The following is a 40,743-nucleotide window of genomic DNA, read 5'->3' as shown; positions in this document are numbered from 1 at the left end:
GCCTCGGCCTGCTTGATGAAACCGATGATCTGCTCCTCGGTAAATCTGCTCTTTCTCATGTCCGTCATTCTCCAAGTTGACGGACTTCGCTGCCATTACGCTGGTACGGCTGGGAGGGGGCAGGTCAAGTTGATCAACTCAATGCGAGAGTACGGTCGTCGATCCGGTTGAATTGAGATTCTGATAATCTCTGAGTACAAGAACACCTAGATTCCTCCTTTTCAGAGCACCATCATCGTTCGTGAATCTTGAAGTCGCTCACCATGATCTGCGTGCTATACGCGTCATGGCCTGTACGGTCTTGGTACTTGTTCGTCTTCAATCGCCCCTGCACCTCAACGACAGCACCTCGACGTAGCGAACTGGCTACTTTGGCCTGCTCATAGAACAGCACGGCACGATGCCATTGGACTTCTTCAAAAACCTCACCCCTGGTCGTGGTGTATTCGTAGGTGGTGATGATGGTCAGTGTAGTAACGGGCTGATTGTCTCGTGCATAACGCACTTCTGCGTCACGATTCAATTCACCGATGACATGAATGTGGTTGAGTGAGTCTTGCATGGATATGCTCCTTTAGTGAAATCCATGACATAGACTCATTCAATATTTTTTTATCTTCTCTCTCTGTTGATATGAAGAGTGTTGTTCAGATCGTATAGAGGGAATCATTAGCTGCCATTCATCCACACACATAGAGGGGAATGAATGGTCTTCATTCATCTTCATAAACATAGGAATGAATAAGCGCACTTAACGTTTCTCTGAAAAACGCTCTTATCTCATTAGGATAAGGACGTTTTTACAGTCTTCACCAAGCGAAGCCAGCCATCGAGCTGGCTTTTTTATTTTGTCTTCGAGAAAGGTTAGTTGCATCATGGCGAGTTTTCACTACACAGTTAAAAGCGGCAAAAAGGGAGCTGCTGGACAGCACTCCAACTACATCGGCCGAAAAGGTAGCTTTGAAGATCGAGATGACTTAATCGCTACCGGACACGGCAATCTGCCCGCATGGGCCGATGGCAACCCCACCGCGTTCTGGCGCGCTGGCGACCGATACGAGCGCGCTAATGGCGCCGTGTACCGTGAACATGAAATCGCCCTACCAGCCGAATTGACCCGCGAGCAGCAAGTAGCGCTAGCGGGCGAAATCGTGAACGAGTTGGCCGCGGACAAGCCCCATGAGTACGCTATCCACGCTCCCAGAGCGGCCATCCAGGGCGAGGTGGAAAATGCTCATGTGCATCTGATGGTCTCTGACCGCGTGGACGACGGCGTCGAACGATCTCCACAGCAAACCTTCATGCGCTACAACGCGGCCCACCCAGAGCGTGGCGGCCGTCGCAAGGATAGCGGCGGCAAGAACAAGCTCGAAATGCGGGATGCCCTGATTGAAAAACGCCGAAAGGTAGCTGAGCTGCAAAACACGGCCCTAGAGCGCCATGGACATGACGCCAGGGTCGATCACCGGACGCTGAAGGAACAAGGGGAAAAACGCCGCCCCGAGAAGCATCTGGGGGCGGCACGGGTTCGACGCATGACCGACGAGCTGAAGCTGCGGCACCAGGAAACGCGTCAGGCGGACAACGGCGGCTGAACCGCTGGTTCCAGTTCCCGCCGAATACGGCGGGCTTTTTCCTGACTGCATCGCAGGTACTGGCGTATCGAGTCGACCGTCAACCTGACTTGGCCGGACTCAAGACCTGACTGCACCTTTAGTATGTCCGGGTCATCGTGAACAGTCGCTACAGGCATTGCGGCAGACTCGGTGACTTCGGGCAATGTCTCTATTATCGGCGCAGCGGTCGCAGGCGTGTCTGATGACATGGCCGCCAAAGACCTGAACCCGCCTGAATACGGAAATACTGACACCCTCTCCGCAATACGCTAGCTTTCTTCCGTTGCCAGGAGATCGCTCCCCTGGCTCCGGCTAGTATCTATTCTTCTTGGGGTTGGCCATGTAGCTGTCGAAGCTCTCTATCACCCTACTAAAAGGCTCCCAGCTACCCACCTCAATGCCTTCGATTGGCACAGCTTGATCGGCCGATTGAGATAAACCTTCACCTTGCCCACCTTGCCCACCTTGCCCACCTTGCTCAACTTGCTCAACTTGTTCATCTGGTTGCCCTGCCCTATCCGCCTGACCGAGCCGCTCCCAATCAGCTCGCCTCCCTGAGGAATGCCATCGAGGTTCATGCGCCGCTCGGTCTTTACTCCATCCACGAACGCCCTGATCTCTAGCAGGCCTACTCGTAGAGCGAAGATATCTCTCTAAATCAGGACTTTCATCGGAAGACCCGCCCGGCAACCACCACCAAGTCGCCATCCGTCCATCGAAATTCCAGCGGTCGTTTACTGCACCGATTTCGGTTCGCGCACGTCGATACGTCTGATACCTGATGTCTTCGTCATCTGCCAAATCTTCAAGTACCGAACTAGGCAAGGCTCCATCCGCTAGGACTCGATACAAGAACTCCTTGGCCTGCTCAATCTTTGTTTCTGGCGCTGACTTCATCGTGTCTTTTGCCCATCGCAGAATTGCCCCTGCAGGGGCCACCAGTGGCTTGGGACTCCATTCCAGATACGACGTGAAAATTTTTCGATCATCACGCGAATAGAAATCATCCGAATGCAGTTCGTACAAAAAAGCGCCAGCCATTTTATTCAGATTGTGCTTGACCGGAAGGAGAACACCTAAGGATGGGGCATCATTCTCTACGGTAGGCAGTTCAACCTTCATCGTCAGCAAGACATTCCGAGCAAGCGTGGCAAAGGCTTGACTGCCCACCAAACCACGGACCGGATCATCAAGCGAGAAATTCTTGGTGACATGGGCAATTCCCAAAATGGCGATTCGAGACTCTGCGGCAATGTTGACAAGTCGTTGTAGGTCGCGCCGAACTGCCTTGCTGGAATTCCCGCTCCCCGAAACCGTATCAAGGATGGTGTCGATGATGATGAGCCGAACATCACCGATGTTTTTGATGGCGCCAACTAACGAAGGCAGATCAGCATGAAAATCGAAACTGCGCTTATCGTGAAACTCATCCATCCCGTCTAAAAAATTAATTCTGGACATGTCCGCGTCGGCTGCACTCAGTCGAGGCGCCAACGTATCTTTAATGTCATCCTCGCAAGACCAGACGATGACACTGCCGCCCAAGACAGGAACCCCATTGAATGACCCGCCCCTACTCACGCGTGCGGCGAGATCAAGCGCAACTGTCGTCTTGCCGCAGGCACCCTTGCCCATGAGAATGTTCAGCTTGGAGCGGAAGATAAGACCTTCGATAACGTATTCCAGCGGCTGCATTTCAACATCGCTGCCGCGTATCAACCGAATCTTGCTCATCGTGCCACCTCGTGTTGATCAAGGGGCGATCTAGCCAATGCGACGGCACATGCAGCGGAGGAATTAGGGCGTCTTTCGATCCACGCCAATACATCGCCTAGCTTCCACCGGACAGTGCGTGGAGACAAATAAATCCTTGGCGGGAAATCGGGATCAAAAGAAGAACTGCTCACGTTGTATCGTGAGTAGATAGACGCACGGCACAATTGTGTAATTTCCGTAAGACGCTTTATCTTTATAAGCGTGTTCGGAGACTGCTCGACAACATTAGACATGATGTGTTCACCATAGCAACACCCACGCAGCCACACGCCTGACTGACGCATAGCCAACGCTTGGATTGAGGGGAGTTGGGTGTTGGTCTACGCAAAGCCAAGACCGTAAATGATCCGGAAGCCCGGAGGTGAACACTAGACACGCATGCAGAGTTAGCTGATGGGCCAGTACGGCGGGATGTTGCGCCACCCGTTGCCGATGGCTGGTTTTTTACCAAAAACATGGGATTTTGACAAGATTGGATGCTCTAAACAGCCTGGTTCCTGAGTTCAACCTTCAGAAAAAGTCTCGGCAAATTCCTCCTCCCACTCCTTCTTCTTGGTTAGGTACTCCGCCATTTTCTCGTCCAGGTAGTCCGCCCAAAGCTGCATGACCTGCCTGCGCTCATCGAGGAACTGCGTACGGTCATACGCCGCTTGCACGTCGTCTTTCTTCGCGTGGGCAAGCTGCGCCTCAAGCACGTCGATGTCGATTTTCAGACGTTCACGCGCTAGCGTCCGCAACGAGGCTCGGAAGCCATGAGGCGTGTGCTTGCCACGGAACCCCATCTCGCGCAGAGCCTTGGACAATGCATCCCGGTGGACATGCTCCTGGTTCCAGCCGCCCAACGGCGGGAAAATGTACTTTTCGTTGCCCGTCAACTTCTGCATTTCCTTGAGCATGGCAATGGCTTGGCGCGGCAACGAGACAATGTGATCGAACCCCATCTTCATCCGGTTCGTGCCATCTTCGTTCACGCCCTTGATGTGCCATTCCGCCTTGTCCAGATCGGTTTCTTCCCACATAGCGCTAGCGACGATGCCGGGACGAAGGATCGTCCAGGCGCAATAAAGCAGCGCATTGCGGACGACGAAGCCGCCATAGCCGTATATAGCCGCCATCAGCTCACCGATATGGCGGTCGTCCGTGACACCAGGGATATGTTTTTTCCGGCGCTTCTTGGGCAAGATGCCCTTGAAGCGCAGGAGCTGGTCTTCCTCGCGGATGTTCTCGGTGATGCAGTAGTCGATCATGCCGTAGATGCAGCGGATTGCCACTTCGGCTTGCGAAGGCGTCTCCCGCGCCAGCTTGCGCAAGACAGAGGTTAGATCGCCGCTGCGCAGGGTGCGCATGTCCTTGTTGCCGACTTCGGGCTGAAAATGAGTTTCCAGCACATACGTGACCTGGTAGTTGGTTTGGCTGGCATGGGTACGCGTGTATTCTTCCAGCCACATCTTGGAAATCGCATTGAACGAGTACTTCTTCCAGTCTTCGTTCTGGTCTTCCCACCCGCCCCCGGCTGCCGCAGCCAGCACTTCGCGCTCGATCTTGCGCTTGGCCCTCACACCCAGCACGGCGCCGCCTCCGCTGGCAGACAATCGCTTGTCGGCAGCATCGGCACGCGCCTGGGCCAGCCCCATCGCCGGATATTCTCCCAAGACAGCGGCGCTCTGCTTTCCCTCCACCCGGTAACGGAACGACCACGACTTGCGCCCTGTGGGCGAGACGATCAGGGATAGGCCATCGCCATCAGCCAGGGAATAGGGCTTGTCCTTCGGCTTGGCATTGCGAATCAGCCGATCGTTCAGGGCGGCAGCGAGCTTGGGCACAGCTCCCTCCTTGCGTCAATATTTTTGAGAAGTTTGGCTCGTATTGTACGAGGCTTTCCACCAAATTTCTTACTCAAAATCTTACTCAAACCTCCTAGCCCAGGCTGGGTCAGAATGATCAAAATTAGACGCTAAAAATAAAAAATCCCATGCAAATCAGTAATTTGTGTGGGATTCTTGGAATTTCTTGGGTCACACTGGATTAGTCATTGGCCCGCCCTACACGATTCGAACGTGTGACCGCTCGCTTAGAAGGCGAGTGCTCTATCCAACTGAGCTAAGGGCGGCAAGGCCGGCGGATGCCTGAAAAGGCTGCCAGGATGGCGGCGCGGCGAATTTTACCTTGTCCGGGCGCGCGTTTGTCCCGGCGCGCCCCTGGCGCGCGAATAGCCGCGGCACTCAGGCCATATGTGTAATCCATTGCCGGACGCCGGTAACCAAGTCGTACGTCGCGCCGGTCGCCTGGCGGCAGCGCGGGCGAGCCACCACACCGCATGCTGAGGCAGCAGGCGCCGCGCCTCCATTACAAGCTGTTTCAACGTCGCGCGGGCGCGATGCTAGAGTGCGACGTCCTGAATCCGGCCTTACACGACCATGCCTCGCACTGCTACCGTACACAAGCGCCTTGGGCGGCCATTGGGAGGGCTTGCCGCCATGCTGTCTGCCGCCGCGGCCTGCACCGCGCATGCCGGCATCAGCTACAAGCTGGATCGCGCCAGCGCCGCCCCGGGAACCACCGTCCATGTCCAGGCCGTCTATTTCAACGACGGCGATGCCGGAGGGCGCTGGAAGCCGCCCGCCAAGCTGGTGCTGCAATGGCGCTCGACCTCTGGCGCCGTCGTCCGAAGCCTGGCTAACGCCGACAGCGCCGATCTGGACATCAACGTGCCGGTCAACAACTTTGCCCGCATGTCATGGACCGCGGTCGTACCGGCCACCGCCACCGGCCTGCAGGCCGTTTCCATCGAGGGCGAACCGGCGATGATGGCTTTGGATGCCAGCGGCATCGGCGCCATCGCCAGCACGCCGGCCGACGTGCCCGTCGTGGATGCGCGTACCGGCAAGGCCCTGCCCCCGGCGGAAGTCCAGGCCACCGGCGTGTCGCCGCAGGCGGGACCGGCGCCTACCGATGCGGCGGTCGCCGCGAGCCCGGCCTCCACCGGAAACCCCGCCTTCGATCGCCTGCGCGCGGGCCTGTCGGAGTATGAACCCACGTATTTCGACCTGCGCACGCGCGACCGCACCACCGCGAAATTCCAGTTCAGCTTCAAGTACAAGCTGTTCTCGCCCGACCGCGGCGAGCAGCCCGGCTTCCTCGACCACCTGTACCTGGCCTACACGCAGACCTCCGTATGGGATTTGCAGGGCGAATCCCGTCCCTTCATCGATACCACCTTCAATCCCAGCCTGTTCTGGCAGTCGGACAAGATGTGGCAGTCGAAGAACAACGACTGGAGCCTGGGCATGACCAGCGGCGTGGAGCACGCTTCCAACGGCAAGGCCGGCGACGATTCGCGTTCGGTGAACGATGCCTTCGTGCAGCCGGCCGTGAACTATCGCTTCGACGGCGGCAGCACCTTGACGTTCGCCCCGCGCATCAAGGGTTATTTCGCGCTGGGCGACCAGAACCGCGACTACACGGACTACACGGGCTGGGTCGATTACCACTTGCGCTGGGCGCAGGACAACGGCCTGGTCGCATCGCTGATGTATCGCCAGGGCGACAGCGCGCGGCGCACGGCGCAGCTGGATCTGGCATGGCCGCTGAAGCGCACCTTCCTGAACATGAACGGCTATCTGCACCTGCAGTACTTCAACGGCTACGGCGACACCTTGCTGGGCTACAACCAGCGGCAAAGCTCGCAGATCGGCATCGGTTTGTCGCTCGTGCCCTGAAGCAGGCCGGCAGGCGCGGCGATCCCCTCGCAGCCGGGAATCGCGCGGCGCCCCGTTTACTCGCCGACGGGCGTATGCGCGGCCAGGCCGCCGCGCAGTTCCAGATCCGGCATGCGCCGCACCACCAGCAGCGACAGCAGCGCGATCGCCGCGCCAAAGGCGAAGATATCGCGGAAGGTCGATGCCACGCCGTCCATCAGCACGCGCCGGGCCGCCTCCGGCAGTTGCGACAGTACGTCGCTGCCATGGCGCAGCGCGCCCAGGTCGATCTGCTGCGTGATGCCCGCCGCCGTCAGCGACGCGGCGAAACCCAGGCCCAGCAAGGTGCCGGCCAATGCGCTGCCGAAGGCGCTGCCCATGGAACGCAGCACCAGCACCGAGCCGGTGCCCGCGCCGATATCGCGCGGATCCAGCGCGTTCTGCACCACCATGATGGTGCCCACCATGCAGGAACCCAGCCCCACGCCGGTCAACAGCGTGGCGGCCAGGACGAAGACCAGCGACACGCCCGCGCCCATAAACGCCAGCAGGCACAGGCCGATGGCGCCGCCAATGAAGCCGGCCGACAAAATGCCACGCATGCGGCCGGTGCGCCGCGCCAGATTGCTGCTGATGATGTTGCCCAGCACGTTGGACAGCAGGAAGGGCGTGACGAACAGGCCGGATTCCGATGCGCTGGTGCCGCGCACCAGCTGGAAGTACAGCGGCAGCGCGAAGATGCACAGGAAAATCCCCAGCGCCCCCAGCGAAGACGCCGCGATGCCGCAGACGAAAGTGCGATTGCGGAACATGCGCGGCGGCAGCAGCGGATCGGCCGCGCGCCGCTCCTGCCACACCAGCGCCGCCAGCGTAAGGGCGCTCAGCGCCAGCAGTCCCATGATCTCCGGCGAGAACCAGCCGTAGCTGCTGCCTCCCCAACTGAGCGCCAGCAGGCAGGACACAATGGTGGCTGCCAGCATCAGCGAACCGACGAGATCCAGGCGGACCTTGCCGCCGCGCGGCGTCAGCATGCGCAGTCCGCGATTGCAGGAATACATGGCAAACAGGCCCAGCGGCACGTTCAGCCAGAACAGCCAGCGCCACGACAGATGCTCGGACACATAGCCGCCCACCAGCGGTCCCGCGATCGAGGCCACGCCCCAGACCGCCGCCAGGTAGCCCTGGTAGCGGCCGCGTTGGCGCGGCGCCACGACGTCGGCGATGGCGGCCTGCGCCAGGGACATCAGGCCGCCGCCGCCCAGGCCCTGCAGCGTGCGGAACAGGATCAACTGGTTCAGCGTCTGCGCCAGCGCGCACATCACCGAGGTGACGACGAAAAGGCCGATGGAAATCGTCAGCAGTTGCCGGCGTCCATAAATGTCGGACAGCTTGCCGTAGATGGGCGTGGTGACCGTGGCCGCGATCAGATAGGCCGCGACGATCCACGACAAGTGCCCGAAGCCGTTCAGGTCCGCGGCGATGGCGGGCACGGCGGGGATCACCACTGTCTGGTCCAGGGCGGCCAACAGGATGCACAGCACGATGCCGCCGATCACGCGCATGATCTCGCGGTGGGTCAGGCTGGCGGGAGGTGAAGCGGAGGAAGGCGGAGCTGAAGCGGTAGCGAGGGTGCCGGTAGGCGTGGACATGATGCGGCGACGGAAGGCGACGGAGGGGGCGACGGAAAAAGACCGGCCTAAAATTGGGGACGGTGTTGAACTCTTATATAAGATATAGATATTAATATATTGCAGTGCGCAATGCCACGCCGCGCCCCCGGCAATGGTCCGGTTGCTGTCAGCCCATGGAACGCGAAACCCCGGTCACCTACCCAGCGAGCGCATCCCGCGATCGTGCGGGACCGCATTTCCGACAGCCACGACACAGGAGACCACCCCATGCAAATCGGCGCAACGTTCAACAGTCCCGGCAACAACCCGGCTCCGCTTCCCGATCAGGGAGTCGCCGCCAGCGCCATCCGCCAGGCGGCGGACCTGGACAGCACCATCGCGGGCTACTACAGCGGGTTGAACGCCCCCGATACGCCGCTGTACGCCGACCCCGCCCTTCCCAGCGTGCTGGGCACCATGACGGGCGTACACATCCGGGAACAGTTGATGGCGTTGAACGACAAGGCCGCATCGCTGCTGGCCGAGCACCGCAGAGACACCGGCAAACCCACCGCAATAAGCCTGAGCGACTTCAGGAGCAAGCTGGCGTTGGGCGGGCTGACCAACGAAGAACGCCATTATTTCTATAGCAAGCCGTTCAAGGCCAAATTCGAACAGATGGTCGCGAAGGCGGACCGCGCCGCCCCGGAAGCACGCAATGCGGCCATGAACGAGCTGGAAGCACTGGACACATTGCTGCGCGACCCGTCGCAGTTCTTCAAGGAAGTCGTAGCCACGAAGATCGCAAAGGACTTCGCCGAAGCGTTCAACGCGGAACTTGGCCGAAACGCGACATTCGGAGCCTATCCGAGGGCCTGACCCAGCCCATGCTGCCGGACGAAACCGTCCGGCGCCCGCCTCATGCCGCTTTCAGCGCCGCCAATGTTTCATGGATGATCGCCAGCGTGGCCTCGCGTTCGGCGCCCGTCAGGGGCAGGCGCGGTTCGCGCACGGTTTCGGCATACCCGGCGGTGATGTTTTCCGCCAGCTTGATGTACTGCACCAGCTTGACGTGCGTATCCAGGTGGAACAGCTTGATCAGCTTGCGATACAGCGAACGCGCATTCTCGTAATCGCCCTTGACCGCCAGATCGAGGAGTTGCACGGACTCCTTGGGCAGCGCGTTGGCCATACCCGATACCCAGCCCTTCACACCCAGCGCGACGCTTTCCAGCACCAGGTCGTCCACGCCGCAGAACACCGTGTAGCGGTCGCCCAGCTGCGCGTAGATGTCGGTCACGCGCGTCGTGTCGTAGGTCTCTTCCTTGACGCAGGCCAGCGTCGGCTCGTCGGCCAGTTGTTCCAGCAATTGCGGCGTCATGTCGACGCCATAGCCGCGCGGATTGTTATAGATCATGATGGGCAGGCCGCTGGCGCGCGCGACGCCGCGGTAGAACGCCATGGTTTCGGCCGCATCCGACTTGTACGTCAGCGCGGGGAAAACCATCAGGCCATCCACGCCGATGCGTTCGGCCTCTTTGGCATAGCGCGCGGCGGCCGCGGTCGTGGTTTCGGCCAGTCCCGACACAATGGGCACGCGCCCCTTGACGGTTTCCTTGGCGATGCGCAGGACCGTCAGTTTTTCCTCGGGCGCCAGCGATGCGTTCTCGCCCACCATCCCCATCATCACCACGCCGCCCACGCCGTTGGCGATCAACCGTTCCAGGCCCGCCGCGATCGCGTCATGGTCCAGGGATTGATCCGCCTTCATCTTCGTGGTCACGGCGGGAAAGACACCAGCCCAATTTACTTTCATGATTTCAGTCCAGGATAAAAAGAATGAAGAAACCCCGGCAGCGCGGGACCCATGCCCACGCGGGACGCCGGGACCCAAGTCTTAGCGCAGGTGCACGGGTTTGCCCGCCTTCATCACCATGGCCAGGTGCTCGCCCTGGCCGCACAGCAGGGAAATATCGGCAACCGGGTCGCCATCGACGATCAGCAGGTCGGCGAACGCGTCCGGCGCAATGACGCCCAGCTTGTTCTTCTGTCCGACGATTTCGGCCCCGACTTCGGTCGCCTGGCAGATCACCTCGAAATTTCCCAATACCTGCGACCGGATACGCAGTTCGTCGCTCTGGAAGGTATGCATTTCGCCCAGCAGGTCCGACCCCAGGCCCATGCGCACGCCATTGCGCCTGAATATCTCCAGGGATTGCAGGCCCTGCAGGCGCACGTCGTCGATCTTGGCCACGGCTTCCGGCGGCACGCCATATTGCGCGCCCACCTTGTGCAAAGCCTCGTAGGTGACCAGGGTGGGCACCGCATACGCGCCGTGTTCGGCCATCGCGGCCGCGGCGGCGTCGTCGACCAGGTTGCCGTGCTCGATGGTCCGCACGCCCAATTGGACGGCGCGCGCGATCGCCTTGCCCGTATACGCGTGCGCCATGACGTAAGTCTGGTGCGAGGCGGCTTCTTCCACGATGGCGGCGACCTCGTCGCGCGAGTACTGCAGGTTGCCGATGGGATCGGTGGGCGAAGCCACGCCGCCGGAGGCCATGATCTTGATATGCGTGGCGCCCGCGCGCATCTCCTCGCGTACCGCCTTGCGCACGGCGTCCACGCCGTCGACCACCCGCGCGATGGCGCCCAGGTTGCGGTGGCAGGGACAGGGGTCCGGATCGCTCAGGTCGATGCGCTCGCGGAAGTCGCCATGGCCGCCCGTCTGCGAGAGCGCCTTGCCGGCGATGAACAATCGCGGGCCGTCGATCAGGCCGTCCTCCACCGCGCGACGCAAGGCGTAATCGGCGCCTCCCGCATCGCGGACGGTGGTGAAGCCACGCCGCAACATGGCCGCCAGGATGGGTACGGCGCGCAACGTGGCGAAAGCGGCCGGCATGCGTGCGTTGGTGCCCAGGTTGGCCATCGACGCCACCACGTGGACGTGGCAATCGATCATGCCCGGCATCAGCGTGCGGCCGGCGACATCGATGACTTGGTCGTCGCTGCCGGCCTGTACCGGCCGGGGCGAGACCTCGCGGATGCGCTCCCCCTCCACCACGACATCGTAGCGACCGTCGTCGTCCTTGTGGTGCGCGTCCAGTACGCGGGCGTTCTTCAGAATCAGCATAGCGGGTTCGCCTTTTGGAAACGGGTAATCGAGTAAGGCCGCAGGTCGACGCCTGTGTCCTCGCCGGCCAGCAGGGCGCCGACGATGGCGCCCGTGGTCGCCGCCTGCGTCAGTCCCAGATGCCCATGGCCGAAGGCATACAGCAGGTGCTTAGAGGCGGGCGAGGGACCGATGACGGGCAGCGAGTCCGGCGTGGCGGGCCGATGCCCCATCCAGCGCCGCGCATCGCGCTCGTCCATTCCCGGCAGATACCGGCGCGCCAGGGCCAGCAGCGCGTCGCTGCGGCGGTAATTGGGCGGCGCCTGCAGGCCGGCGAATTCGGCGGCGCCGCCGATGCGCAGGCCGATCGCCAGCGGAGTCGCCACGAACTTGCGTTCCGCGAAGATGACTTCCCGGTCCAGCATCCCGGTCGCGGCCGGCAGCGTGGTGTTGTACCCGCGCTCGCTCTCAAGCAGGACGCGGTCGCCGGCCGAACGCGCCAGCGCGCCGGACCACGCGCCCGCGGCCACCAGCAGGCGATCGCCCGGGTGGCGCCGGCCGTCGCGGTCCACGGCCGCGGGGCGCAGCGGATCGTCGAGGGATAGCGCCGTGACGTCGGCCGTGACCAGCTTGCCGCCGTCGTCGCGGATGCGCTCGCGCAACGCGCGAACGATATTCAGCGGGTCGTCCACGTGGGCCCAGTCCTCCAGCATGACGGCATGGCGAAACACTGGCGCCAGCGCGGGTTCCAGCTGGCGCAGCGCATCCATGGACACGGCGGACCAGCGCACACCCAGTTCGCGCTTCCAGGCCCACTCCTGCGCGTCGGCGGCGAAGGCGGCTTCGGATTCGTAGACGGTCAGCGCGCCACGCCGATGCAGTTGGCCCGACAGGCCCACGTCGTCGAGCATGGGCAGCAGATCGCCCATCGCGCGTTCGTTCAGCGCGGCCAGCGCGCGCGAGATGCGGCGAAAATGATCGGGGCGGCCGACCTGATTGAAGACCCGCAGCCAGGGCAAGAGGCGCGGCGCATGGCGCAAACGGATGGCCAGCGGTCCCAAGGGATCCAGCAGCCAGCGCGCGGCCTTCAGGCTGAAGCCGGACACGGCGATGGGGGTCGATTCGCTGACCGCGATACCGCCCGCGTTGCCATGCGAGGCGCGGTCGCCCTCGAAGTCCCTGTCCAGCAGGGTGACACGCCAGCCCAGCCGCTGCGCGCGCCGCGCGCAGGCCAGGCCGATCACCCCCGCGCCGACCACCACAAGCTCCGTCATGCTTTGTCCGTTCTACGCATCGTGTTTGCCCAGGAACAGATCCGCGGCCCGGGTGTCGCGCAGGAGTTCCCCGGCCGCGCCTTCCATCGCGACCACGCCCTGGTCGATGATGTATCCGCGCTGGCTGACCGCCAGCGACTGGCGCGCGCGCTGTTCCACCATCAGCACGGTGGTGCCCGCGGCCGGCAGGCCGCGCACGTAGGCGAAGATTTCCTCCACGCGCGCCGGCGATAGCGCGGCCGTGGGCTCGTCCAGCAGCAGGATATCCGGCTCGCGCATCAGCGCGCGGGCGAAAGCCAGCTGCTGGCGCTCGCCGCCGGACAGGGTGCCGGCCGCGCGGCGGCGGTGGCGCACCAGCGCGGGAAACATCTGGTACATCGCGTCGGCGCGTTCGCGCGGGCGTTTCACCCCCTGCACCACCAGCAGGTTTTCCTGCACGGTCAGCGAGGCGAATACGTTGGCGACCTGCGGCACGTAGCCGATGCCGCATTCCAGCCGCGATTCGACGCTCAGGCCCGCGACGTCGCGCTCGCGCAGCACGACCTGGCCGGCGGTGCGCGGCAGCAGCCCCATCACGGCCTTGATGATGGTCGACTTGCCGGCGCCGTTGGTGCCGGCGATGGTCACGATTTCACCCGGCAGCACGTGCAACGTTATGCCTTTCAGGACATCGGCGTCGCCGTACCCACCGCGCAGATCCGACAAGCGCAGGACGGGGTTCATATCGCCGCTCCCATATAGGCTTCGCGCACGCGCGGCTCCGACAGCACTTGGTCCGGTTCGCCGTGCGCCAGCAGGCGTCCGCCGTCCAGGACGTACAGGTCGCCGACCAGGCGGTTCAGCGCCATCAGGTTGTGCTCGATGATAAGAAAGCCGATGCCGCGTTCGGCATTGATTTCGCGTATGCGCTGCGAGATCTCTTCGATCAGGACGGGGTTCACGCCCGCATAGGGTTCGTCGAGCAGGATGAACTTCGGCTCCGACATCAACGCGCGGCCGAGCTCCAGCAACTTCTTCTGGCCGCCGGACAGGCCGCCGGCCGGTTTTTCCGCCACCGCGTTCAACCGGAGGAAGTCCAGGATATGCTGCGCGCGGTCGGCAATATCGGCTTCGGCGCGGCGCACACGCCCGGGGGCGAAGAACAGCGGCAGCAGCGATTCCCCCGGCTGGTCGCGCGGGCCCACCATCAGGTTCTGCCGCACCGTCAGGTGCGTGAATTCGCGCGGGATCTGGAAGGTGCGTCCCAGCCCCATGCGGGCGCGCGCGGCGGGATCGGCCTTGCGCAGCACCGTGCCGTCGAAGCTGACCTCGCCGGCGGATGGCCGCAGAAAGCCGCTGAGCACCGCGAACAAGGTACTTTTGCCGGCGCCGTTGGGGCCGATCATCCCATGCAGCCCGTCCAGGCTCATGGACAGCGTCACGCCGTCCAGCACCTGGAAATCGCCGTAGGACAGCGAAATGCCGTTCGTCGCCAGGCGCGTCATCGCGCGCCCCTCGCGCCGAACAAGCCCTGTGGCCGCCAACGCATGAAGAGAATCAGGACCAGCCCCACCACGCCCAATTGCACGCTGCCCATGTCGGCGTCCGACACGCCGGGAATAATGCCGCGCGTGAAGCGCACGCCTTCCAGGAACAGCACCAGCAGCACGGCGCCCGCCACGCTGCCCGACAGGCGCGCCACGCCGCCCATGATGATGGCCATCCACACGTAGAAGGTAATCAGCGGCACGAACTGGTCGGGCACGATGTAGGTCATGTAGTGCGCGAAGTAGGCGCCCGCCAGGCCCGATAGCGCGGCGCCCAGCATCAGCACCTGGGTCTTGAAGCGCGCGGGCTCCTTGCCCAGCACGCGGACGGCCGTTTCGTCGTCGCGTACCGCCTGTATCGTCCGCCCGTACGGACTGTGCGTGACCCGGCGCAGTACCGCCACGGCGGCGGCGATGGACAGCGCCAGCAGGGCCAGCAGCAGGGCGTCGCTGAAGCGCGCGTCGCCCCAGCCGGCTCCCAGCCGCGGCACGCCCGGAATCCCCTGCACGCCGTTGGTCAGCCATTGTTCCTGCACCAGTACCAGGCGCACGATTTCGGAGAAGCCCAATGTGACGATGGCCAGATAGTCGTCGCGCAGCCGCAAGGCCACGCGCCCCAGGGGCCAGGCCAACAGGGCGGCGGCAAGCATCGCCGCCGGGAAGGACAGCAGCGGACTCCATCCCGCTTTCATCGTCAGCAGCGCCGACGCATAGGCACCGATGCCGAAAAAGCCGGCCAGCCCGAAATTGATCAGGCCGGTAAAACCGTATTGCAGGTCCAGTGCCAGCGCCAGCAGCATGTAGATGCCCATGATCACCAGGATGGACAGCATGTAGCTCATCATCAGCGCACCCCCACCGGCCGGTTGAACAGCCCCTGCGGACGCAGCAGCAGCACGAGCATCATGAAGACGTAGCCCAGCGCGATCTTGTAGACGAAGCCGACGGCGGGCGTGGATAGTTCCTGCAGCACGCCCAGCAGCAGCGCGCCCATGACGGCCCCCAGGGGGTTGCCCAGGCCGCCCACGACCGCCGCGGCGAAAGCGGGCAGCAGCAGGTTCCAGCCCGCGTCGGGATAGACCACCGTGCGCATGCCGGTGACCGTACCGGCGATGCCGCACACCATCCCGGCGATCGCCCACATGGCCAGCATGCAGCGTTCGCGCCGGATGCCGCTGACCCGCGCCAGGTCCGGATCGTCGGCGATGGCGCGCAGCGAACGGCCCAGCGGCGTGGCATAGAGCATGATGAATACCGCGGCCAGTGTCAGCAGCGTCAGCGCGGCCAGGCTGAGGTCGGCGGGCGCGATCGACACATCGCCGAAGCGCCAGGCGCGTTCCAGCGGCATATCGAAGGCGCGCGGATCGTGGCCGAACGCCACGCCCAGCGCGGCGCGGATGACGAAGCCCACGCCGATGGAGGTCAATAGCAAAGTAATGACCGAGCGGCGGATGACGGGCCGGAACGCCAGCACGAAGGCCAGCACCGACGCGACCGCCCCGCCGGCCGCGCCCGCCAGGCCGGCCACCACCAGCGACCCCGTCAGGTGGTGGGCGGCCAGGCCCGCATAACCGCCCACGGCGACGATGTCGCCGGTCGCCGCGTTCGGAAAGCGGGCCAGCCCGTAGACCAGCGTCAGCGCCAGGGCCGGCAAGGCGATGATCAGCCCTTCCACCAGGCCGTTGATGACCAGATTGATGTAATCGGCGTAGGACACGCGGCCGCCTTACAGCTTGACGACGTACTTGCGCACCAGTTTGCCGTTCTCCACGAAGGAGGCGGCGAAGTCCGGAGTGACATCGTTGTACTGGTCGAAGTTCAGCGCACTGGAGGCGCCGACATAGGTGATGCGCTTGCCGGCCTCCAGCAGCTTCTTGCCATCCGCGAAGCTGTACACCGCTTCGCCGCCGGGCGTGCCCATTTCATGCACCTTCTTGGCCAGTTCCGGGCCGGTCGCCTTCGGCCCCAGCGCCTGTACCGCCAGCGCCAGGATGATGGCCTGGTCGTAGGCCATCGGCGCATAGACGTTGGCCGAGACGTCCACGCCTTCCTTGCCCAGCGCGTCGCGCACGTGGGCATAGTTGGGCGCGTTTTCATTGCTGACCGATTCCACCGAAATGATGCCTTCGGTCACCTTCGGGCCCAGCGCCTTGATCAGGTCCGGGTTGGCTGCCCAGCCGGGGATGATCCAGTGCGTATCGATACCGGTCTGGTACCACTCGCGCAGCAGGATGGTGGTGTCGGCCAGATAGGACCCGGTCACGATCACATCCGGCTTGGCGCGCAGCACGGACTGCAATTCCGAGCGATAGGATGGCCGGTTGGGCTCATAGACCACGCTGGCCACGACCTTGCCGCCGGCGGCCTTCCATGCCTGCGTGAAGCCTTCGGTATTGCCGATGCCCGATGCATTGTTGAATGCCATGGTCGCGGGCTGCTTGAAGCCCTGCCGTTCGGCGATCTTGGCGAATGCCTGGCCGAAGCGCCCGTTGGTTGCCTGGAAACGGAAACCCAGCCGCTTGGGATTGGCTTCCGCGCTCAGCGCGGGGGCGCCCGAGCCGTGCATCAGCGGAATGTCGGCCTCGTTCGTCAGCGGAATGACGGCGAGCGACTCGCCGGAACTCCAGCACCCCAGGATCGCGCGGACCTTATCGACCTCGATCATTTTCTTGGCGCCGGTCACGGCGGCCTGCGGCGCGGTCTGGGTATCTTCCACCACGACGCGGAATTGCGCGCCCTGCGCGCCGCCCGCGGCATTGATCTCCTTGGCGGCCAGCTGGATGGCCTTGACCATGCCGGGCCCGTAGGGCGCCCCCGATCCCGTAAGCGGACTGAGCGCGCCGACGACGAAGTCGGACGCCTGCGCCACGACGGGCAGGGTGAAACTGCTGGCCACGGCGGCCACCAGGGTTGCGGCGACGAAATGACGGCGATTCATGGGACGATCTCTCTAAGGGCACGAATGGCGCGAGCCGCACGCCTGGCGGGCCGTCCCACAACGGCTGGCACGTGGGACAAGGCTTGCAATTATTGGATCCAATATCCTGGATACGGGCTCATGCTAAACTGCCCACACCCCATGGTCAACAAGATCGGAGCTAGGGTTTACGAGGACTTCATGAACAATCCAGCCCACACCGAAAGGGACAGCAAGCTCGTGCGGCGCACCACGGTCGACCTGGTGCTGGAAGCCCTGCGGCAGCGCATCCTGTCGGGGCAACTGCGGCCCGGCGCGCCCCTGCGGCAGGAAGCCCTGGCCGAAGAACTCGGCGTCAGCCGCATCCCGGTGCGCGAAGCGATCCGCCGGCTGGAAGCCGAAGGACTGGTTTCCGTGCACGCCCATCGCGGCGCCTATGTCTGCGCCATCTCGGCGGCCGACGTCGTCGAAACCTTCGAATTGCGCCTGCAGATCGAACCCTGGCTGTTCGGCGAAGCCATCCGCGCCGGCGGCGGACCGCTGGACGCGGCGCGGACGGCGCTGGAAGCCTCCCGGCACGCCGACACGGCGGAATGGGGGCGTATCAACTGGCGCCTGCACGAAACCCTGTACCTGCCGGCGCGCCGCGACCTGGCGATGACCGTCCTGCGGCAGCTACATGATCGCGGCGACCGCTATCTGCGCTTCCAGGTGGTCAACGTGCCGCTGCGCGAGCAGGCCTATGCGGAGCACCTGGCCTTGATCGAGCACGCGGAAAAGGGCGACGTCGCCGGCGCCGTCAAGGCCTTGCAAGCGCATATCCGGGTGGCGCTGGAGCAAGTGGTGGAGGTGGTGGCGGGATTGACGCAGGCGCCGATGGAATAAAACGGGCGCCTGCGGTGTTCACTCCCATGCAAACCCACCACACGGAGGTCTTATGGTTCGCAAATTCACGCTTTCCGCCCTGGGCGCCGCCGCCCTTCTGATCGCCGGCACCGCGATCGCCGCCGCTCCCGCCAAGACCAGCAATGGCGTGCTGGTCGGCGACAAGGGCATGACGCTGTACACGTTCGACAAGGACACGCCCAATTCCGGCAAGAGCGTCTGCAATGGCGGTTGCGCGACCAACTGGCCGCCCCTGGCAGCCCAGGCGGACGCCAAGGCCGACGGCGCGTGGACGGTAATCACCCGCGACGACGGCTCCAGGCAATGGGCCTACAAGGGCCAGCCCGTGTACTACTGGGTCAAGGACAAGGCCGCCGGCGACAAGACCGGCGACGGTGTCGGCGGCGTCTGGCACGCGGCCAAGCCCTGATCCGCCATGGCGCAGGCGCCCGGCGTGGAGCAGATCCTCAGCCATATTCCGTCGCTGCGCCGCTATGCCCGCCTGTTGGCGGGCGATGCGGCCAGCGCGGACGACCTGGTCCAGGATACGCTGGAACGCGCCTGTGCCAAGTGGTCGCTATGGAAGCCCGGCACCGCGCTGCGCGCGTGGCTGATGACCCTGATGCACAACCTGTATCTGAACCGGGTCCGCGACTGGCGCCATGACGACAATCACGACAACTGGGACGACCATCCCGATCTGGCGCACGAGCCCATGGCCCACGCGCCGGACATGCTGGACCTGGAGCGCGCGCTGGCGCGCCTGACCCCTACCCTGCGCACGGTGCTGTTGCTGGTGACCGTGGAGGAATACACCTACGCCGAGGCGGCGGAAATCCTGCAGATTCCCACGGGCACCGTCATGTCCCGGCTGCATCGCGCGCGCGAAGCCGTGCGCGTCGCCATGGCCGGCCCGGACGATGCGGCCACGCCCACTCCCCTGCACCTGGTGAAGCGATGATGGAAAGCGACGCCCTTGTTTCCGACGACGAGCTGCATGCCTTCGTCGACGGCCAGCTGGATGCGGCGCGCATGCCGGCCGTTCTGCGGCATCTCCAGCGCCACCCCGACGCAGCGGTGCGGGTGGCGCATTGGCATGCCCAGCGTTTCGCGCTGCGGCGGCTGGGCCGCGAGATCGATCCCGGCCCAACGCCCGCGGCCTTGGCCGAAACGGTGCTGCGCCACCGGCGTCGTCGCTGGAACCCCTGGACCCAGGCGGCCGCCGCCGTCCTGCTGGTCGCGGCGGGCGCCACCGGCATGCAGGCATGGCAGCGCCTGCCCGGCACGCCGGGCACCGCCGTCGCGTCCGCGCCGCCGCAGTTCGTGCGCGATGCCACGGCCGCCTACGCGGTCTATTCCCCGGAGGTGCGCCATCCGGTCGAAGTCGGCGCGCAGGAAGAAGCGCATCTGGTGCAATGGCTGAGCCGCCGGCTGGGCCGGCCGCTGGCGGCGCCGGCGCTGCAGGATCGCGGTTTTCGTTTGCTGGGCGGCCGGCTGTTGCCCGGAGAGCCCGCGGCGCAAGGCGCGACGCGGGCGTCCGCGTCCTCCGTCATGCCGGGCACCCCTCCCGCCGGCGGCACGGCGGCGAATGCGCTGGCGCGCGCGCAGTTCATGTACGAGGACGGCCGCTGCCGCCGGATGACGCTGTATGTCGCCGTCTTTCCCGATGGCGTGGCGCCGCGGGAAACCGCTTTCCGCTCCGTCCAGTCCGCCAGCGGCACGGCCTTCTACTGGGTAGAGAACGGCTATGGCTATGCCCTGAATGGCGATCTGCCCGCGCCGGAATTGCAGGCCCTGGCCGGCGACGTGTACGATCAGCTGTTCCCGCGCTAGGGCGGCCACGCCGGCCGCGCGCGACCCCACCCGTTGCCGGCCATGCCCAAAACACACATCCGACCGATCGAGCCCCGGGACGAAGCGCGCTGGCGCATCCTGTGGGACAGCTACACGCGTTTCTATGAACGCGAACCCGACGCCGCCATCACCCGCCATACCTGGTCGCGCATCCTGGATCCGCACTCGCCGGTGTATGCCATCGTTGCCGAAGACGATACCGGCGCGGTCATCGGGATCGCGAATTACCTGCTGCACGAGAACACGTCGACGCTGGCCCCGGTGTGCTATCTGCAGGACCTGTTCGTCGATCCGGAGGCGCGCGCCAACGGCGTGGGCCGGCAGTTGATCGACTGGCTGGTCGACGAAATGAAGGCGCGCAAATGGTCGCGGCTGTACTGGCAGACCAAGGAAAACAATTACCGCGCGCGCGGCCTCTACGACAAATACACCCCGCATAGCGGCTTCATCCGCTATGTCATTGGCAACGAGGACGCCTAGGGTCTGCACGATGCGCGACACAAGTGGAATCTATGACGGCGCGGGAAGTACACGCGCCGGCATGCGGGTCGCCGTCATTGGCGCCGGCGTGGTGGGCGCCGTCACGGCGTATACGCTGCAGCGGCGCGGCGCCCAGGTAACGTTGATCGACCCCGCCGAACCGGGCAGCGGATGCAGCTATGGCAATTCCGGCGCGATCAGCTCGGGTTCCGTGGCGCCGCTGGCCATGCCCGGTATCCTGAAAACCGTGCCCGGCATGCTGTTGGATCCCAAAAGCCCGCTGCGCCTGTCGTTGGCCTATCTTCCGCGCGCCCTGCCCTGGCTGCTGCGATTCGTCGCCGCCTCGCGGGCCGAGGCCGTCGCCGACGCGGCACGGCGGCTGGCCGCCCTGCACGCGGACGCGGCGCAGCGCCATCTGGCGCTGGCGCGCGAGATCGGCGTGCCGGAGCTCGTGCTGCAGCGCGGCCACCTGCACCTTTATCCCGATGAGGCGGCGCTGGCAAAGGATGCCGGCGGCTGGCGCCTGCGCGAACAGTACGGTTACCGGTTCGAACGGCTGGACCGCCAGGGCATCCTGAGCCTCGAACCCGCGGTCGGCGCGCGCTACCGCATCGGCATGTTCCTGGCCGACCACGTCACGATCCTGAATCCCTTCCGCTACGTGCAAGCGGTCGCGCGCGCCTATGTCGCGCGCGGCGGCGAGCTGCTGCGCGGACAAGCGGCCACGCCGGAACGCTCCGGCGCGGGCTGGGCCGTGACGGTCGATGGCGCGCGCCGCGATTTCCGGCACGTCGTCGTCGCCGCCGGCGCCTGGACGCCCCGGCTGCTGCGGCCCCTGGGCGTGCCGCTACAGCTGGAAAGCCAGCGCGGCTACCACGTGCAATTCCAGGGAGCGTCGGCAACGGTCTCGCGCACGGTGGTCCTGGCGGACCGCAAAGTGTTCGTGACGCCGATGGAGGAAGGGCTGCGTGTGGGCGGGACGGTGGAAATCGCCGGGCTGTCGCGCGCGCCGGACCCGCGGCGCGCGCAAATGCTGGAGCACATCGCGCGCGAGACCTTCGAAGGCATCGGCGAGGCAGCCCCCACTCAGTGGATGGGGCATCGGCCGTGCATGCCGGATTCGGTGCCGGTGATCGGCGAAGTCCAGGGGCGGGCCGGCTTATGGCTGGCCACGGGACACGGCCACCTGGGCCTGACGGACTCTGTCAGCACGGCGGCGCGTATCGCGGATGCCATGCTGGGAGAAGCCCGCAGCAACGCGTCGGCCTGACTCAGGCCACGGGCGTCAGCACCCGGCGCTGTTCGAACCATCCTTCCAGGTTGGAGAAGACCAGGTCGGCCATGGCCTGCCGCGTTTCGACCGTGCTGCTGCCGATATGCGGCGACAGCACGACCTGCTCCATGGCGCAGAGCTCCGCCGGCACCTCCGGTTCGTTTTCGAAGACATCCAGTCCCGCGCCGGCCAGCCGGCCTTCGCGCAGAGCGCGGACCAGCGCCTCCTGGTCCACCACGCTGCCGCGCGACACGTTGACCAGGATGCCCTGCGCGCCCAAGGCATCGATGACGCCTTCGTCGATGAGGCCGCGCGTCGCACCGCCCCCGGGCAGCGACAACACCAGGATGTCGCTTTCCCGCGCCAGCGCATGCACGTCCGCGCAATAGCGGTAATGCGCCGGCACGTCGCCGCGCGGCGACCGGTTGTGATAGGCGATGTCCATCCCGAAGGCTTCGGCGCGCCGCGCGATCTGCCGGCCGATATTGCCCAGCCCCAGGATGCCGCAGCGGCGGCCGCCGAGCTTGCGCCCCAGGGGCGGGGTTTCGTTCTTCCAGCGGCCGGCGCGCACGAAGCGGTCCAGTTCGCAGATGCGCCTCGAGACGGCCAGCATCAGCGCCAGCGCCGTATCGGCGACACAATCGTCCAGCACGCCGGGCGTGTTGGCCACGACGACATCGCGTTCGCGCGCCGCCTCCATATCGATGGGATCCACGCCCACGCCGAAGCTGACGATCACCTCCAGGGCCGGCAAGGACCGGATCATTTCGCCGGTCGCGCCGTAGCGGCCGCTGGTGGCGATGCCCCGTATGGAGGACCCGTGCCGGGCCAGGAAGGCGGCGCGGTCGGCGATTTCCCACCAGCGGTGCACGCGGTACTTCGCCTCGATGCGGGCCATGAGCTGCGGCAGCAAGGGGCCGGCCATCAGGAGTTCGGTGTCGTGGGTATCGGTGTGCATGGTAGGGATGGCGCCGTGAAGCATTGCCGCGGATCGGCCCCGGCCTCGCAGGTTCCTAATCGACGTGCAGATTGCGTTGTTTGATGATATCGCCATAGCGCGCGCGTTCGCGAGCGGCAAGCTCGGCCAGTTCCTGGGGCGTGGAACCGTGCGGCACCGCGCCTTGCGAGACCAGCTTTTCCTTGACGTCCGGCAAGGCGGCCACCTGGCGTATGGCCAGCGACAGTTTATCCACGATGGCCTGCGGCGTCCCCGCGGGCGCCAGCACGGCGGTCCATGAGCCCGTCTGCGCATTGTGCACGCCCGCTTCGTCCAGCGTGGGAACGTCCGGCATGACCGGCGATCGCGCCGGGCCGGTCACCGCCAGCGCGCGCAGTTTGCCGGCATTCACATACGTGACCGTCTCCAGCACCGATGCGAACAGCATGTCGACGCGGCCGGCCATCAGATCCGTCATGGCCGGTCCGCCGCCCTTGTAGGGCACGTGGGTCAGCTGCACACCGGTGGCCTGCTGGAAAATTTCTCCTGCCAGGTGAGGCGCGCCGCCGGTACCCGAACTGGCAAAGGTATGCGCGCCTGGCTGCGACCGGGCCATCGCGACGAGTTCCCCGACGGACTTGGCCTGCAGCGCGGTCGGCACCACCAGGACGAAGGGCAAATCGGAAAACATCGACACGGGAACGAAGGCCTTGGCCGGATCGCTGTGCAGCTTGTACAGCCAGGGATTGATCGCCAGCATGCCGGAATTGGCGAACAGCAGCGTGTAGCCGTCCGGCGCCGCGCGTGCCACCAGGTCGGCGGCGATCTGCCCGCCCGCGCCCGGCCGGTTGTCCACCACCACGGAAGCATTCATGTGCTGGCCCAGTGCCGAGGCCAGCAGGCGCGCCGAAATATCCGTGCCCCCGCCCGGCGAAAACGGCACGATCAGGCTGATGGGACGGGAGGGAAAATCGTCGGCGGCACGGCCGGCACCCGGCAGGATCGCGGTCAGCGCGAAGGCGGCCGTCAGCAAGCGCGCACGCAGGCGCGCCATGGGATGGGTCTTCATTGTCGTCTCCTCGTCGATGCGCACGGCGACGCGGGCAGCGCGCCCGGGCTGGCGCCCATGGCGTGCCGTACCTGGAGGGCATCCGGTCTGCGCCGGTACGTCCCGCCAGGCCTGCCTTCCGGATGAAGGACCGCGGGCCGATGCGTGGTCGAGGCCTGGAGTATAGGGACGATTTCCGCTATCCGCGCGATCAAGCTATAAATAGCAAGGATCAATACAATTCTTATATCGATGGACCTGCGCCAACTCGAGTGTTTCGTCGCCGTCGCGGAAGAGCTGCATTTCGGCCGTGCCGCCGCGCGCCTGTGCATGACCCAGCCGCCGCTCAGCCGGCAGATCCGGCTGCTGGAGCAGGCGCTTGGCGTGATGCTGCTGGAACGCAGCAGCCGCGTGGTCAACCTGACCTCCGCGGGCCAACGCTTCCTGCGCGACGCGCGCCATCTGCTGGCGTATTCGGCGCGCGCGGCATCCAGCGCACGCCGCGCCTCCGGCGGCGAGGCCGGGCATATCACGCTGGGATTCACCGCGGTGGCGGCCTACCGCCTGATGCCGGACTGGGTCATGAAAGCGCGCAAACTGCTGCCCGACGTCGACATCGAATTGCGCGAGCGCGTCTCCACGGACCTGGGCCGGCTGCTGGTGGCTGGCGAACTGGACGCCATGCTGGCGCGCCACCTGCCCCGGCAGGACGGCCTGGCGCATCGCCTGATCGAGCGCGAACCCATGGTGCTGGCGGTCCCGCGCCACTCGCCGCTGCTGGCGTACGAGGCCGTGCCGCTGCGCAGCCTGCATCGCCAGCCCTTCGTTGCCTACGCGCCCAGCGAGGGCAAGTATTTCTACGAGCGGATTGCCGCCGCGCTGGGCGCGGCCGGCGTCGAGCCGGACTATGTCCAGCACGCCGGCCAGACGCATACCTTGCTGGGATTGGTGCGCGCGGGGCTGGGCGTCGGGCTGGTGCCCGGCTCGGCGCGCGAACTGCGCCTGGACGGGGTATCGTTCCTGCCACTGGCGCGCAACAAGCTTTACGCCGAGATGTACCTCGCGTGGCGCGAGCGGCACGACAATCCGGCGCTGGATGCCTTCATCGCGCAGGTGGTGCAAGCGCCCGCGCCGCGGCGCTAGGCGAACGCCGGCGGGATCGGCGTCCCGCCGGCCGTACGTACATCGCGGGCGCGCGATCTTCAGGCCGCGGCGGGAGCCACGGCGGCGCCTTCGATGCGGTGGCGCTTCAGGGCCTCGGCCACGAAACCGCTGGCTTTCATTTCCTCGACGAAGGCGCGCAGTTCATTGGCCGCGGCATCGCCACGGCCCTTGGGCATGCCCATCGCCTGGCGGATCACCATGAAGCTGCCCGGCAGCAGGCGCAGCCCCGGGACGCGCTGCATATCGGCTTCCAGCTGCTGCTTCACGCCGGCCGCGACCTCGGTCTTTTCGGCAACGAAGAAATCGACCACCGCCGGCGACGTGGGCGCGCGCACGATTTCAGCCTGCTTCAGTTCGCGCGTCAGGTACAGGTCATACGCGCTGCCTTTGCCCACCGTGACGCGGATGCCGGGACGGTCTACCTCCGCGCGCTCGCGCAGCGGCGAGTCTTCGCGCACCAGGTAGGCGCCTTCGATAAGCACATAGGCGTCGGTGAAATTGATACCGGCGCCGCGCACCGGATCGATGGCGAAAAAGCCGATGTCCGCCTGCTCGGCCGTCACCGCGTCTACCGATTTGCCGGCGCTATCGAAGACCACCAGTTCCAGCTCCACGCCCAGGCGCTTGGCGAAGGCGCGCGCCAGGTCGACGGACACGCCGGCCGCACCGCCCGGGCCGTCGTCGCGGCGCGCCAGGATGGGATTGCCGACGTTGATGGACGCGCGCAGGCGGCCGGTGGGAATGAATTTGGCAAGGACTTGCGGATCAAGCGACATGTCGAGTCTCTCGTGTAGGAAGCCGGCGCGGGGGCGCGGGCATCGGGATCAGGCGCTGTAGCGGGCCGTCTCGCCGCCGCAGCATAGATCGATAACGGTCGGTTCCAGGTTTTCGCCGAACCAGGCATTCATGGCGGCGCGCCGCTCGCCGACATAGACGGGCTCGCCCTTGTCGTCCAGCCGCATGCACAGATCGTGTCCGGGAATCAGCAAGGTATCCGGCTGCCGCCGCCAGGTCGCCCAGATCAGCTCCAGCGTCGCGCGGCTGGTCGGCATGTCGTAGGTATCGTTGACCGTCATGCTGAGAAGCTCGGCACGGTTTTTCGCGGCATCGCCGGTGAACAGCAGCGGCTGCGCCGCGCCGGACACGGTGAACAGCAGATGGCCTGGCGTATGGCCCGGCGCGACGATGGCGGTGAAGCCCGGCAGGAACCGTTCGCCGTCGGCGATGCGCCGCACCCGCGGCGACACCGTGAGCTCGCGCACGTACAGCTCCGGCAGCGGATCGAAGCCGGGCGGCTGCGCCGCGGCCCATTCCAGCTCGCGGTCGCCGATCCACACCGTGGCATTGGGAAACAGGGTGAAGTTGACCGAATGATCGTAGTGGGCGTGCGTCAACACCACGTCGGTGATATCGGCGGCGTTCATGCGCAGTTCGGTCAACTGCTTCTTCAGCAGATGGCGCGCGCCGAAAGCCCCTACGTCCACGAGGATATTGCGGCCTTCGCCGCGCAAAAGCGTGGTGGTGCTCCAGCCCAGGCTGCCGTGGAACAGGCTGCGCCCGGGATAGCCGTTGATCAGGACATCGAGTTGGTACATGTCATGCGCTCCGTGCCGGCGTGTCATTGTTTGGGTATGTTGGCTTCCTGGATCAGCTTGCGATAGAGCTCCAGGTCGGACCGGATCTGCGCGGCGAATTCCTCCGGCGTGCCGGCCACCATATCGTTGCCGCCTTCGGTGACCAGCTTGCGCACCACGTCGGGATCGCGCGACGCCTTGACGACTTCGTCGTGCAGGCGGGCGACGATCCGCGGATCGGTACCCGCCGGCGCCAGCAGTCCCTGGAACTGGGTGATCGAAAAGCCTTTATAGCCCAACTCTTCCATGGTGGGGATATCGGGCAGGACAGCGGCGCGATGCGGTCCCGATACCGCGTAAGGCCGCAGCCGGCCGGCCTGGATCTGCGGCACCGATGTCACCACGGTATCGAAGGTGAAGGACAACTGCCCGCTCAACACGTCGGTCAGGGCCTGCGCGTTGCCCTTGTACGGCACATGCACCATCTGCGTATGCGTCATCAAGGCCAGCAGCTCGCCGGCCAGATGGCCGCCCGCGCCCACGCCGGCGGAACCGTAGCTCAGTTGTCCCGGATGCGCGCGTGCCTGCGCGACCAGGTCGTCCAGGCTGCGGATGGTGGATTTTTGCGGGACGACCAGCACGTACTGGTAGCTGGCGATCTGCGATATGGGCGCGAAGTCTTTCAGCGGATCGTAGGGCGTCTTGCGCGCATACAAGGAAGGATTCACCACCAGCGGCCCGCTGGCGTCGAGCAGCAGCGTATAGCCGTCCGGCGCGGCCTTGGCGACGAAGTCGGTGCCTATCATGCCGTTGGCGCCGGGCTTGTTCTCGACCACCAGCGCGACGCCCATGCTCATGGACATCTTCTGCGCCATGACGCGCGCGGTGATGTCGGCCGCGCCGCCCGCGACATAGGGCACGATGACGCGGATGGGCTTGCTCGGGTAGGTATCGGCGCGCGCGCCGGCACTGACCCACGCAAGCGCGAACAAGGCCAGGCATCCCAGGGTTTTACGCATGTGTCTTCTCCTTTTCATGGCGGCACGGGCCGGCGGACGACGAATCCGCTACAGCCCGCCCGCCGCCGGTCTCAGGCCGGCGTATTGACGGTTACTGACGTGGCGCCATCAGGCCGGCGCCTTGGCGGCGTGCTGGCGCAGCAGCGCCACCGTGGCGGCGTCCAGTGCGATACCTTCCCGGCGCTGGCGCGCCATCCGGCGCAGCTCGATCTCGCCGGGAACGATGACGGGCTGCCCCGGATCGGTAGGCGGGCTGTCGTGCAGGATGGCGGCGAAATCGTTCATCCGGTCGGTCAGCCACTGGGTGGACCCCAGGCGGCGGGTATCGATCAGAATGAAGAAATGCCCCAGGTTCTGCGGCTCGTCCGGTGCGTCCACCCAGGACTTCACGTGCGTCAGGTAGGCCGCGTTGGACAGCACGCCGGCGAACATGTCCACCAGCAAGGCCAGGCCGTAGCCCTTGTGGCCGCCGATGGGCAGCAGGAAGCCATCCAGGGCCGCCTTGGGGTCGGTGGTGGGACGGCCGCCCGCGTCGGTGGCCCAGGTGTCCGGTATGGACTCGCCACGCTTGAGCGCATTGCGGATCTTGGCGCGCGCCACGACGCTCATCGCCATGTCCAGCAGGAAAGGATCGCCGCCCGGATTCGGCACGCCGAAGCCCAGGGGGCTGTTGCCCAGGCGGGCGTCGCTGCCGCCCCATGGCGCGATGGTGGTGGTGGCATTGCTGCCGATGATGCTGGCGTAGCCGGCCTGCGCGGCGATCAGGCCGTATGGCGAGATCGGACCGAAATGGTTGCTGCCGCGCGCGAACGCCACCCCTACCCCGCAGGATTCGGCCGCCTCCATCGCGGCGCGCAGCGCGTGCATGCCCACCAGCGGCCCCACTCCATTGTCGCCGTCCACCAGGCGCAGGGCCGGCGCGACGGCCTGCGTGGTCACGCGGGCGCGTGCATTGATGCCCTGCACTTGCAGACGGTCGCCATACGATTCGATGCGGCTCAGGCCGTGCGTGGACAGGCCGAACAGGTCCGCCAGCACCAGGATGCGCGCCACCTCGGCGGCATCCGCTTCGGGCAGCCCCAGGCCGACGAAGGCGCGGGTTCCCAGGTCCGTCAGTTCCGCCTCGGTGAAGAGGGTTTTATCTTGTGCTTGCGCGGTCATGGCTCATCTCGTCCCAATCAAAGCAGAAGCGCCGCCTCGTACAGGCGGCACGGCGAGCATGATGCGCAAGCGCGCTTATCCGGTAAAGCGCAAATATTCGGTTAATTGATGCGTGGAACGCATCAGTCCCCGACCGTGCCGGGTCAGGGTCCGGACGGCCCCATGGGCAGGGATGTGCCCATGCCGCGTTCGCGCGCGGCGGCCAATATCGCGGCGCCCGCGTACAGGTCCTGCACCGCCATGCCGTGCGACTCGAACAATGTGATCTGCGCATCCGAGGTACGGCCGGGCCAGCGGCCGGCGACGACACCGCCCATATCGGCCAGGTTCTCCCAATAGATCAGGCCGTTTTCGTAGGCAGGCAGCAGGTCGCCGCATTCGCCTTGCGCGACCTCGCGCGAATCCACGACGATCAGGTCGGCGCGCCGCACGGTTTCCGTATCGATCTCGCGCCGGTCCAGGGCGTTGGATCCCGTCGCCGCCACGAACTGCCCGGGCTCCAGCCAGCGTCCGTCGAACAAAGGTTCGGACGCGCGCGTCATGGTGACGATGATGTCCGAGCCGCGCACCGCTTCCTCGCGCGATTGCGCCGGACGCACGCGGGCCGAGACACGCTGGGACATTTCTTCGCAGAAGGCGCGCACGCCGTCTTCGTTGCGGCCGAATACCTTGACTTCGGCGATATCCCGCACGGCGCACACGGCTTCCAGCTGCGTGCGCGCGTGGCGGCCGTAGCCGAACAGGCCCAGGATGCGCGCGTCCTGGCGCGCCAGGTAGCGTGCCGCCACGCCCGTCGCCGCCCCGGTACGTATGCGTCCCAGCCAGTCGGATTCGATGATGGCTTCGGTATTGCCCTGCTCGTAGTTCATCATGTGCAGCAGGGTATTCAGCGGCTTGCCGGGCCGGTTGTAATAGGCCTTGTAGCCGATGTAGCCGATCTCCGGCGCGGCCGCCTGCAGGATGTGCAGATGGCCGCCGGGCTGGCGCGTGCGGCGGCGCGGCACATCGAAAGCCTGGCCGCGGCCATGCGCGGAAAACGCGCGTTCGACTTCGTCGACCGCCCTGGACATCGTCAGCAGTTGACGCACGTCCGACTCGTTCAAGTAGAGCACCATGCCGGTATCCTGTTTGCAGCGGCTCGCGCCGGAAGGAAGAAAAGGAAAAGCGGACCGATCGAGTTAAGGCCACAAGGACGGGCCTGTCAAGACCGGGCTGTCAAAGGCCTGTCAAGGCCCCTCAAGGCCGTTTGGCCGCCACGCTTGCCGCGCCCAGCAGCGCGCCGCCATCGGGCGCCGTATCGCGCACGCCGATGACACGCAGCGCATTCCACATCATCGCCGTCGCGCTGGAGATCACCGGCTTGCCCAGGTCGCGTTCCAATAGGTTGATGGCATCCACCGTGGGCATGCCGACACCGCTCAGGAACAGCGCCTGCGCGTCGGGGTGGTCCACCTGCCTGCCCAGGGCGTATGCGCGCTCCGGCGTTTCGTCGTAGATGTTCACCACACCCGGCAAGATGCCGTGGGCGACCACGTTCATGCCGCAGGACTCCAGGTGCGCCTTGCCCTGCAGCGTCGTTTCCGCGTTATAGGGCGTGGCATAGGCCACGCGCTCGATTCCCAGGTGTTTGAACGCCGCCAGCACGCTGCCGAAGGCGGTAATGAACGGGATGCCATACTGCTTCTCCATGCGCGCGACCAGATCGGCCTCGCCCTGCCGGCCCAGCGTATAGCTGGTGGCGGTATGCGCCATGACGATGACGCCGGGCTTGACCATGGCCAGCAGTTCGACGTTCTCCGGGATGTGCGCGATCTGCGTGCGATTGCGGTCTTCCTGTCCCGCGTGCGCGCCGGTCAGCCCGTGGGCCACCATGCGCGTGAAGTGCAGGGACACGCCCCTGGGCACCAGTTGCTGCATCTCGGGCTCCACGGTCGGATTGCCCGGAGGAACCAGAAAGCCGATGCGGCCGCGCCATCCCATCATGATGAAATCCTTTCTATGAAACGTAGAGCGATGGCCGCGCACGCGTCGGGGTGCGTGGCGGCGATGTGATAGGAATCGGCCTGCAGCTCCACCAGTTCCGATCCCGGAATACGGGTCTGCCAGCGGCGTACTTCCGCGACCGGTTGGCGCTGGTCGTAGGCCCCCGGCTTTTCCGGCTGCACCGCCACCACGACCTGGGTGGGACAGGCGATGGACTCCAGCCGCGCGGGTTCGGCCAAGCGGGGAAACATGCGGATGCAGGCCTTCACGGTTGCCGTGGGGGCCAGGGCCATGTAGCGGGTCCACCATTGCATGGCATCCGGCGCCAGCGCCGTGCCCATGCGGCCGGGCATCGTCGCGCGCGCCCACCCTTCCACGCCCGACCGGTCGATCAGGCCCAGCCATTCATCCACCCATTTGCCCAACGCGCCACCCGGCGAAATCAGCACGCCCGCCAGGGTCAGCGAGGCCATCCAGGGCACCGCGCGTTGCGCCAGCTCCAGCCCGATCTGCGCGCCCAGTTTGGCGCCGACCACATGCACCGGCGCACCGATCCGCCGCGCCACGGCGTCGATATCGTCAGCCATGTCGGCGATCGACAGCACGTCGTGCTCGTCCACCGGCGAGGACAGCCCATGGCCGCGCAGGTCCACGCGGATGACGCGGCAACGCCGCGCCAGCTGGGGCACCCAGCCCAGGAAGGCCTCCGCGGATTCCGCCACGCCGTGCAGCAGCATCACCACCGGTGCATGGCGCCAGCCGTCGGTATAGTCGTCCACCACATAGGCGATGTCGATGCCGGGCGCCACGGCCAGGCGTTCGGAAACGTGGCGGGCCGCGGCGTAGTCCGCGAACCGGCCCATGGCGGCGGGAATCGCCGCGGACGCGTCGCGCTGTTGCTGCATGCGGGTCATCGGGATTCCTTATTGCTTGTCGATGTTGCTGTCCTTGATCACCGCCGCCCACTTGTCGATTTCCTTGTGGATCAGCGCCTCCAGGTCCTTGGCCGGCAGCGCGTGCGGATGGATGGTCTGCGCATCCAGCTTCTGCTTGACCTCGGGGTCGTTCACGGCCTGCATAAAGACCTTTTCCAGTTTGGCGGCGATATCGGGCGGCAATTTGGCCGGTCCCAGCAGACCGATCCAATACGACGTCTCGTAGCCGGGATAGCCCAGTTCCGCGATGGTGGGCACGTCGGGCAACATGGGATCGCGCTGCGCGCTGGTCACGGCCAGGACCTTCAGCTTGCCGTCCTTGACCATGCCCATCGACGTGGCATAGGCCTCGATCTTGACGTCCACCCGGCCGGCGATCAGGTCGGCCTTGGCCGGTCCCGTGCCCTGGTACGGCACGTGCACCATTTGCAGGCCCGCGTCCTTGGCCAGCATGGCCATGGCCAGATGCGGCCAGCTACCGGTGCCGGCGGACGAATACACGACCTTGCCGGGATGGGCCTTGGTATAGGCGATGAATTCCTTGAAGGTGTTGTACGGCTTGGTGTACTGCGCCAGGAATACGCCCGGATGATCGGCCATCAGCGCGATGGGAGTGAAATCCTTGACGGTATCGTAGGGAAGCTTCTCGCGCAGCGAGGCGTTCACCGCGAAGGCGGTCTGGCCCACCAGCAGCGTATAGCCATCCGGCGCTGCCTTGGCGACATAGTCGGAGCCGATGATGCTGCCCGCGCCGCCGCGATTCTCCACGATGATGTTCTGCCCCAGCAGCTCCTGCGCCTTGGCCACGACGATACGCGTGACCACGTCGGTGGAGCCGCCCGGCGGGAATGGCACGATGACGTGGATGGGGCGGTCCGGATAGGCGGCGTGCGCGGCGGTGCCGACGGCAAGCGCGGCGGCGCCCGCCGCCAAGAGGCTGGCCAGTTTCATGAATCTGTCTCCTGATAGTTATGGATGGCCCCCGGTTGCCGGGAGCCTGGGTCATTCGGCCGGACGCAGCAGCGCGGTCAGCGCCCCGATGTCCGGCACATCTTCCAGCGCCAGCACCATGCGCAACAGCGCATCGCCTTGCCGCGCCGGCATATGGGGCGCGGTCAGGCGGCGGAACTTGGCGACGATCTTGTCGGTGGTCGGCGTCAGGCTGTCCATCTCCAGCCCGGAAATCGCGTGCGCCGCGCCGGCGCAGACGACTTCCAGATCGACCCGGCCATCCTGGCCGGTCGCGGGATCGAGCAATTCGATCCGGTCCGACAACGCCAGCACCTCGGCATCGGCGGTGTTTTCGTAGTAGGCGTATTCGTCCACCGGGCGCCCCAGCAGCGCGGCGGCCACCGTGAAACGCGCGCTGATGCGCGCCTTCAGCGGCGTCTGGTACGGCGCCACGTTGGTATAGCCGGGATTGGTCAAGGTCAGCCACGGCGCGCGCAGGGTCACGCGTTCGATATGCGCCGGATCGAAGCGGTGGCGCGCGCGCAGGGTCAGCGCCAGGTGCACGGGCGTCTGCACGAAGATGCACACCGGCCGTTCCTTGTAGACCACATCGTCGATCAGGAACCGCCGGCCGAGGTCGCGCGTGGCTTCCGCGGCATGATCCGCCGTGCGGCCGAAAGCGCGGAAGTAGCCCGACTCCCCCTCGAACGCCAGCGGCGATGCCGTGGCGCCGGCCGCGGCCAGTTCCGCCGCCGATACGCCGGTACGGGCGGCCCATCCGACATTCAGCTTGACGTCCATCGTGCCGGCGCGAAAGCCCTCGCCGAAACCGGATGCGAACATGGCCGCGCATCCCAGCGCGTTGACCATGCGCGGCGCATCCAGCGCCAGCATCTTGCCCGCCGCCGCCGCCGCGCCGATCGCGCCGGCCACGCCCGTACCGCGAAACGCCGGCAACATGCCGGGCGCTCCCATGTAGGCGCGCGCCACGATGTCATAGCCCAGCACGATGGCGGTCAACAGATCGGCGCCGCTCATGGCGTGCGCTTCACCCAGCGCCATCGCGGCCGGGATGGCGACGGCGCCCGGGTGCGACTTCGCCAGGAAGTCGTCGTGGGTGCAGCCGTTGACCAGCGTCGCGTTGACGAATGCGGCGTCGACGGCCGGCAGTTGACCGGCGTACCCGATAACCGTGGCCGGGCCGCGATTGGCCTGCACGAAGCGGCGCGCCACGGCCGGCACGGGCAGCTCCCGCGCGGCAACGGCCGTCGCCAAGGCATCCAGCAGCCGCGACTTGGCGCGCGCCACGGTATCCGCGGGCAAATCGCCGAAACGGGTGTCGTGAAGGAAGGTCGCCCATTGTTCGGCGACGGTGGCGGTGCCGCCCTGCGGCGGCGCCGCGTCCGGCGGCGATCCGGCGGGTGCCGGAAGCGTTGCGTGCATTGCGCTGTCTCCTGTGCGATGCATCGGTCCGCGCGCCTGGCCGATGCCGTGTCCCGCGCGTGTCATGCCGCGCTTTTCCGATTGCCCCTGCCGGCGCGAAGAAGTGCCCCCGCATGCTCCGTCTATGCGCGTCTGTACAGCCCACGCGGGCCAACAGAACTGTTCCGCTAAACGAACTTGCTTATCGTTGAATGGACTATAGTGGGGCGCCTCGACGCTTGTCAAGGCAAGGGCGGACAGGTCCCTGCATCGATTCGAAAAAAGCCTCATCCGCTTGCACTGCACAGGCGCGTGCGCGCTCGCGGCCGGCGTACTATCCCGGCAATGGCCTTGCGCCCGGTCCCGCCTTCCAACGCTCACGCGACAATGAAACGCCTGCAACTCAAATCCGGCGCGCAGTCCGCGCCCGTCGACAACACGCCGCCCCGCTACAGCATCCTGCCCATCGCGCCCGCCCATATCGACGGCTATCGGCGGGCACTGGACACCGTGGCGCGCGAACGCCGGCATCTAAGCTTCCTGGAGGCGCCGCCGTCGGAACAGACACGCGCTTTCGTGATGAACAACATCGCGTCGCGCCATCCGCACTTCGTGGCGCTGGTCGGACGCGAGGTCGTGGGCTGGTGCGACATCGTTCCCCTGAGCCAACAGGGCTTCACCCATACCGGCGTGCTCGGCATGGGCGTTCACCCGGAGTGGCGTGGCAAAGGCATCGGCAAGGCCCTGCTTACCGCCACCCTGGCCGCCGCCGCCACGCTGCAACTCACGCGCGTCGAGCTCGAGGTCTACGCGGGCAACACGGTGGCCCGCGCGCTGTACCAGTCCTGCGGCTTCGTCGAGGAAGGCATCAAGCGCCAGGCCCGCTGCCTGGACGGGCGCTACGAAGACATTGTCATCATGGCGCGGCTGCCGGACTGAACCGGCCGTTTCCTACGACGATATCGGCGCGCACCGCGCGCGCGTCGCGCCCGCGCCGACTTACCCGTTCGCCTGCCGCGCTTAGCCTACCCGGTTTTGCGGCAGGCGCGCGCGCATTCCCCTATCTGTCGCCACGCCTGTCCCGACCAGGAAAGCTTCCATGCGGCGACAAAAATTGAAGTACGGTATCCGGGTTCTGGTATTGAGCAGTTGCCTGCTGGCAGGCTGCATGACGTCCCAGCAACGGTTCCAGCAGGGACTGCAAACCCTCCACGGCCGGCATCTGGAAATGGCCATGCAGCGGCTCGGGATACCGGTAGGCGAGGAGAATGTGGCGGGAATGCGGGTGCTCGTCTGGTCCGTCAACGAAGCACGCACCGATTACGTCACGCAATCCACCGCCGCCTCCGGGGGCCTGTACAACGGCCATAAATACAAGGACTACGGCGCGCGGATCGACGTCAAGACGCCCGTCATCGTCCAGGCCCACTGCACCGTCAGGCTGCGCGTCGGGCCAGACGATATCGTCCAGGGCAGCGACTACAGCGGCGACATGCGCACCTGCCGCCGCTATATCCACGCGCTGCACCCGGACGTCTCTCCGTTCATCCTGGACGGGGATATCCCGTAGCGGGTAGTGACGGCTCCCCCGCCCCAAACCCGTGCGCCATGCACGCCATTCGGCACCACGATGGCGCATGACGGCCGCGACGCCCCTGCCGCGCGGCTCACGGCACATGGCATGCATATTGCTTCGGTTGTAGGGCCGGGAACGGACCCGGCATTACAACTTGAGCATCACAGGCAAAGGCGCCTTCGACCTCGCGGTCGTCGGCGCCTTTTTGTCTTTCGAAAACGCAATGCCTACGCCCCGGTGACACCCATGAACGCAGCGCATCCCACGCATCCCGCCCAAACCCTGGTCGTGATCGGCAATGGCATGGTCGGCCATCATCTCGTCGAACAACTGATCGAGCAAGGCGCGCTCGACCGCTATCGCATCCTTGTCTATGGCGAGGAAAGCCGCCGCGCCTACGATCGCGTGCACCTGTCGGAATACCTTGCCGGGCGCGACGCGGAATCCATGGCGATGAGCGATGCGGCCTTCTACGAGCGTCCCGGCGTGACCTTGCGCCTGGGTACGCGCGTGCAGGAAATCGACCGCCGCAATCGCGAGATCGTCACGGATGAAGGCCGCCAGCCCTATGACAAGCTGGTGCTGGCCACGGGCTCCTTTCCGTTCGTGCCGCCCGTGGCCGGCGCCGAAGGCACGGCCGGATTGGTGTATCGCACCCTGGACGACCTGGACCTGATCCGCGAGGCGGCCGCCGGCGCCCGCCGCGGCGTGGTCGTGGGCGGCGGCCTGCTGGGCCTGGAAGCCGCCAACTCGCTGAAGACCCTGGGCCTGGAAGTGCATGTGGTGGAGTTCGCGCCGCGCCTGATGCCGGTGCAGCTGGACGATTTCGGCGGCGCCGCGCTGAAGTCGCGCATCCAGGCGCTGGGCGCCAGCGTGCACCTGTCGCGCTCCACGCAGGCGATCAAGCCCGGCTTGCGCTATCGCCACAGCATGCGATTCGCGGAAGGCGAGCCGCTGGAAACCGATCTGGTCGTGTTCTCTGCGGGTATACGGCCGCGCGACGGATTGGGACGTACCGCCGGCCTCGCGGTGGGCGAACGCGGCGGCGTCGTCATCGACGACCATTGCCGCACCAGCGACGAACATATCTATGCCGTGGGCGAATGCGCGCTGTGGAACGGCATGGTGTTCGGCCTGGTGGCGCCGGGCTACCAGATGGCGCGCACGGCCGCGGCCCATTTGTGCGGCGGCGATGCGCAACCCTTCAGCGGGGCGGATATGTCGACCAAGCTCAAGCTGCTGGGCGTGGACGTCGGCTCCATCGGCGATGCCCATGGCAAGACTGCCGGCGCGGTCAGCTATCGCTACATCGACGAAGCCGGCGCCAGCTACCGCCGCCTGGTCGTTTCCGGCGACGGCAAGCGCGTGCTGGGCGCGGTACTGGTGGGCGACAACAGCTATTACGACACCTTGCTGCAATACGCGCAAAACGGCATCGCGCCACCCGCCGATCCCGCCAGCCTGATCCTGCCGGCCGGCGAAGGCGCGCCCGCGCTGGGGCCGGACGCCCTGCCGGCCACCGCCACCATCTGCTCCTGCCACAACGTCAGCAAGGGCGCGGTCTGCGCCGCCATCGACGATGGCTGTACGGACCTCGCATCCATCAAGTCCTGCACCAAGGCATCCACCGGCTGCGGCGGATGCTCCGCCCTGCTCAAGCAGGTCTTCGAACATGAACTGTCGCGCCGTGGCGTGGCGGTCGACAAAAGCCTGTGCGAGCACTTCGCATACACGCGGCAAGAGCTCTACGGCATGGTCCGCGTCGAAGGCATCGAAAGCTTCGAGGAGCTGCTGGCGCGCCACGGACGCGGCAAAATAGGCTGCGACATCTGCAAGCCCGCCGTCGCCTCCATCCTCGCCTCCTGCTGGAACCGGCCCATCCAGGATCCCAGCCTGGTCCCGCTGCAGGATACGAACGACACCTTCATGGCCAACATGCAGAAGAACGGCACGTACTCGGTGGTGCCGCGCATCCCGGGCGGCGAAGTCACGCCGGACGGATTGCTGGCCATCGCGTCCATCGCCAAGAAGTACAACCTTTACACGAAGATCACCGGCGGCCAGCGCATCGACCTGTTCGGCGCGCAGTTGCACGAGCTGCCCGACATCTGGGAGGCGCTGATCGCCGCCGGCTTCGAGACCGGACACGCCTATGGCAAGGCCACCCGCACGGTGAAGTCCTGCGTGGGCAGCACCTGGTGCCGCTACGGCGTGCAGGACAGCGTCAGGATGGCCCTGGACATCGAAAACCGCTACAAGGGCCTGCGCGCGCCGCACAAGCTGAAGTTCGCGGTGTCCGGCTGCACGCGCGAATGCGCGGAAGCGCAAAGCAAGGATGTCGGCGTGATCGCCACCGAAAAGGGCTGGAACCTGTACGTGTGCGGCAACGGCGGCATGCGGCCGCGCCATGCGGAGCTGTTCGCCACCGATCTGGACGACGCCACCCTGATCCGCTATATCGACCGCTTCCTGATGTTCTATATCCGTACCGCGGACAAGCTGCAGCGCACGTCGGTATGGCGCGACTCCCTGGAAGGCGGCCTGGACTACCTGAAGGCCGTCATCATCGACGACAGCCTGGGATTGGGCGCCGAACTGGAAGCGCAGATGCAGCTGGTCGTCGACCGCTACGAATGCGAATGGGCGAACGCCCTGAAAGACCCGGAAAAACTCAAGCGCTTCCGCACCTTCGTGAACGACCGGCGTGCCGACCCGGACATCCGCTTCGTGCAGGAGCGCGGCCAGCCCCGGCCGGCCCGGCCGGATGAAATCCGCGCCATCCCCATCGTCGAGGAGATCGCCTGATGCATGCACCCGATACCCCCCAGGCCGGCTGGCGCCCCGTCTGCCACCGCCGCGACCTGGTCGGCAACTCCGGCGTCGTCGCCCTGGTCGACGACGCCCAGATCGCCCTGTTCTACGTCCCCGGCAACGAAGGCCAGACCCTGTACGCGATCGACAACCGCGATCCGAAGTCCGGCGCCAACGTACTGGGCCGGGGCATCGTCGGCCACCTGGGAGGAGAGCTGGTGGTGGCCTCGCCCCTGTACAAGCAGCATTTCCGCCTGCGCGATGGACTCTGCGTGGAATATCCCGAACACCGCCTGCGCACCTGGCGCGCGCGGTTCAACGGGGATGTCGTCGAAACGCTGGCGGATGCCGCGTCCTAGGCCCCGGCGGCGCTAAGGCGCGCCGCGCGGCTCGCCCGTCACGAACAACAGGCGCAGCCGGCTGACGTGGACGACGCGCGCGTCGCGCGGCAGGCGGGCGACGGCTTCGCCCTCGTCGTCGCGCGCAACCGCCACGAAAACCCGGCCGCCCGCCGGCGCGATGACATCGCCCAGCCGCTCCAACGGGACGGCCCGCGCGGTGCCGCGCGAATAGAACCGCCCCGAAAACGGCACGCGCCCGACAAAGTAAAGGGGTTCGCCGGGCGCCTGCATGGAGGCGGCCTTGGCCACCAGGCCTTTCTCCGTCTTGAACCGTTCGGGACTGAGGATCGCCGCCAGCGCCACCACCGCGAAAGCCAGCGGCACCACCGCCACGCAGGCCAGAATGGCCCTGCGCATGGCCGGCCGGGATGCGGCGGGCACGGCGGCGGCGATCAACAGCGCCACCGGCGGCAGCGCCGGCAGCACATAGGTCCAAAGGATATTGCCCGAGAAAGTAAAGAACAGGGGCGTCGCCAGCGACCAGGCCAGCAGGTAGGTCCAGCGCGTGTCGCGCAGGACCGCGGGCAGGCGCTCGCGGACGGTAGTCCAGCGCCGGCAGCGCCAGGCAAGCGCCAGCAATCCCAGGATGCCCCAGGGCAGCGACGCGACCAGCCATTGCAGCCAGATGGCCCCGTAGGCGCTGTCATGGGCCGAGCCGTACATATCGCCTTTCCATCCGGGATCCACGAAGCGGTAGAAGTGCTCGCCCAGGATGAAATAACGCAGGAAGCCGGGCGTCTTGAGTTCCGCGGCGGCATACCAGGGCAGCGCCAGCACGGCGACCAGCAGTATGCCGCCGATCCAGGGCAGGCGCCGCGCGGGGCGCGCGTCCGCGGGAGCGAAGAGCCGGCACCACAGCAGCCAGGGAACAATGGCGCCCGCCACCAGGACCACGGCGACCGGGCCCTTTGCCAACAGTCCGATGGCCAATCCAGCGAAGAAGGCATAGCCCCAGCCCCGCCCGGCCGTGTGCCGCGCCAGCAGGAACGACACCATGCTCAAGGTAACGGCGAAGGCCAGATAGGGATCGGTCAGCACCGCGCCCGCCGTCGCCGCCGGCAATAGCATGGTGCTGAAGATCAGCAGCCACCACACCGCCGCGTCGCGCGATATCATGCGGCGCGCCAGCACATGGCCCAGCCATAGCATGCCGATCATGGGCGGCAGCGATGCCAGCCGTATGGCCAATTCCGACAGGCCGAACATCTTGATGAACAGCGCCTGCATCCAGAAGGCCAGCGGCGGCTTGCCCCAGAATGGCACGTCCGGCGCGAACCAGGGCGTAATCCAATCGCCCGATGCCGCCATCAGCCGGGCGATCTCCGCATAGCGCGGTTCGGACGTATCCACGAAGGGCATCGCAGCCATGGCGAACAGGCGCAGGGCCCATATACCGGCCAGCGCCGGCCAGACCATTCGATCGACGAACCACATAAGCGCTGCCTCCCCGCATCGCATCGTTGAGGCGTAGTATCGCCGTGGGACGGGACGGCTGCCAAGGGCAGCCGGCCGGAACGGTCAACTCACGCGGCTGCGCAGGAAGGCGGACATGCGTTCGGCGCAGACCACCAGCACGAACGTCATCACCAGCAGGAACGAGACCGTCTGGTACTGGAACAGGTTCATCGCCGTCAGCAGCTGGAAGCCGATGCCGCCGGCCCCGACGAAACCCAGCACCAGCGAAGACCGCAGGTTCTCGTCGAAGCGGAACAGGCTGATGCCCAGCAGCGAGGGCAGCACGCC

At 65.8% G+C, this 40,743-nt stretch carries 40 protein-coding genes and 1 tRNA gene (1 of these 41 only partly in view); 14 read left to right on the top strand and 27 right to left on the bottom strand.

The window, feature by feature from the left end; genetic code table 11:
- Positions 1-232 precede the first annotated feature (232 nt).
- A complete protein-coding gene (ssb, locus tag CAL28_RS07520; protein ID WP_094840818.1) occupies positions 233-562 on the bottom strand; it encodes a single-stranded DNA-binding protein in 330 nt (109 codons plus the stop codon).
- A gap of 313 nt (positions 563-875) precedes the next feature.
- On the opposite strand from ssb, the gene CAL28_RS07515 reads away from it, so the two are divergent.
- The gene (locus tag CAL28_RS07515) at positions 876-1,595 is read left to right on the top strand and encodes a MobA/MobL family protein (protein ID WP_094840817.1); all 720 of its coding nucleotides are present in this window, start codon (positions 876-878) and stop codon (positions 1,593-1,595) included.
- 333 nt (positions 1,596-1,928) lie between these two features.
- Here CAL28_RS07515 and CAL28_RS07510 read toward each other — a convergent pair whose 3' ends face one another.
- The 4 genes from CAL28_RS07510 to CAL28_RS07495 form a co-directional block, all read right to left on the bottom strand.
- Positions 1,929-3,350, bottom strand: a complete 1,422-nt coding sequence (locus CAL28_RS07510) for an AAA family ATPase (RefSeq protein WP_094840816.1) — start codon at positions 3,348-3,350, stop codon at positions 1,929-1,931.
- On the bottom strand, positions 3,347-3,625 hold the full coding sequence (locus CAL28_RS30185) for a helix-turn-helix transcriptional regulator (RefSeq protein WP_176463915.1): 279 nt from the start codon (positions 3,623-3,625) through the stop codon (positions 3,347-3,349). The genes CAL28_RS07510 and CAL28_RS30185 overlap by 4 nt, the downstream gene beginning before the upstream one ends.
- Before the next feature lie 270 nt (positions 3,626-3,895).
- On the bottom strand, positions 3,896-5,215 hold the full coding sequence (locus CAL28_RS07500) for a tyrosine-type recombinase/integrase (RefSeq protein WP_094840814.1): 1,320 nt from the start codon (positions 5,213-5,215) through the stop codon (positions 3,896-3,898).
- A 210-nt stretch (positions 5,216-5,425) separates the two neighbouring features.
- Positions 5,426-5,502, bottom strand: a tRNA-Arg gene (locus CAL28_RS07495).
- Positions 5,503-5,809: 307 nt separating this feature from the next.
- Between CAL28_RS07495 and CAL28_RS07490 the strand changes: the two genes are divergently transcribed.
- Complete coding sequence (locus CAL28_RS07490) at positions 5,810-7,111, top strand: phospholipase A (RefSeq protein ID WP_094840813.1); 1,302 nt, start codon at positions 5,810-5,812, stop codon at positions 7,109-7,111.
- A gap of 56 nt (positions 7,112-7,167) precedes the next feature.
- Here CAL28_RS07490 and CAL28_RS07485 read toward each other — a convergent pair whose 3' ends face one another.
- Positions 7,168-8,739 carry an MDR family MFS transporter gene (locus tag CAL28_RS07485; RefSeq protein ID WP_440588367.1) on the bottom strand — a complete coding sequence of 524 codons (1,572 nt, stop codon included), beginning with the start codon at positions 8,737-8,739 and terminating at the stop codon, positions 7,168-7,170.
- Positions 8,740-8,988: 249 nt separating this feature from the next.
- Between CAL28_RS07485 and CAL28_RS07475 the strand changes: the two genes are divergently transcribed.
- Positions 8,989-9,579, top strand: coding sequence for a hypothetical protein (locus CAL28_RS07475; protein ID WP_094840810.1), 591 nt, complete (start codon positions 8,989-8,991; stop codon positions 9,577-9,579).
- 40 nt (positions 9,580-9,619) lie between these two features.
- On the opposite strand, the gene CAL28_RS07470 is transcribed toward CAL28_RS07475, so the two are convergent.
- From CAL28_RS07470 to CAL28_RS07435, 8 genes are all read right to left on the bottom strand, one after another.
- Complete coding sequence (locus CAL28_RS07470) at positions 9,620-10,516, bottom strand: dihydrodipicolinate synthase family protein (protein WP_094840809.1); 897 nt, start codon at positions 10,514-10,516, stop codon at positions 9,620-9,622.
- An 81-nt stretch (positions 10,517-10,597) separates the two neighbouring features.
- Positions 10,598-11,830: a metal-dependent hydrolase family protein gene (locus CAL28_RS07465; protein ID WP_094840808.1), complete on the bottom strand. Its 1,233-nt coding sequence runs from the start codon at positions 11,828-11,830 to the stop codon at positions 10,598-10,600.
- Positions 11,824-13,083, bottom strand: a complete 1,260-nt coding sequence (locus CAL28_RS07460; RefSeq protein WP_094840807.1) for an NAD(P)/FAD-dependent oxidoreductase — start codon at positions 13,081-13,083, stop codon at positions 11,824-11,826. The genes CAL28_RS07465 and CAL28_RS07460 overlap by 7 nt, the downstream gene beginning before the upstream one ends.
- A 12-nt stretch (positions 13,084-13,095) precedes the next feature.
- On the bottom strand, positions 13,096-13,806 hold the full coding sequence (locus CAL28_RS07455) for an ABC transporter ATP-binding protein (RefSeq protein WP_094840806.1): 711 nt from the start codon (positions 13,804-13,806) through the stop codon (positions 13,096-13,098).
- Positions 13,803-14,567 (bottom strand): ABC transporter ATP-binding protein, encoded by a 765-nt coding sequence (locus tag CAL28_RS07450; RefSeq protein WP_094840805.1) that lies wholly within the window; start codon positions 14,565-14,567, stop codon positions 13,803-13,805. Before CAL28_RS07450 ends, CAL28_RS07455 begins: the two co-directional genes overlap by 4 nt.
- Positions 14,564-15,454, bottom strand: coding sequence for a branched-chain amino acid ABC transporter permease (locus tag CAL28_RS07445; RefSeq protein ID WP_094840804.1), 891 nt, complete (start codon positions 15,452-15,454; stop codon positions 14,564-14,566). Before CAL28_RS07445 ends, CAL28_RS07450 begins: the two co-directional genes overlap by 4 nt.
- Positions 15,454-16,326, bottom strand: coding sequence for a branched-chain amino acid ABC transporter permease (locus CAL28_RS07440; RefSeq protein ID WP_094840803.1), 873 nt, complete (start codon positions 16,324-16,326; stop codon positions 15,454-15,456). Before CAL28_RS07440 ends, CAL28_RS07445 begins: the two co-directional genes overlap by 1 nt.
- A 9-nt stretch (positions 16,327-16,335) precedes the next feature.
- Positions 16,336-17,547 carry an ABC transporter substrate-binding protein gene (locus CAL28_RS07435; protein ID WP_094840802.1) on the bottom strand — a complete coding sequence of 404 codons (1,212 nt, stop codon included), beginning with the start codon at positions 17,545-17,547 and terminating at the stop codon, positions 16,336-16,338.
- 180 nt (positions 17,548-17,727) lie between these two features.
- Between CAL28_RS07435 and CAL28_RS07430 the strand changes: the two genes are divergently transcribed.
- From CAL28_RS07430 to CAL28_RS07405, 6 genes are read left to right on the top strand one after another with little or no spacing between them, the layout of a single operon-like run.
- Positions 17,728-18,411, top strand: a complete 684-nt coding sequence (locus tag CAL28_RS07430) for a GntR family transcriptional regulator (protein ID WP_094840833.1) — start codon at positions 17,728-17,730, stop codon at positions 18,409-18,411.
- Positions 18,412-18,463: 52 nt separating this feature from the next.
- Entirely contained in the window at positions 18,464-18,841 is a 378-nt protein-coding gene (locus tag CAL28_RS07425) for a COG4315 family predicted lipoprotein (RefSeq protein ID WP_094840801.1), read from the top strand.
- Between the two features lie 6 nt (positions 18,842-18,847).
- Positions 18,848-19,372, top strand: coding sequence for an RNA polymerase sigma factor (locus tag CAL28_RS07420; protein ID WP_094840800.1), 525 nt, complete (start codon positions 18,848-18,850; stop codon positions 19,370-19,372).
- Complete coding sequence (locus CAL28_RS07415; RefSeq protein ID WP_254926038.1) at positions 19,369-20,244, top strand: anti-sigma factor family protein; 876 nt, start codon at positions 19,369-19,371, stop codon at positions 20,242-20,244. Before CAL28_RS07420 ends, CAL28_RS07415 begins: the two co-directional genes overlap by 4 nt.
- A 42-nt stretch (positions 20,245-20,286) precedes the next feature.
- Positions 20,287-20,745: a GNAT family N-acetyltransferase gene (locus CAL28_RS07410; protein WP_094840798.1), complete on the top strand. Its 459-nt coding sequence runs from the start codon at positions 20,287-20,289 to the stop codon at positions 20,743-20,745.
- A 10-nt stretch (positions 20,746-20,755) separates the two neighbouring features.
- Positions 20,756-22,015: an NAD(P)/FAD-dependent oxidoreductase gene (locus CAL28_RS07405; RefSeq protein WP_176463914.1), complete on the top strand. Its 1,260-nt coding sequence runs from the start codon at positions 20,756-20,758 to the stop codon at positions 22,013-22,015.
- A gap of 1 nt (position 22,016) precedes the next feature.
- Here the strand turns inward: CAL28_RS07405 and CAL28_RS07400 are convergent, their stop codons facing one another.
- Positions 22,017-22,976: a 2-hydroxyacid dehydrogenase gene (locus CAL28_RS07400; protein WP_094840832.1), complete on the bottom strand. Its 960-nt coding sequence runs from the start codon at positions 22,974-22,976 to the stop codon at positions 22,017-22,019.
- A gap of 55 nt (positions 22,977-23,031) precedes the next feature.
- Entirely contained in the window at positions 23,032-24,024 is a 993-nt protein-coding gene (locus CAL28_RS07395) for a Bug family tripartite tricarboxylate transporter substrate binding protein (RefSeq protein WP_094840796.1), read from the bottom strand.
- Between the two features lie 231 nt (positions 24,025-24,255).
- Between CAL28_RS07395 and CAL28_RS07390 the strand changes: the two genes are divergently transcribed.
- Positions 24,256-25,146, top strand: coding sequence for a LysR family transcriptional regulator (locus tag CAL28_RS07390; protein ID WP_094840795.1), 891 nt, complete (start codon positions 24,256-24,258; stop codon positions 25,144-25,146).
- Positions 25,147-25,205: 59 nt separating this feature from the next.
- Here the strand turns inward: CAL28_RS07390 and CAL28_RS07385 are convergent, their stop codons facing one another.
- The 9 genes from CAL28_RS07385 to CAL28_RS07345 form a co-directional block, all read right to left on the bottom strand.
- On the bottom strand, positions 25,206-25,943 hold the full coding sequence (locus CAL28_RS07385) for an ABC transporter substrate-binding protein (protein ID WP_094840794.1): 738 nt from the start codon (positions 25,941-25,943) through the stop codon (positions 25,206-25,208).
- Between the two features lie 48 nt (positions 25,944-25,991).
- Positions 25,992-26,762 carry an MBL fold metallo-hydrolase gene (locus tag CAL28_RS07380; protein ID WP_094840793.1) on the bottom strand — a complete coding sequence of 257 codons (771 nt, stop codon included), beginning with the start codon at positions 26,760-26,762 and terminating at the stop codon, positions 25,992-25,994.
- A 23-nt stretch (positions 26,763-26,785) separates the two neighbouring features.
- On the bottom strand, positions 26,786-27,760 hold the full coding sequence (locus tag CAL28_RS07375) for a Bug family tripartite tricarboxylate transporter substrate binding protein (RefSeq protein ID WP_094840792.1): 975 nt from the start codon (positions 27,758-27,760) through the stop codon (positions 26,786-26,788).
- A gap of 108 nt (positions 27,761-27,868) precedes the next feature.
- The gene (locus CAL28_RS07370) at positions 27,869-28,921 is read right to left on the bottom strand and encodes an Ldh family oxidoreductase (RefSeq protein ID WP_094840791.1); all 1,053 of its coding nucleotides are present in this window, start codon (positions 28,919-28,921) and stop codon (positions 27,869-27,871) included.
- 143 nt (positions 28,922-29,064) lie between these two features.
- Complete coding sequence (locus CAL28_RS07365) at positions 29,065-30,036, bottom strand: ornithine cyclodeaminase family protein (RefSeq protein ID WP_094840790.1); 972 nt, start codon at positions 30,034-30,036, stop codon at positions 29,065-29,067.
- A gap of 121 nt (positions 30,037-30,157) precedes the next feature.
- Positions 30,158-30,904, bottom strand: a complete 747-nt coding sequence (locus CAL28_RS07360; RefSeq protein ID WP_094840789.1) for a maleate cis-trans isomerase family protein — start codon at positions 30,902-30,904, stop codon at positions 30,158-30,160.
- Positions 30,901-31,818, bottom strand: coding sequence for an alpha/beta fold hydrolase (locus CAL28_RS07355; protein WP_094840788.1), 918 nt, complete (start codon positions 31,816-31,818; stop codon positions 30,901-30,903). The genes CAL28_RS07360 and CAL28_RS07355 overlap by 4 nt, the downstream gene beginning before the upstream one ends.
- A gap of 9 nt (positions 31,819-31,827) precedes the next feature.
- Positions 31,828-32,790, bottom strand: coding sequence for a Bug family tripartite tricarboxylate transporter substrate binding protein (locus tag CAL28_RS07350; RefSeq protein ID WP_094840787.1), 963 nt, complete (start codon positions 32,788-32,790; stop codon positions 31,828-31,830).
- Positions 32,791-32,841: 51 nt separating this feature from the next.
- Positions 32,842-34,233, bottom strand: coding sequence for an MmgE/PrpD family protein (locus CAL28_RS07345; protein WP_176463913.1), 1,392 nt, complete (start codon positions 34,231-34,233; stop codon positions 32,842-32,844).
- A gap of 366 nt (positions 34,234-34,599) precedes the next feature.
- On the opposite strand from CAL28_RS07345, the gene CAL28_RS07340 reads away from it, so the two are divergent.
- The 4 genes from CAL28_RS07340 (at position 34,600) to nirD (ending at position 38,958) form a co-directional block, all read left to right on the top strand.
- Positions 34,600-35,151 (top strand): GNAT family N-acetyltransferase, encoded by a 552-nt coding sequence (locus tag CAL28_RS07340; RefSeq protein WP_094840831.1) that lies wholly within the window; start codon positions 34,600-34,602, stop codon positions 35,149-35,151.
- Between the two features lie 160 nt (positions 35,152-35,311).
- Positions 35,312-35,782, top strand: a complete 471-nt coding sequence (locus CAL28_RS07335) for a hypothetical protein (protein WP_094840785.1) — start codon at positions 35,312-35,314, stop codon at positions 35,780-35,782.
- A 252-nt stretch (positions 35,783-36,034) separates the two neighbouring features.
- On the top strand, positions 36,035-38,593 hold the full coding sequence (gene nirB, locus CAL28_RS07330; protein ID WP_094840784.1) for a nitrite reductase large subunit NirB: 2,559 nt from the start codon (positions 36,035-36,037) through the stop codon (positions 38,591-38,593).
- Complete coding sequence (gene nirD, locus CAL28_RS07325) at positions 38,593-38,958, top strand: nitrite reductase small subunit NirD (RefSeq protein ID WP_094840783.1); 366 nt, start codon at positions 38,593-38,595, stop codon at positions 38,956-38,958. Before nirB ends, nirD begins: the two co-directional genes overlap by 1 nt.
- Positions 38,959-38,970: 12 nt before the next feature.
- Here nirD and CAL28_RS07320 read toward each other — a convergent pair whose 3' ends face one another.
- Positions 38,971-40,434, bottom strand: coding sequence for an ArnT family glycosyltransferase (locus CAL28_RS07320; RefSeq protein ID WP_094840782.1), 1,464 nt, complete (start codon positions 40,432-40,434; stop codon positions 38,971-38,973).
- 84 nt (positions 40,435-40,518) lie between these two features.
- Positions 40,519-40,743 carry the 3' portion of a phosphonate ABC transporter, permease protein PhnE gene (phnE, locus tag CAL28_RS07315; RefSeq protein WP_094840781.1) on the bottom strand. Its footprint extends 579 nt past the window's final position, so the window shows 225 of its 804 coding nt (coding positions 580-804); the start codon falls outside the window, past its right edge; its stop codon occupies positions 40,519-40,521.

It is taken from the genome of Bordetella genomosp. 11 (assembly GCF_002261215.1).
Classification (GTDB): Bacteria; Pseudomonadota; Gammaproteobacteria; order Burkholderiales; family Burkholderiaceae_B; genus Bordetella_C.
The sequence above is the reverse complement of the archived record's forward strand: the minus strand, read 5'-3'. Positions and strand labels throughout refer to the sequence as shown.

What these genes read in the sequence shown, in the direction of transcription:
- CAL28_RS07420 (WP_094840800.1), top strand. Translation starts at nt 18,848, where the DNA reads ATGGCGCAGGCGCCCGGCGTGGAGCAGATCCTCAGCCATATTCCGTCG.
- CAL28_RS07430 (WP_094840833.1), top strand. Translation starts at nt 17,728, where the DNA reads ATGAACAATCCAGCCCACACCGAAAGGGACAGCAAGCTCGTGCGGCGC.
- CAL28_RS07470 (WP_094840809.1), bottom strand. Translation starts at nt 10,516, where the DNA reads ATGAAAGTAAATTGGGCTGGTGTCTTTCCCGCCGTGACCACGAAGATG.
- CAL28_RS07465 (WP_094840808.1), bottom strand. Translation starts at nt 11,830, where the DNA reads ATGCTGATTCTGAAGAACGCCCGCGTACTGGACGCGCACCACAAGGAC.
- CAL28_RS07320 (WP_094840782.1), bottom strand. Translation starts at nt 40,434, where the DNA reads ATGTGGTTCGTCGATCGAATGGTCTGGCCGGCGCTGGCCGGTATATGG.
- CAL28_RS07435 (WP_094840802.1), bottom strand. Translation starts at nt 17,547, where the DNA reads ATGAATCGCCGTCATTTCGTCGCCGCAACCCTGGTGGCCGCCGTGGCC.
- CAL28_RS07375 (WP_094840792.1), bottom strand. Translation starts at nt 27,760, where the DNA reads ATGCGTAAAACCCTGGGATGCCTGGCCTTGTTCGCGCTTGCGTGGGTC.
- nirD (WP_094840783.1), top strand. Translation starts at nt 38,593, where the DNA reads ATGCATGCACCCGATACCCCCCAGGCCGGCTGGCGCCCCGTCTGCCAC.
- CAL28_RS07490 (WP_094840813.1), top strand. Translation starts at nt 5,810, where the DNA reads ATGCCTCGCACTGCTACCGTACACAAGCGCCTTGGGCGGCCATTGGGA.
- CAL28_RS07350 (WP_094840787.1), bottom strand. Translation starts at nt 32,790, where the DNA reads ATGAAACTGGCCAGCCTCTTGGCGGCGGGCGCCGCCGCGCTTGCCGTC.
- CAL28_RS07345 (WP_176463913.1), bottom strand. Translation starts at nt 34,233, where the DNA reads ATGCACGCAACGCTTCCGGCACCCGCCGGATCGCCGCCGGACGCGGCG.
- nirB (WP_094840784.1), top strand. Translation starts at nt 36,035, where the DNA reads ATGAACGCAGCGCATCCCACGCATCCCGCCCAAACCCTGGTCGTGATC.
- CAL28_RS07455 (WP_094840806.1), bottom strand. Translation starts at nt 13,806, where the DNA reads ATGAACCCCGTCCTGCGCTTGTCGGATCTGCGCGGTGGGTACGGCGAC.
- CAL28_RS07450 (WP_094840805.1), bottom strand. Translation starts at nt 14,567, where the DNA reads ATGACGCGCCTGGCGACGAACGGCATTTCGCTGTCCTACGGCGATTTC.
- CAL28_RS07510 (WP_094840816.1), bottom strand. Translation starts at nt 3,350, where the DNA reads ATGAGCAAGATTCGGTTGATACGCGGCAGCGATGTTGAAATGCAGCCG.
- CAL28_RS07380 (WP_094840793.1), bottom strand. Translation starts at nt 26,762, where the DNA reads ATGTACCAACTCGATGTCCTGATCAACGGCTATCCCGGGCGCAGCCTG.
- CAL28_RS07385 (WP_094840794.1), bottom strand. Translation starts at nt 25,943, where the DNA reads ATGTCGCTTGATCCGCAAGTCCTTGCCAAATTCATTCCCACCGGCCGC.
- CAL28_RS07355 (WP_094840788.1), bottom strand. Translation starts at nt 31,818, where the DNA reads ATGACCCGCATGCAGCAACAGCGCGACGCGTCCGCGGCGATTCCCGCC.
- CAL28_RS07405 (WP_176463914.1), top strand. Translation starts at nt 20,756, where the DNA reads ATGCGCGACACAAGTGGAATCTATGACGGCGCGGGAAGTACACGCGCC.
- CAL28_RS07365 (WP_094840790.1), bottom strand. Translation starts at nt 30,036, where the DNA reads ATGGTGCTCTACTTGAACGAGTCGGACGTGCGTCAACTGCTGACGATG.
- CAL28_RS07360 (WP_094840789.1), bottom strand. Translation starts at nt 30,904, where the DNA reads ATGATGGGATGGCGCGGCCGCATCGGCTTTCTGGTTCCTCCGGGCAAT.
- CAL28_RS07390 (WP_094840795.1), top strand. Translation starts at nt 24,256, where the DNA reads ATGGACCTGCGCCAACTCGAGTGTTTCGTCGCCGTCGCGGAAGAGCTG.
- CAL28_RS07445 (WP_094840804.1), bottom strand. Translation starts at nt 15,454, where the DNA reads ATGATGAGCTACATGCTGTCCATCCTGGTGATCATGGGCATCTACATG.
- ssb (WP_094840818.1), bottom strand. Translation starts at nt 562, where the DNA reads ATGCAAGACTCACTCAACCACATTCATGTCATCGGTGAATTGAATCGT.
- CAL28_RS07370 (WP_094840791.1), bottom strand. Translation starts at nt 28,921, where the DNA reads ATGACCGCGCAAGCACAAGATAAAACCCTCTTCACCGAGGCGGAACTG.
- CAL28_RS07340 (WP_094840831.1), top strand. Translation starts at nt 34,600, where the DNA reads ATGAAACGCCTGCAACTCAAATCCGGCGCGCAGTCCGCGCCCGTCGAC.
- CAL28_RS07460 (WP_094840807.1), bottom strand. Translation starts at nt 13,083, where the DNA reads ATGACGGAGCTTGTGGTGGTCGGCGCGGGGGTGATCGGCCTGGCCTGC.
- CAL28_RS07475 (WP_094840810.1), top strand. Translation starts at nt 8,989, where the DNA reads ATGCAAATCGGCGCAACGTTCAACAGTCCCGGCAACAACCCGGCTCCG.
- CAL28_RS07515 (WP_094840817.1), top strand. Translation starts at nt 876, where the DNA reads ATGGCGAGTTTTCACTACACAGTTAAAAGCGGCAAAAAGGGAGCTGCT.
- CAL28_RS07335 (WP_094840785.1), top strand. Translation starts at nt 35,312, where the DNA reads ATGCGGCGACAAAAATTGAAGTACGGTATCCGGGTTCTGGTATTGAGC.
- CAL28_RS07425 (WP_094840801.1), top strand. Translation starts at nt 18,464, where the DNA reads ATGGTTCGCAAATTCACGCTTTCCGCCCTGGGCGCCGCCGCCCTTCTG.
- CAL28_RS07410 (WP_094840798.1), top strand. Translation starts at nt 20,287, where the DNA reads ATGCCCAAAACACACATCCGACCGATCGAGCCCCGGGACGAAGCGCGC.
- CAL28_RS30185 (WP_176463915.1), bottom strand. Translation starts at nt 3,625, where the DNA reads ATGTCTAATGTTGTCGAGCAGTCTCCGAACACGCTTATAAAGATAAAG.
- CAL28_RS07415 (WP_254926038.1), top strand. Translation starts at nt 19,369, where the DNA reads ATGATGGAAAGCGACGCCCTTGTTTCCGACGACGAGCTGCATGCCTTC.
- CAL28_RS07485 (WP_440588367.1), bottom strand. Translation starts at nt 8,739, where the DNA reads ATGTCCACGCCTACCGGCACCCTCGCTACCGCTTCAGCTCCGCCTTCC.
- CAL28_RS07400 (WP_094840832.1), bottom strand. Translation starts at nt 22,976, where the DNA reads ATGCACACCGATACCCACGACACCGAACTCCTGATGGCCGGCCCCTTG.
- CAL28_RS07395 (WP_094840796.1), bottom strand. Translation starts at nt 24,024, where the DNA reads ATGAAGACCCATCCCATGGCGCGCCTGCGTGCGCGCTTGCTGACGGCC.